The sequence below is a fragment of the Xanthomonas sp. NCPPB 2933 genome, from assembly GCF_056725225.1.
Genome location: NZ_CM161518.1, coordinates 2,820,390 through 2,878,060 on the forward strand (window position 1 = coordinate 2,820,390; position 57,671 = coordinate 2,878,060).

The 57,671-nt window shown below is 64.1% G+C and carries 50 protein-coding genes and 1 other RNA gene (2 of these 51 cut by a window edge); 21 read left to right on the forward strand and 30 right to left on the reverse strand.

The genetic code is table 11. The annotated features are described in order from the left end of the window. Positions 1–216: the 5' portion of an NAD(P)/FAD-dependent oxidoreductase gene (locus tag AC1PLU_RS11465; protein WP_481106290.1), read on the reverse strand. 960 nt of this gene lie to the left of the window's left edge; the window shows 216 of its 1,176 coding nt (coding positions 1–216); its start codon is at positions 214–216; its stop codon lies off the left edge, out of view. Positions 217–456: 240 nt separating this feature from the next. Between AC1PLU_RS11465 and AC1PLU_RS11470 the strand changes: the two genes are divergently transcribed. Genes AC1PLU_RS11470 through AC1PLU_RS11495 form a run of 6 tightly spaced genes read left to right on the forward strand, consistent with a single transcriptional unit; the run spans position 457 to position 6,489 of the window. After that, positions 457–1,641 (forward strand): glycosyltransferase family protein, encoded by a 1,185-nt coding sequence (locus AC1PLU_RS11470; protein WP_481106291.1) that lies wholly within the window; start codon positions 457–459, stop codon positions 1,639–1,641. A gap of 56 nt (positions 1,642–1,697) precedes the next feature. Then, the gene (gene rfbF, locus AC1PLU_RS11475) at positions 1,698–2,471 is read left to right on the forward strand and encodes a glucose-1-phosphate cytidylyltransferase (protein ID WP_006451332.1); all 774 of its coding nucleotides are present in this window, start codon (positions 1,698–1,700) and stop codon (positions 2,469–2,471) included. A 4-nt stretch (positions 2,472–2,475) separates the two neighbouring features. After that, positions 2,476–3,525 carry an NAD-dependent epimerase/dehydratase family protein gene (locus AC1PLU_RS11480; RefSeq protein ID WP_481093201.1) on the forward strand — a complete coding sequence of 350 codons (1,050 nt, stop codon included), beginning with the start codon at positions 2,476–2,478 and terminating at the stop codon, positions 3,523–3,525. Next, on the forward strand, positions 3,522–4,103 hold the full coding sequence (gene rfbC / locus AC1PLU_RS11485; protein ID WP_104551943.1) for a dTDP-4-dehydrorhamnose 3,5-epimerase: 582 nt from the start codon (positions 3,522–3,524) through the stop codon (positions 4,101–4,103). The genes AC1PLU_RS11480 and rfbC overlap by 4 nt, the downstream gene beginning before the upstream one ends. Continuing rightward, on the forward strand, positions 4,100–5,401 hold the full coding sequence (locus AC1PLU_RS11490) for an NAD(P)H-dependent oxidoreductase (protein WP_481106292.1): 1,302 nt from the start codon (positions 4,100–4,102) through the stop codon (positions 5,399–5,401). The genes rfbC and AC1PLU_RS11490 overlap by 4 nt, the downstream gene beginning before the upstream one ends. Before the next feature lie 44 nt (positions 5,402–5,445). Further along, entirely contained in the window at positions 5,446–6,489 is a 1,044-nt protein-coding gene (locus AC1PLU_RS11495; RefSeq protein ID WP_481093199.1) for an acyltransferase family protein, read from the forward strand. A gap of 61 nt (positions 6,490–6,550) precedes the next feature. On the opposite strand, the gene cobA is transcribed toward AC1PLU_RS11495, so the two are convergent. The 7 genes from cobA to AC1PLU_RS11530 form a co-directional block, all read right to left on the reverse strand. Continuing rightward, the gene (gene cobA / locus AC1PLU_RS11500) at positions 6,551–7,297 is read right to left on the reverse strand and encodes a uroporphyrinogen-III C-methyltransferase (protein ID WP_481093445.1); all 747 of its coding nucleotides are present in this window, start codon (positions 7,295–7,297) and stop codon (positions 6,551–6,553) included. Positions 7,298–7,364: 67 nt separating this feature from the next. Next, positions 7,365–10,163: a nitrate reductase gene (locus AC1PLU_RS11505; protein WP_481106293.1), complete on the reverse strand. Its 2,799-nt coding sequence runs from the start codon at positions 10,161–10,163 to the stop codon at positions 7,365–7,367. After that, positions 10,160–10,525, reverse strand: a complete 366-nt coding sequence (gene nirD, locus AC1PLU_RS11510; RefSeq protein ID WP_074057492.1) for a nitrite reductase small subunit NirD — start codon at positions 10,523–10,525, stop codon at positions 10,160–10,162. Before nirD ends, AC1PLU_RS11505 begins: the two co-directional genes overlap by 4 nt. Further along, entirely contained in the window at positions 10,522–12,939 is a 2,418-nt protein-coding gene (nirB, locus tag AC1PLU_RS11515) for a nitrite reductase large subunit NirB (RefSeq protein WP_481108515.1), read from the reverse strand. Before nirB ends, nirD begins: the two co-directional genes overlap by 4 nt. Positions 12,940–12,998: 59 nt before the next feature. After that, positions 12,999–14,168, reverse strand: a complete 1,170-nt coding sequence (locus AC1PLU_RS11520; protein WP_481108516.1) for a nitrate/nitrite transporter — start codon at positions 14,166–14,168, stop codon at positions 12,999–13,001. A 916-nt stretch (positions 14,169–15,084) separates the two neighbouring features. Next, positions 15,085–16,149, reverse strand: coding sequence for a CmpA/NrtA family ABC transporter substrate-binding protein (locus tag AC1PLU_RS11525; RefSeq protein ID WP_481106294.1), 1,065 nt, complete (start codon positions 16,147–16,149; stop codon positions 15,085–15,087). Positions 16,150–16,153: 4 nt separating this feature from the next. After that, complete coding sequence (locus AC1PLU_RS11530; protein ID WP_481108517.1) at positions 16,154–16,726, reverse strand: ANTAR domain-containing response regulator; 573 nt, start codon at positions 16,724–16,726, stop codon at positions 16,154–16,156. Positions 16,727–16,808: 82 nt separating this feature from the next. Here AC1PLU_RS11530 and AC1PLU_RS11535 point away from each other — a divergent pair, with 82 nt between their 5' ends. Continuing rightward, a complete protein-coding gene (locus tag AC1PLU_RS11535; protein WP_481106295.1) occupies positions 16,809–17,807 on the forward strand; it encodes a precorrin-2 dehydrogenase/sirohydrochlorin ferrochelatase family protein in 999 nt (332 codons plus the stop codon). Positions 17,808–17,835: 28 nt separating this feature from the next. Here AC1PLU_RS11535 and AC1PLU_RS11540 read toward each other — a convergent pair whose 3' ends face one another. The 3 genes from AC1PLU_RS11540 to AC1PLU_RS11550 are packed head-to-tail and all read right to left on the reverse strand — an operon-like array spanning position 17,836 to position 20,051. After that, positions 17,836–18,198: a hypothetical protein gene (locus AC1PLU_RS11540; protein ID WP_006448716.1), complete on the reverse strand. Its 363-nt coding sequence runs from the start codon at positions 18,196–18,198 to the stop codon at positions 17,836–17,838. Then, positions 18,182–18,751, reverse strand: a complete 570-nt coding sequence (locus AC1PLU_RS11545) for a molybdenum cofactor guanylyltransferase (RefSeq protein ID WP_481106296.1) — start codon at positions 18,749–18,751, stop codon at positions 18,182–18,184. The genes AC1PLU_RS11540 and AC1PLU_RS11545 overlap by 17 nt, the downstream gene beginning before the upstream one ends. 46 nt (positions 18,752–18,797) lie before the next feature. Continuing rightward, positions 18,798–20,051, reverse strand: coding sequence for a molybdopterin molybdotransferase MoeA (locus AC1PLU_RS11550; RefSeq protein ID WP_481106297.1), 1,254 nt, complete (start codon positions 20,049–20,051; stop codon positions 18,798–18,800). A 204-nt stretch (positions 20,052–20,255) separates the two neighbouring features. Between AC1PLU_RS11550 and AC1PLU_RS11555 the strand changes: the two genes are divergently transcribed. Beyond that, positions 20,256–20,531 carry a hypothetical protein gene (locus AC1PLU_RS11555; RefSeq protein WP_481106298.1) on the forward strand — a complete coding sequence of 92 codons (276 nt, stop codon included), beginning with the start codon at positions 20,256–20,258 and terminating at the stop codon, positions 20,529–20,531. Here AC1PLU_RS11555 and xth read toward each other — a convergent pair. Continuing rightward, entirely contained in the window at positions 20,524–21,504 is a 981-nt protein-coding gene (gene xth, locus AC1PLU_RS11560; protein WP_481106299.1) for an exodeoxyribonuclease III, read from the reverse strand. The two genes, AC1PLU_RS11555 and xth, sit on opposite strands and share 8 nt — an antisense overlap. A gap of 194 nt (positions 21,505–21,698) precedes the next feature. Continuing rightward, positions 21,699–21,914, reverse strand: a complete 216-nt coding sequence (locus AC1PLU_RS11565; protein ID WP_043889779.1) for a hypothetical protein — start codon at positions 21,912–21,914, stop codon at positions 21,699–21,701. Between the two features lie 46 nt (positions 21,915–21,960). Here AC1PLU_RS11565 and moeB point away from each other — a divergent pair, with 46 nt between their 5' ends. Beyond that, positions 21,961–23,160 (forward strand): molybdopterin-synthase adenylyltransferase MoeB, encoded by a 1,200-nt coding sequence (gene moeB, locus AC1PLU_RS11570; RefSeq protein ID WP_481106300.1) that lies wholly within the window; start codon positions 21,961–21,963, stop codon positions 23,158–23,160. A 158-nt stretch (positions 23,161–23,318) separates the two neighbouring features. Here moeB and AC1PLU_RS11575 read toward each other — a convergent pair whose 3' ends face one another. From AC1PLU_RS11575 to ndk, 8 genes are all read right to left on the reverse strand, one after another. After that, positions 23,319–24,539 (reverse strand): molybdopterin molybdotransferase MoeA, encoded by a 1,221-nt coding sequence (locus AC1PLU_RS11575; RefSeq protein ID WP_481106301.1) that lies wholly within the window; start codon positions 24,537–24,539, stop codon positions 23,319–23,321. Between the two features lie 210 nt (positions 24,540–24,749). Continuing rightward, positions 24,750–26,147 carry a ribosome biogenesis GTPase Der gene (gene der / locus AC1PLU_RS11580; protein WP_481106302.1) on the reverse strand — a complete coding sequence of 466 codons (1,398 nt, stop codon included), beginning with the start codon at positions 26,145–26,147 and terminating at the stop codon, positions 24,750–24,752. Between the two features lie 10 nt (positions 26,148–26,157). After that, complete coding sequence (gene bamB / locus AC1PLU_RS11585; RefSeq protein ID WP_074057500.1) at positions 26,158–27,375, reverse strand: outer membrane protein assembly factor BamB; 1,218 nt, start codon at positions 27,373–27,375, stop codon at positions 26,158–26,160. After that, positions 27,375–28,013, reverse strand: a complete 639-nt coding sequence (locus tag AC1PLU_RS11590; protein WP_481106303.1) for a YfgM family protein — start codon at positions 28,011–28,013, stop codon at positions 27,375–27,377. Before AC1PLU_RS11590 ends, bamB begins: the two co-directional genes overlap by 1 nt. 70 nt (positions 28,014–28,083) lie before the next feature. After that, entirely contained in the window at positions 28,084–28,944 is an 861-nt protein-coding gene (locus AC1PLU_RS11595; RefSeq protein WP_481106304.1) for a RodZ domain-containing protein, read from the reverse strand. Next, complete coding sequence (locus AC1PLU_RS11600) at positions 28,941–29,714, reverse strand: tetratricopeptide repeat protein (protein ID WP_481108518.1); 774 nt, start codon at positions 29,712–29,714, stop codon at positions 28,941–28,943. Before AC1PLU_RS11600 ends, AC1PLU_RS11595 begins: the two co-directional genes overlap by 4 nt. Positions 29,715–29,724: 10 nt before the next feature. Then, positions 29,725–30,930, reverse strand: coding sequence for a dual-specificity RNA methyltransferase RlmN (rlmN, locus tag AC1PLU_RS11605; protein ID WP_023903986.1), 1,206 nt, complete (start codon positions 30,928–30,930; stop codon positions 29,725–29,727). Between the two features lie 18 nt (positions 30,931–30,948). Then, on the reverse strand, positions 30,949–31,374 hold the full coding sequence (ndk, locus tag AC1PLU_RS11610; RefSeq protein ID WP_006448732.1) for a nucleoside-diphosphate kinase: 426 nt from the start codon (positions 31,372–31,374) through the stop codon (positions 30,949–30,951). Between the two features lie 219 nt (positions 31,375–31,593). On the opposite strand from ndk, the gene AC1PLU_RS11615 reads away from it, so the two are divergent. From AC1PLU_RS11615 to AC1PLU_RS11625, 3 genes are all read left to right on the forward strand, one after another. After that, entirely contained in the window at positions 31,594–32,226 is a 633-nt protein-coding gene (locus AC1PLU_RS11615; protein WP_006448733.1) for a TetR/AcrR family transcriptional regulator, read from the forward strand. Between the two features lie 25 nt (positions 32,227–32,251). After that, complete coding sequence (locus AC1PLU_RS11620) at positions 32,252–34,624, forward strand: 3-hydroxyacyl-CoA dehydrogenase/enoyl-CoA hydratase family protein (protein WP_481106305.1); 2,373 nt, start codon at positions 32,252–32,254, stop codon at positions 34,622–34,624. Between the two features lie 162 nt (positions 34,625–34,786). After that, positions 34,787–35,992, forward strand: coding sequence for an acetyl-CoA C-acyltransferase (locus AC1PLU_RS11625; RefSeq protein ID WP_481106306.1), 1,206 nt, complete (start codon positions 34,787–34,789; stop codon positions 35,990–35,992). A gap of 96 nt (positions 35,993–36,088) precedes the next feature. Here AC1PLU_RS11625 and crcB read toward each other — a convergent pair whose 3' ends face one another. The 5 genes from crcB to AC1PLU_RS11650 form a co-directional block, all read right to left on the reverse strand. Beyond that, entirely contained in the window at positions 36,089–36,490 is a 402-nt protein-coding gene (gene crcB, locus AC1PLU_RS11630) for a fluoride efflux transporter CrcB (protein WP_176340907.1), read from the reverse strand. A 321-nt stretch (positions 36,491–36,811) separates the two neighbouring features. Then, positions 36,812–38,101: a replication-associated recombination protein A gene (locus AC1PLU_RS11635; protein ID WP_255086984.1), complete on the reverse strand. Its 1,290-nt coding sequence runs from the start codon at positions 38,099–38,101 to the stop codon at positions 36,812–36,814. Positions 38,102–38,260: 159 nt separating this feature from the next. Further along, positions 38,261–38,932, reverse strand: coding sequence for an outer membrane lipoprotein periplasmic chaperone LolA (gene lolA / locus AC1PLU_RS11640; RefSeq protein ID WP_481106307.1), 672 nt, complete (start codon positions 38,930–38,932; stop codon positions 38,261–38,263). 64 nt (positions 38,933–38,996) lie between these two features. Continuing rightward, on the reverse strand, positions 38,997–40,922 hold the full coding sequence (locus AC1PLU_RS11645) for a DUF3857 domain-containing transglutaminase family protein (RefSeq protein WP_481106308.1): 1,926 nt from the start codon (positions 40,920–40,922) through the stop codon (positions 38,997–38,999). Between the two features lie 282 nt (positions 40,923–41,204). Beyond that, entirely contained in the window at positions 41,205–43,562 is a 2,358-nt protein-coding gene (locus AC1PLU_RS11650; RefSeq protein ID WP_006448849.1) for a DNA translocase FtsK, read from the reverse strand. Positions 43,563–43,844: 282 nt separating this feature from the next. On the opposite strand from AC1PLU_RS11650, the gene trxB reads away from it, so the two are divergent. The 4 genes from trxB (at position 43,845) to infA (ending at position 47,231) form a co-directional block, all read left to right on the forward strand. Further along, positions 43,845–44,813 carry a thioredoxin-disulfide reductase gene (gene trxB / locus AC1PLU_RS11655; RefSeq protein ID WP_233380508.1) on the forward strand — a complete coding sequence of 323 codons (969 nt, stop codon included), beginning with the start codon at positions 43,845–43,847 and terminating at the stop codon, positions 44,811–44,813. Positions 44,814–44,870: 57 nt separating this feature from the next. Beyond that, a complete protein-coding gene (locus AC1PLU_RS11660; RefSeq protein ID WP_481106309.1) occupies positions 44,871–45,989 on the forward strand; it encodes a GNAT family N-acetyltransferase in 1,119 nt (372 codons plus the stop codon). Between the two features lie 193 nt (positions 45,990–46,182). After that, a complete protein-coding gene (aat, locus tag AC1PLU_RS11665) occupies positions 46,183–46,932 on the forward strand; it encodes a leucyl/phenylalanyl-tRNA--protein transferase (RefSeq protein ID WP_176340903.1) in 750 nt (249 codons plus the stop codon). Between the two features lie 80 nt (positions 46,933–47,012). Next, a complete protein-coding gene (gene infA, locus AC1PLU_RS11670; RefSeq protein WP_002813418.1) occupies positions 47,013–47,231 on the forward strand; it encodes a translation initiation factor IF-1 in 219 nt (72 codons plus the stop codon). A gap of 142 nt (positions 47,232–47,373) precedes the next feature. On the opposite strand, the gene clpA is transcribed toward infA, so the two are convergent. Together clpA and clpS are read right to left on the reverse strand one after the other, a co-directional pair. After that, positions 47,374–49,656 carry an ATP-dependent Clp protease ATP-binding subunit ClpA gene (clpA, locus tag AC1PLU_RS11675; protein ID WP_115038957.1) on the reverse strand — a complete coding sequence of 761 codons (2,283 nt, stop codon included), beginning with the start codon at positions 49,654–49,656 and terminating at the stop codon, positions 47,374–47,376. Between the two features lie 142 nt (positions 49,657–49,798). Continuing rightward, positions 49,799–50,119 carry an ATP-dependent Clp protease adapter ClpS gene (clpS, locus tag AC1PLU_RS11680; protein ID WP_043889778.1) on the reverse strand — a complete coding sequence of 107 codons (321 nt, stop codon included), beginning with the start codon at positions 50,117–50,119 and terminating at the stop codon, positions 49,799–49,801. Positions 50,120–50,381: 262 nt separating this feature from the next. On the opposite strand from clpS, the gene AC1PLU_RS11685 reads away from it, so the two are divergent. The 5 genes from AC1PLU_RS11685 (at position 50,382) to AC1PLU_RS11705 (ending at position 54,295) form a co-directional block, all read left to right on the forward strand. Continuing rightward, positions 50,382–50,840 (forward strand): NUDIX hydrolase, encoded by a 459-nt coding sequence (locus tag AC1PLU_RS11685; RefSeq protein ID WP_481106310.1) that lies wholly within the window; start codon positions 50,382–50,384, stop codon positions 50,838–50,840. Continuing rightward, positions 50,837–51,973 carry a tRNA 2-thiouridine(34) synthase MnmA gene (gene mnmA / locus AC1PLU_RS11690; protein WP_115038952.1) on the forward strand — a complete coding sequence of 379 codons (1,137 nt, stop codon included), beginning with the start codon at positions 50,837–50,839 and terminating at the stop codon, positions 51,971–51,973. Before AC1PLU_RS11685 ends, mnmA begins: the two co-directional genes overlap by 4 nt. Further along, entirely contained in the window at positions 51,973–52,587 is a 615-nt protein-coding gene (gene hflD, locus AC1PLU_RS11695; RefSeq protein WP_023903971.1) for a high frequency lysogenization protein HflD, read from the forward strand. Before mnmA ends, hflD begins: the two co-directional genes overlap by 1 nt. Positions 52,588–52,648: 61 nt before the next feature. Beyond that, positions 52,649–53,926, forward strand: a complete 1,278-nt coding sequence (locus tag AC1PLU_RS11700) for a methyl-accepting chemotaxis protein (protein ID WP_176340961.1) — start codon at positions 52,649–52,651, stop codon at positions 53,924–53,926. 84 nt (positions 53,927–54,010) lie between these two features. Continuing rightward, positions 54,011–54,295 (forward strand): hypothetical protein, encoded by a 285-nt coding sequence (locus tag AC1PLU_RS11705; protein ID WP_481106311.1) that lies wholly within the window; start codon positions 54,011–54,013, stop codon positions 54,293–54,295. A 997-nt stretch (positions 54,296–55,292) separates the two neighbouring features. Here AC1PLU_RS11705 and AC1PLU_RS11710 read toward each other — a convergent pair. Both AC1PLU_RS11710 and AC1PLU_RS11715 read right to left on the reverse strand, forming a co-directional pair. After that, a non-coding RNA gene (locus tag AC1PLU_RS11710) (sX9 sRNA) lies at positions 55,293–55,369 on the reverse strand. 75 nt (positions 55,370–55,444) lie between these two features. Beyond that, positions 55,445–57,671, reverse strand: partial view of a bifunctional diguanylate cyclase/phosphodiesterase gene (locus AC1PLU_RS11715; protein WP_481093179.1) — the 3' portion only. The gene runs 560 nt beyond the window's last position; only the last 2,227 of its 2,787 coding nucleotides appear in the window; its start codon lies beyond the right edge, outside the window; the stop codon is at positions 55,445–55,447.

Genomic DNA, 57,671 nt, shown 5'->3' on the forward strand with positions numbered 1-57,671 from the left:
CACGGTGTTGCCGCTGACGCACAACTGTGCCTTCAACGACCCGGCCGGGTAGTAGAGACCTGCGTGGATCACCTCACTATTGCGCGCACTGCTGCCAGTGCCGATCGCGGCCTGCGATTCCAGTACCAACACCGCATGCCCCTGCAGTGCGAGGTGACGCGCAATCGCCAGCCCCACCACGCCTGCGCCCACCACCACACATTCAACGTCGTGCATGTTCGGCCTCAAACCATCAGCAACTCAGCGGACCTATACCATAGCGCACAGGATTGTCGCGACCGGTATCACTCTTTTCTCACTATCTGCTCTTATATTTAGGTCGGGTTATGTTGAGCCGCACAGTGATGCGAGGCGACGAACGTTTTCCTGGCCCTGGTTTGGGGCGTGCGTTGTTTTACCCACCCGAGTAAAAGCAGTCGCGGCCGGTTGGCAGGTGCGATCACCGAAGGAGTATCGATGGACGCAACGCGCTCGGTCCTGCTGGCCTCCAATTACCAGGCCTGGCCAGAGGCCTTCAACGGGCAGGCCTATGCCTTGCTCAATGTCATCGGCAGCCTGGAACATGCAGACCTGCTGTGCCCGCCCGCAGCGGAGTACACCAGCGGGCGCGGGGTCAATCCGGGTGTGTCGTATCTGCTCAACGAACTGAAGCATCGCGGCGCCTCTGCGCTGCATCGGTTGAGCGGGCGGCCTGCCCTCTCCAATGCACAGCCACGCAACGTCGAGCAGGACTACGACCTGTTTTTTTACGTGTGCCAGTTCCCCAGAGAGCTGAGCGCGCTCGGACGCATGGACGGCTGGCGCAAGCGCTGCCGCACGCGTGTGGTGTACCTGCTGGAAACCTGGCCTGAGCTGCTGGAATCGCAAAAGACCGAATTGAAACTGCTCGATCAGTTCGATCATGTCTTCGTGCTCAATGCCAGCTGCGTGGATGCGCTGCGTGCTTACACCAGCACACCGGTGTCGTTTCTGGCCAGCGCGTGCGACACCTTGTTGGCAACCCCACTGCCGCGTGCCCCACAGCGCTGCATCGATGTGGTCAGCATTGGCCGGCGCGTGCCGCAGGTGCATGCGCAATTGCTGGCGCATGCACAGGCCAACCCAGGATTTTTCTATCTGCACGACGTGCTACGCGGCGGTGCGGTGCAGGACTGGGCTGCACACCGCCTGCAATCGAGCGCCATGATCAAGCGCGCCAAGTTCTTCATGGCCCACGACTTCACTGTCGACACGGCAGGCTTCTTCAAGGGCGTGAAAAAACAGGCCTTGGCCACGCGCTATTTCGAAGGTGCCGCAGGCGGCGCGATCGTGCTGGGTTCTGCGCAGGGCTGCCCGGAATTCCGGCAGTTCTTCGATTGGGACGATGCGGTCATCGATCTGCCGTCAGACGTCCGCGACATCGGCCAGTTTCTGCACGATCTGGAACAGCAGAGCGAGCGGCTGGATCGCGCACGCCTGCACAACACCGTGCAATCGCTACGCCGGCACGATTGGGCGCACCGGTGGGCGCAGATTCTGCAGACGCTGCAGCTGCCTCGCCCGGCGTTGATGGCCGAGCGTTTTTCCATGCTCGACAACCTGGCGGCCATGGCCGAACACGCTGCCTGCTCCCCGGCACCCGTGCTGAGCATGACCGCATAACGTTGCATCGCAGTGCTCCGGCATCACGCAAGGCTCCAGCCCCAAAGGACGTATCAATGAAAGCAGTCATTCTGGCTGGCGGACTGGGAACGCGCATTTCCGAAGAAACCGCCATCCGCCCCAAGCCCATGGTGGAAATCGGCGGCAAACCGATCCTGTGGCACATCATGAAAATCTACGCGCACCACGGCATCCAGGATTTCGTCGTGTGTCTGGGGTACCGCGGCGAAGTGATCAAGGATTTTTTCATGAACTATCACATGCGCGAATCGGATGTGACCTGCGACCTCGGCAGCAATACGACCACCTTGCATAACACCCGCGCCGAACCCTGGCGGGTGACGCTGGTGGACACCGGTGCGCAGACCATGACCGGCGGCCGGCTGCGCCGCGTGCGCGAGCATCTGCGCGGCGAATCGGCGTTCTGCATGACCTACGGCGATGGCGTGGCCGATGTGGATATCGGCGCAGCCATCGCGCTGCATCAACGCGAAGGCCGGCTTGCCACGGTCACTGCCGTGCAACCGCCCGGCCGCTTCGGCGCGTTGCGGGTGGAAGGCGAACACGTCACCGGCTTCCGCGAAAAACCGCTGGATGGCGACGGTTTGATCAACGGCGGTTTTTTCGTGCTGGACCCACGCGTGATCGATGTGATCGAAGACGATGCCACCGTGTGGGAAAACAGCCCGCTGGAAACGCTGGTCGACCGCGACGAGTTGAGCGTCTATCGCCACGACGGGTTCTGGCAGCCGATGGACACACTGCGCGACCGCAATCATCTCGAAACCCTCTGGTCGTCCAATCGCGCGCCGTGGCGCGTGTGGGAGTAACAGCATGCGCATTCTGATCACCGGCAACATGGGCTATATCGGGCCGGTAGTGGCCGCCCATTTGCGACAACGCTATCCGCAGGCCTGGTTGGTGGGGCTGGATCGCGGCTGGTTCGCGCATTGCCTGTCCGACCCGCGCCGCCTGCCGGAAGTGGTGCTGGACCAACAGTGGTTCGGCGATGTGCGCGACCTCACCGCGCAGCAACTGCAGGGTTTCGACGCGGTGGTGCACCTGGCGGCGATCTCCAACGATGCGATGGGCAAGCGCTTCGAGCTGGTCACCGACGCGATCAACTGCAAGGCGAGCGTTGCCGTGGCACATGCCGCCGCACAGGCCGGCGTGCGCCACTTCGTGTTCGCCTCCAGCTGCAGCGTGTATGGGGCAGCCGCCGATGGCACGCCGCGCTCGGAAACCAGCGCCATCGCCCCGCTGACCGCGTATGCGCATTCCAAGATCGATACCGAACGTGCGCTTGCGCAGCTGGACACCGACATGGTGATCACCTGCCTGCGTTTTGCCACTGCCTGCGGCGCCTCGCCACGCCTGCGGCTGGACCTGGTGCTCAACGATTTCGTCGCCAGCGCCGTGGCCAACGGCACCGTAGAGGTACTGTCGGATGGCTCGCCGTGGCGACCGTTGATCCATGTGCGCGATATGGCGCGCGCCATCGACTGGGCATTGAGCCGCACACCGCTGGCCGGTGGGCAGTTTCTGTTCGTCAATGCCGGCTCGGCACGCTGGAATGTACAGGTACGCGATTTGGCGCATGCGGTCGGTGTGGCGATTCCCAGCGCGAAGGTGTCGATCTCCAGCAACGCGCCGGCCGACAGCCGCTCGTATCGTGTGGATTTTTCCCTGTTCGAACGGCTAGCCCCCGAGCATCAACCGCAGGAAACCCTGCGCTCCACCATCACCGAACTCCGCGACGATCTGCAGCGCGCCGGCTTCACCGATGGCGACTTCCGCCAGAGCTCGGACTTCATCCGGCTGCGCATCCTGCAGCAGTTGGTCGATGCCGGCATCCTCGCAGCGGATCTGAGGGTGGCTGCATGATCTTTCACCCTACTCCGCTGGCAGGCGCGTTTGTGATCGAGCCGCAGCAACGCGGCGATGCGCGCGGTTGGTTTGCAAGGGTGTTTTGCACACAGGAAATGGCGCAGGCCGGCCTGGTCGATCAGTTCGTGCAGGTCAACAACTCGTTCAACGCGCAGGCCGGCACCTTGCGCGGCATGCACTACCAATTGCCGCCTGCCGCCGAGGTCAAGATCGTGCGCTGCATTCGCGGTGGGCTATGGGATGCGATCGTGGATCTGCGCCCGGATTCGCGCACCTACCTGCAGTGGTACGGCACCGAATTGACTGCGGACAATCGTCTGGCGCTGTATGTGCCGCGCGGCTTTGCACATGGCTTCATCACCTTGCAGCCGCAGACCGAAGCCTTCTACTTCGCCAGTGCGATGTACACGCCGCAGGCCGAGCGCGGCTTGCGCTGGAACGATCCACGTCTGGGCCTGCAGTGGCCGCTCGAGCCGCAGCTGGTGTCCGACAAGGATGCCGCCTGGCCAGACTTCAACGAACACCAGCACGGCATTGCGCAGCTTGCCGGGCTTACCCAGAAGGAGCGCGCATGAATATCGATCGTCTCTTGCAGGCACGCGCCGACGCAGGTCGCCCATTGCGGGTTGGCCTGTACGGGGCAGGCTTCATGGCACGCGGCATCGTCAACCAGATCGCGCACTCGGTGCCGGGCATGCGGGTGTCGGTGATCTGCAACCGCAGCGTGGACAAGGCGCTGGAGGCGTATCGCCAGGCCGGCCAGCATGCTCGTGTGGTCGATAGCGCCACCGAATTGAAGCGCCAGATCGCTGCCGGCATTCCTGCAGTGACCGATGACCCTGCATTGGTCTACGAATGCGACGCACTGGATTGCCTGATCGATGCCACCGGCGCCATCGAGTACGGCGCGCACATCAGCCTGGGCGCCATCGCCCATGGCCGCCACATGGTCACGATGAACGCCGAGCTCGACGGTACCGTCGGCCCGCTGCTCAAGCGCAAGGCCGATGCGGCCGGAGTGATCTTCAGCGCCTGCGATGGCGACCAGCCCGGCGTGCAGATGAACCTGTATCGGTTCGTGCGCTCGATCGGTTTGACGCCGCTGCTGTGCGGCAATATCAAAGGCTTGCAGGACCCGTATCGCACACCGGCGACACAAGCCGGTTTCGCCGCGAAGTGGGGCCAGGACCCGCATATGGTCACCAGTTTTGCCGATGGCACCAAGATCAGCTTTGAACAGGCGATCGTGGCCAACGGCACCGGCATGTCGATCCTGCAGCGCGGCATGACCGGCTATGAGCATCGCGGGCATGTGGACGCATTGACCACGCGCTACGACATCGAGGCGTTACGTGCAGTGGGCGGCGCGGTGGATTACGTGGTGGGCGCCCTGCCCTCGCCCGGCGTGTTCGTGCTGGCCAGTCACGACGATGCCAAACAGCAGCACTACCTCAATCTCTACAAGCTCGGCGAAGGCCCGCTGTACAGCTTCTACACGCCGTATCACCTTTGCCATTTCGAGGTGCCGTTGTCGGTGGCGCGCGTGGTGCTGCTCGGCGATGCGGTGCTGCAACCATTGGGTGCGCCGCTGGTGGAAGTGATCGCCACCGCCAAACGCGACCTGGCCACCGGCGAAACCATCGACGGGCTCGGCGGCTACATGAGCTACGGCCAATGCGAGCGCGCCGATAGCACCGCAAACGCACGGCTGCTGCCGATGGGCGTGGCCGAAGGCTGCGTGCTGCGGCATGCGGTGGCCAAGGACCAGGTGCTGACCTACGACGACGTGCAGTTGCCGGCCAACCGCCTGATCGACCGGCTACGTGCGGAACAGGCCAGCGTCTTTGCCGACGCTGCGGAAATGGCTGCCTGAGCGCAGAGACATCGGCCTGCGTCCGCGTGCCGATATCGCAGCCGATGGCAGCGCTGCCTGCCCGTCCCACCATCCGCATCCTGCAGGCCGGGCGTGCGCTGGCCGCGATGATGGTGGTACTCAGCCACAGCGTCCTGCCCACCACGCACCTGGTGCAGCCGTTACCCGCATGGCTGGCTGCGGCATTGGCGCATGGCTATCTGGGCGTGGATTTTTTCTTCGTGCTGTCGGGCTTCATCATCTACTACGTCAACCACGCCAGCGCGGGCACGCTAGGCTGGAGCCGCGACTATGCCGGCAGCCGCATCAGCCGCATCTATCTGCCGTATTGGCCGGTGGGGGTTGTGTTGGCGCTGGCGTACACGCTGCGGCCCAGCCTGGATGATGGCGACATGGGTTGGTCGTGGTTTGCCACGCTGACCCTGCTGCCGGTCGATGGAGCCTCCGCCCTGGGCGTGGCGTGGACGCTGAGTTACGAGCTGATGTTCTACGCGCTGGCGTGGTTGTTCTTTCGCAGCGGGCATCCGTTGCGCTGCGCGGCACTCTGGGCGAGCGTGACGTTGCTTTACGCGGCAGTTGGCGCACCGTTTGCACAGCCGGTCGATCTGTCCTGGCGTGCACTGCTGCTGCATCCCATCACCCTGGAATTCGTCTTCGGCATGCTGGCCGCGCGCGCGGTGCTGAGCACTGCACCATGGACTGTCTGGGTCAGCAGTGCTGTCGCGGTCGTCGCGTTGATGTGCTTCGTGCTCGATGGCATGCAACGCGTGCATTCGCCGCTGCTCGGCCTGGCGATCGCCGGCGTATTGGTCGGCCTGGTGCGGGCCGAATGGCGCGGCTGGCTGCGCATCGGCCCGACCCTGCTGTTGCTCGGCAATGCGTCGTACGCCATCTACCTGGTGCATATGCCGCTGATGTCGCTGGTGGCGCGCACCACACGCCGACTCGGGCCGCTGGCCACCTGGCCGGTGAACCTGCTGCTCAGCGTGAGCGCTGCGCTACTGCTCGGCGTGGTCTATCACCTGTGTTGCGAGCGCATCGCATTGCGGCATGCGCGTCGCCTGTTGGCACGTCGCGTTGTGCAGTGAGCATCTTTTTCGCGATGAAGCGGCGCACACAACGTTGCAGACCCCCGTTTTGAAATCGCGCTCAGCCCACCGCCTGCTCCAACATCACGCCGAAACGATCGTCGCACTGCGCTGCCGCCTCGGATAACGCAGTGCCCACCAGCAGCAATGTCGGCAAACCCGGCAGCAGTGCCGCAGCGGTGCTTCCAAGCTCGCCCAATGTGGTGAGCCGGCGTTGCTGCTCGGGACGTGTGGCGGCCTGCACGATCGCGGCCGGCGTGCTTGCGGGCAGATGCGCGAGCAAGGCACTGGCCAATGCATCGGCGCGCCGCAGCCCCATGTAGATCCCCAGCGTCGTGCCGCTGGCAGCAAGTGCGCCCCAATTCGGCTCGCCGTGATCGTGCGTATGCGCGGTGACGAAGGTGATGCCGTGGCAATGGCTGCGGTGGGTCAACGACACTTCCAGCGCGGAGGCGGCGGCGAATGCGGCACTGACGCCGTTGATGATCTGCACACCCACCCCGGCGCGGCGCAGGAAGCTGATTTCCTCCCCTGCTCGACCGAACAGGAGTGCATCGCCACCTTTGACGCGCACCACGCGCAAGCCCTGCAAGGCGTAGCGCCGCATCAGCCGGCAGATGAAGTCTTGCGGCGTCGATCTACAACCACCGCGCTTGCCGACCCGGATCACCCGCGCCTGCGGTGCGAGTTCGACGATGTCCGGGTTGGCCAGATCGTCCAGCAACACCACTTGCGCGGCAGCAAGCGCCTTGACCGCCTTGATCGTGAGCAGTTCCAGATCGCCGGGGCCGGCAGACAACAACACCACATCGCGCGCGCAGGAAACAATGACGGACATGAGAGATCTCGCAGTGTGTGAAGGTAAGGACGTGCGCTCAGGCGAGCCGTGGTTGCCGGCATAGCCGGGTGAGTTGCGGAACGCAGGAACCGCAGACGCTGCCGCAGCCCAGGCGTTGTTTGAGCTGATCCAGATCGGCGCCGTCGTCGATGGCGGCATGAATCGCAGACGTCGACACCTGCATGCAGGTGCACACGATCGGGTCGCTAGGCGCGCGTTGCGTCTGCGCAAACACTGCCAGTCGCGGACCACGCCACGCGTTGCCTGCCAATGCGGTGGCAAGCAAGGCGTGATTGGCCTCGCTGGGCTGCGCGGCAGTGAGCAGCAAGCCATCGATATGGCTGTGACCGTCCTGCATGCGCCAGCCAACGCGGCGCATCAGGCCGCGGCGCAGGTCGCGGTATTCCAGTACGTCCGCGCCGGACGGCAGCTGCAAGGCGGCGACCAGGCGATCGATCCATTGCGCCTCCGGTGCGCGTTCGCAGGCGGCATGCAACACCGCCCAGTTCCCGCCCGCCTCCGCCAGCGGCTCGGCATGCAGCCGCAGCGATGCATAGCCGCAGTCGCGCAACAGCGGCTGCAGCGTCTGTTGCAAGGCCAACGCATTACCGCGCCGGGCCGCGAGCAGATGCCAGCCGAACACGGCCTTCTCCACGCGCACCGCTGCGTGCTTGAGCTCGGGCTGCTGCGAGCGCGCATCCACCGCCGGGCTGCTCACTTCATTGATGCCGCCACTGGACAGGCTCTGCCCACTCCAATGCATCGCGGCGAACACGGTGCCCGAGCGCAGTTCGTCTGAGAGTTCCAGCGGCAGCACCAGCGCGCCGCGCTTGCTCGCAATCTGCACCAGTTCGCCCGCGACCAGACCGCGTCGCGTCGCGTCGTCCGGATGCATGCGCAACGCCGGTTCCGGGCTATGCGCAAACGCCGCAGGCACACGCCCACTGCGCGACATGCCGTGCCACTGATCGCGCAGGCGGCCGGTCAGCAGCCGCATCGGAAACCGCGCCGAGGTCGGCTCGGCAACCTTGCGATACGGCGTGGCGTGGAAGCGCGCGCGTCCGTTGCTGGTGGCGAACACGCCATCGGTATAGCGCCGCACCTGCCCGTGCGAGGCACCGGCAGGAAACGGCCATTGCTGCGGCCCGCAATCCAGCATCGCGTAATCCAGCCCGCCGATATCCAGATCGCGGCCCACCGTCAGCGCACGATGCTCGTCGAAGATCTGCGCGGTGCTGTCGGACGCAAACAAGCCTGCGCCGCTGGCAGGTGCAAGACGCGCTTCGAGCCGGCGTGCCACTTCGCGCGCGATCCACCAGTCCGCACGTGCCTGGCCCGGCGCCTCCACCGCCTTGCGCACGCGGGTGATGCGGCGCTCGGAGTTGGTCACGGTGCCGTCCTTCTCGCCCCAGCTGGCCGCCGGCAGCAGCACATCGGCATAGGGCACGGTGTCGGTGCCGGAAAACGCGTCCTGCACGATCACCAGCTCGGCCTGTTCCAGTGCGGCGCGGATGCCCTCCACCTCCGGCATCGAATGCACGGGGTTGGTGCACACGATCCACACTGCCTTCAACGTGCCGGCACGCAGGCGCTCGAACAACTGCACCGCGGGCGTGCCTGCAGTGGCGCTCAGACGGCCGGCAGGCAAGTTCCACAGGCGTTCCAGTTCCGCACGGTCGTCGGCATTGCCGATCTCGCGATGCGCCGCCAGCATCGTCGCCATGCCGCCGACCTCGCGCCCACCCATTGCATTGGGTTGGCCGGTCAGCGAAAACGGTCCGGCGCCAGGCTTGCCGATCTGCCCCGTCGCCAGATGCAGGTTGATCAAGGCCAGATTCTTGTCGGTGCCATGCGCGGATTGATTCAAGCCCATGCAATACAGCGACAACGCCGCCGGACTGCGCCCGAACCACTCAGCCGCCTGCACCAGGTCCTCATGCGAGATACCGCAGATCTCGGCGCTCATGCGCGGTGTGTATTCGCGCAGCATGTGCTTGAGGGCGTCGAAATCCTCGGTATGCACCGCGACGAAACGCGCATCCACCAGACCCTCCCAGATCAGGTGATGCAGCATGCCGTTGAACAGTGCGACGTCGGTCCCGGGCTCGATCGCTAGGTGCAGGTCGGCCATGGCCGCGGTGTCGGTGCGACGCGGATCGATCACGATCCAGCGAATTTCGGGATTGCGTGCGCGCGCAGCTTCCAACCGGCGAAACAGCACCGGATGCGCATACGCCATGTTGCTGCCGGCAAACAGCACCGTCTGGGCCAGCTCCAGATCCTCGTAACAGGTCGGCGGGCCATCGGCGCCCAGGGCGAGCTTGTAACCGGTGACCGCGCTGGACATGCACAGGCGCGAATTGGTATCGATATTGTTGGTGCCAAGCAGGCCCTTGGCGAGCTTGTTGAAGACGTAATAGTCCTCGGTCAGCAATTGCCCGGAGAGATAAAACGACACCGCATCCGGGCCGTGCTCTTCGACGATCGCCTCCAGCTTGTTGGTAACGTGGCTCAACGCTTGATCCCAGCTCACCGCCGCACGTGACGCCTGCCGATGACGACGCAGCTCGGGTTCAAGCACGCGCCCCTGCGTACTGGCGACGGTCTGCGGCAAGGCCAGGCCCTTGCTGCACAAGCGCCCATGATTGGCCGGATGCAGCGGGTCGCCCTCGATCCCGACGATGCGCTCGCCATTGGTATCGTGTTCGCTGTGGATCAGTACCCCGCAGCCAACGCCGCAGTAGCAGCAGGTCGAACGTGTGATGCGATGCATTGGCGAGGACATGTGCGGCTGCACCGCCTCGCCGCTTGATGCGGGCTGCAGACCTTCGCTCATGCGGCTGGCTCGGCGATTGCGTCGGGTTGCGACACCGGCTGCAACACGATCCATACCGCGTCGGCTTCCACCTTGACCGGGTAACGCGGCGCGCAGCCCACATCCGGTGCGCAGGCCTGGCCGCTTTGCAATGCAATCGCCCAGCCATGCAATGGGCAAGTCACGGTTTCGCCGGCCACGATGCCCTGCGACAACGGCCCGCCCTTATGCGGGCAACGGTCGCGCAGCGCGAACACCTGATCGCTGGCGGTGCGGAACAAGGCAATCGGCGGAATGCCGTCAATATCGAGCACGCGCGCACCCAATGCAGGCAGCTCCTGCAACGCACAGACGCGAATCCAGGTGGTCTCCTGCATGCTCATTCCTCCACCGTTGCGGCCGGCGCGGCAATGCGCAGCGGTTGGTATTCCTGTCGCCGCTCGCCGGCGATACGCGCTTTCCACGGGTCGATCAGGCCTTCCAGCGAATACAGCAGCCGCTCGTACAGCGCACGCCGGTTGGCCGCGTCATCGACCACTTGCGCGCGGATATAGTCCAGCCCCACGCGTGCGATGTAGTGCACGGTGCGATCCAGGTAGTACGCCTGCTCGCGATACAGCTGCAAGAACGCGCCGGTGTACTCGCGCACTTCATCGGCGGTGGTCACCTTGACCAGAAAGCGCGCCACTTCGGTCTTGATGCCGCCATTGCCACCGATATGCAGCTCCCAGCCCGAGTCCACCGCGATGATGCCCACGTCCTTGATGCCGGATTCGGCGCAGTTGCGCGGGCAACCGGACACCGCCAGCTTCACCTTGTGCGGGCTCCACATATTGGCCAGCATGGTTTCCAGATCGATGCCCATCTGCGTGCTGTTCTGGGTGCCGAAGCGGCAGAACTCGCTGCCCACGCAGGTCTTCACCGTGCGGATCGACTTGCCATACGCATGCCCGGACTGCATGCCCAGATCGCGCCACACATCCACCAGATCTTCCTTCTTGACCCCGAGCAGATCGATGCGCTGGCCGCCGGTCACCTTGACCATCGGCACCGCATATTTGTCGGCAACATCGGCAATGCGGCGCAGCTCGCTGGCATTGGTCACTCCGCCCTTCATCTGCGGAATCACCGAGAAGGTGCCGTCTTTTTGAATGTTGGCGTGCGCCCGCTCGTTGATGAACCGCGATTGCGGGTCGTCGATCGCCTCATGCGGCCAGGTCGACAACATGTAGTAGTTGATCGCCGGCCGGCAGGTGGCGCAACCGTTGGGCGTGCGCCATTCCATGAACGCGTAGGCCTGCGCATGGGTCAGTAGTTTGTGTTCGCGAATGGCATGCCGCACCTCGCCATGGCTCAGGTCCGTACATGCGCAAACCGCCTTGGTTTTCGGGGTTTCCTGGAAGTTGGAGCCCAGGCAGTTCATCAGGATCTGCTCGACCAGCCCGGTACACGACCCGCACGAACTCGCCGCCTTGGTGTTCTTCTTGACGTCATCGACAGTGAACAGGCCTTGCTCGCTGATAGCCTTGACAATCGTGCCCTTGCACACGCCATTGCAGCCGCAGACCTCGTCGCTGTCGGCCATCGCACTGGCACGATCCTGCCCGCCCGTACCGGCATCGCCCAACGCGCTTTCGCCGAAGATCAATTGATCGCGCTGCGCCTGGATCGGCGTGCCGTCCTTGAGCAACTTGAAATACCAGCCTCCATCGCTGGTGTCGCCGTACAGGCATGCGCCGACCAGCACGTCGTCGCGGATCACCAGTTTCTTGTAGACCCCGCCAGCCGGGTCGGACAGCACGATCTCCTCGCAGCCATCGCCACCCATGAAATCGCCTGCCGAAAACAGATCGATCCCGGTGACCTTGAGCTTGGTCGACGCCACCGAACCGCGATAGATACCGATACCGAACTGCGCCAGATGATTCGCGCACACCTTGGCCTGCTCGAACAACGGCGCCACCAGGCCGTACGCGATGCCGCGATGGTTCGCGCACTCGCCCACCGCGTACACGCGTGGGTCGAAGCTCTGCAGACTGTCGTTGACCACGATGCCGCGTGAGCAATGGATGCCGGCCTCTTCGGCCAGCCGCGTGTTTGGGCGGATACCCGCTGCCATCACCACCAGATCGGCGGGGATCTCGCTGCCATCGGCGAACCTCACGCCGATCACGTCGCCCTGCGCATTGCCCAGCAGCGCACTGGTCGCAGTACTGAGCTTGAACTCCAGCGCGCGTGCACGCAGCGCCTGCTGCAACAAACCACCAGCCACCGGGTCGAGCTGACGCTCCAGCAACCAACCGGCCAGGTGCACCACGGTCACGTCCATCCCGCGCACTTTCAACCCATTGGCCGCTTCCAGACCGAGCAAGCCGCCACCGATCACCACCGCGTGCTGCTTGGTGCGCGCGGTAGCGATCATCGTGCGCGTGTCCTGGATATCGCGGTATCCGATCACACCCTTCAAGTCGTTACCGGGAATCGGCAACACGAACGGCACCGAACCGGTGGCGATCAACAAGCGGTCGTATTCGGCCTCGGTGCCATCGGCGGCAATCACGCGGCGACGTACCCGATCGATGCGCGTGACTTCCTTGTTCAAGTGCAGGTGGATGCCGTTGTCCTGATACCACTGCAACGGATTGAGCACGATATCGTCGAACTCCTGCTCGCCGGCTAACACCGGCGACAACAGAATGCGGTTGTAGTTGGGATGCGGCTCGGCGCCGAACACGGTGATCTGGTACATGCCCGGCATCAGCTTGAGCAGTTCCTCCACGGTGCGGATGCCGGCCATGCCATTGCCGATGACGACAAGTCTGGGTTGCTTCATTGCCTGGATTCCTGTCGACATGTTCAGACGCGCGCCGCGCCGGCGCTGGACCATTCGCTACGCCATTGCGTCTTGACCCCGGCCAGCAGCGCCCAGCCACCGAGTGCGAAGGCCGCGAACAACCACATGCCGATCGCATAGCTGCCGGTGTGCTGCTTAAGCACGCCCAAGCCTGCAGCAAGCGCAAATCCACCGATGCCACCGGCCATCCCGATCAAGCCGGTCATCACCCCGATATCCTGCGCAAACCGCTGCGGCACCAGCTGAAATACCGCGCCATTGCCGGCGCCCAAGCACAGCAAGGTCAACACGAACAACGCCAGCGTCACCATCGCGCCGCCGGCACCGAAACCTGCGATGCCCACCAACGCGGCAACCAACAGATACACCGTGAGCAAGGCACGTGTGCCGCCAACGCGGTCGGCAATCACACCGCCCAATGGACGCATCACCGAACCCGCCAACACGCAGGCAGCCGTCGCCCACCCAGCAGTGCGCGCATCGAAGCCGAACTGATCGTGGAAATACCCGGGCAATGCACTGGCAAACCCGGAAAAGCCGCCGAAGGTCACCGAGTAAAAAAACATGAAGCGCCACGCATCGCGATTGCCCACCAGCACGCGGCCATAGTCGGCCCAGCGCTTGCGCGCGACCGGCGCGGGTGCTTCTTTCGCGATCAAGACGAACACGATCAGCGTCAACAGCAACGGAATGCACGCCAGTCCGAACACGTTCTGATAACCGAACGCCAACGCCAGCATCGGTGCGAACAATGCAGCCAGCACCGTGCCGGAATTCCCTGCACCGGCAATCCCCATCGCAGTGCCCTGATGCTCGGGCGGATACCAACGCGAGGCCAACGGCAGCGCGACCGCGAACGAGGCGCCGGCAATGCCGAGCAGCACGCCCAGCAACAACACCTGCCCCATGCTGTGCACGCCCAACTGCCATGCACCGAACAACGAGGCAATCACCGCAAGTTGTGCGACAACGCCAGCACGCTTGGCACCGATGCGGTCGGCCAACATGCCCAGCACCAGCCGCAACACCGCGCCGCACAGAATCGGCACCGCCACCATCAAGGCACGCTGCTGCGTATCCAGTCCCAGCGCTTGCGCGATCGGCACCTGCAGCGGACCAAGCAGATACCACACCATGAAGCTTAGGTCGAAATACAGAAAGGATGCGAACAAGGTGGGCGTGTGCCCGGATCGCCAGAACGAGCGCTGCATAGAGACCTCTTCGAATGCGATGGCCAAAAAAAAACGGCGCCCCTCCGGTAAAACCGGAAGGACGCCGTTGTCCCGGATGCGTGCGGATCGCCGTTGATCCACTGCATCGTGTTCGTGTTGTTGCAGGCACGCCGTTGCACCTGCACGTAATCACTACGCAATCAACGTGCCAACTTGCTCACCCGAGCATCACGACGATACAAGTCATTGAAAAATAGTGTTTTGGATGCAGCGCGTCCGATTTCACGACGGCCTGTCGACACGCCAGTGCAGCTCACCATTCCCATCTTTCGTGCAGCAATGCACCAACAGCGTGCGTCGTGTACCACTTGCTCTGCCGCTTGGCACGCCTGATAGCGCCGAACAAAACTACTGCACGGCTGGTGCTCGGAAGCCTCATCTAGCACGCGTGCACACCGATCGAATGTCTAGGTCAAAAGCATAGTTAGTCGAGCGCGCGGCGCCCTCGCCGCTCGCGGGACACGCCGTGAATCCGTCCGTGGAGGCTCGGTGGCGGCATCCATGCCGCCACACGGTCCCGCAATCGGCGAGGACACCGCACCAGAGAGTTTCCTGGCTGCTTTGTTAAAAGCCATGCAAACCGACCAACTCGACTGGTCCTTGCCCGCCCACCGTCGCGGGACCTTACGCCGCGTAAGAGCCTACACGGACGTACTTGCGGCGTGTCCCGCGATGGTGGGCGGGCAAGGGCCCTCCAGCAAACCCACAGATCGATAGCTCCACAACCAACTCAAGCTTCAAGCGTCAGACGAGTGCAAGCATGCGCAAGAGTTCGGAGTGCATGCGGGTCCATGCCGGTTGCCTTGCCGGTAACGCGCTCCAGCACAGCGCTAACAAGGTCATGTAGTCATTCGCCCTAGAGCGTATCGAACAACCGATTGCTGCGGTGATCGTCGTCCGGCACAGCTACACCCACGCGGGCTGCCGCGCGCCGATAGTTGTCCAGCCGATGGATGTCGCGCAGCCGCGCGATGTCGTCGTCGTGGATGTCATGCCAGCCCCAACGCTGAAACTGGGTCAGGAACCACTCGCCATCCGACAGCCACGGCATGTTCACCGCACCATTGCGATGAAAGGCCAGCGCCGTCGCATCGTTCGCATGAATCTCGACATCGGCGTCCAGACACGCCGCCAGATGCGCAGCCGACACACCGATATGCTGCGGCTCGGCCAACCACTGCGCACACTGCGCGCGATTGCCCGGCGCCGCATCCAGCCAGCGACAGGCTTCAAGCACGCAGGCGGTCAGGCGCTCGGTCAACTCCGGTTGCAGCGCGGCGAACTCGCGCCGGCAGGCCAGCACTTTTTCCGGATGGCCGGCCCACAACTCGCCACTGCGGATCACGCGGCGACCGCTGCCGTGCGCCTCGGCCACCGCGGCCCACGGCTCGCCGGAGCAATAGCCATCGACCAGCCCGCTAGCCAAGGCCTCGGGCATCTGCGGCGGCGGAATGCTGAGCACATCCACATCGCGCATCGGGTCTACCCCGCGTGCGGCCAGCCAGTAATACAGCCACAACGCATGCGTACCGGTGGGAAAGGTCTGCGCAAACACCGCACGGCGGCCCAGACCGGCCAGCACCTGCGGCAACGCGTGACCATCGGCCAAGGCCTGCGCGAGCGCAGGTGCCAGCGTGATCGCCTGGCCGTTGTGATTGAGCGTCATCAACAACGCCATCGGGCATTGCGGCCCGGCAATGCCGAGATCGATCGCATACACCAGGCTGGCCAAGACATGCGCCGCATCGACCTCGCCGGCCAGCAGACGGTCGCGCACGCCGGCCCATGACGCCTGACGCTGCAGCTCCAACTGCAAGCCATGCGCACGGTCCAGGCCCAGCCGTTGCGCCGCGATCAGCGGTGCGCAATCGATCAGCGGCATGTAGGCCACGCGCAATACGGGGAGGTTGGCTTGGCTCATGTGTTCATCCCAACAGCTCGGCCATGGCCACGATGCGTCGCGCCACTTCGGCCAGTTTGACGCCCTGCTTCATCGCTTGCTGGCGCAGCGCCGCGTAGGCGTCAGCCTCGCTGAGGCCACGTTTTTCCATCAGCAGGCCCTTGGCGCGATCGATCTGCTTGCGGTCCTGCAGCGCCTGCTGCACATCGTCCAGACGTTGGCGCATGCTGCTTTCCTGCGCGAATCGGGCAAGCGCCACCTGCACGATCGGCGCCAGCCGCGCCGGTGCCAGGCCATCGACCACATACGCGGTGACGCCTGCGCCCACTGCCGCATGGATCAACGCATCGTCGCCATCGCCGGAAAACATCACCACCGGGCGCGGCGCATGGGCGTGCAGCATCGACAGTTGCTCCAAGGTATCGCGCGAAGGCGAGTCCACGTCGATCACCACCACATCCGGCTGCTGGCTCTGCACCGCATGCAGCAACGCACCGACCGAGGCCACATCGTCGAGCACCGTATAACCGGCGCGCGTCAATGCCTGGCGCAGTTCGCCAATCGGCTTTTCGGTATCGTTGACCAGCAAAACACGCATTGGCGGCGGCGAGGCGTGGACGTGGCTGGATGGTGCCATGCAACATGCTGTCGGTGCGAGTCATCTTTTCGGAGTCCGTCTGATGCCGTTGTTCCCGTTGTTCGCAAACCTGCAAGCGCGCCCCGTGTTGGTGATCGGCGGTGGCGAGGTCGCCACGCGCAAGGTGCTCGCCCTGCTCAAGGCCGGCGCGCAGATCCGTCTGTATGCGCATGCGCTCTCGCCCGAACTCGATGTATTGATGCAAGCCGGTCGCTTCGAGCAGTTGGGCGGCGAATTCGATCCAGCCTGGATCGACGATGTGTGGCTGGTGGTCGCCGCCACCGACGATGCCGACTTGAATCAACGTGTCGCCACTGCCGCCGGCGCGCGTCAGCGCCTGGTCAATGTGGTGGACGATGCAGAGCTGTCGACCTACCAGGTGCCGGCGATCGTGGACCGCGACCCGCTGGTCATCGCCATCTCCTCGGCAGGCGCCGCACCCATGCTGGCACGGCGTCTGCGCGAACGGCTGGAGCGCGAGCTGGATGCCTCGGTCGGCCGCTTCGCTGGACTATTTGCGCGTCACCGCGAGCGCATCCGCAGCCAGTTCCCGGATATGAATCGGCGCAGACGTTGGTTCGATCGCGTCATCGATGGCGACGTGCCGCTGCTGCTGCAGGCCGGCAACGATGACGCCGCCGAAACCGCATTCACCGCGGCACTGGACGATGCCGGCGCGGTGCCGGCGCGTGGCAGCGTGCAACTGGTCGGCACCGGCCCGGGCGATCCCGGCCTGATCACCTTGAAAGCGCTACGCGCGATGAATCTGGCCGACGTGCTGCTGATCGGCGACGACATCCCCGATGCGGTGCTGGAACTGGCGCGTCGCGATGCCTCACGCCGCGCCTTGCCGCGCGATGCCGCTGCACAACAGCATCTGTTGCTGGAACTGGCGACAGAAGGCCTGCACGTGGTCGCATTGCGCAGCGGCGCCGGCTACAGCGATGCCGATGCTGCTGCGATTGAAGCAGCGCTGCATGCGCGGGGCCTGGCGTGTGATCGTGTGCCCGGCATTGCCATGCACATGCACGCCAACGCATAAGCGGCACGCAGCTGCGGCCGCAGCTGGATCACGCTTTCGGAAACCGCTTGCGTGCACTGTCGCGCACATCGATATCGAAGGTCACACGCAGCGCCGTGTGTTCGGCATGGCCAGCCCCGGCATCGAAGCTGAAACTCAGCCCGTCGCGGCTGGGCAACTGCCGTGCGTGCTCCTCCAGCGCATCGCGCGGCACCGACAACTGCCAATGATCGGTGGCGCAGTTGCAGGCCGCGTGACCGCCGGTCAGGCTCACGCTGTGGCGCACCAATCGCGCGCCCTGCCCGCTCGGCAAGCGGCTTTCGTTATCGACGGTGCGCCCGGCAAGCAACTCGGCCAATTCGGCTTCGTCGATGCGAAAGCGCAGCTGCTGACCTTCAATCTGGATTTTCATGACTGAGCTGACTCCACTGCTCGGGCGTATTGCAATTGACGAACGCGCCGCGTTCGCTGGCGGTGACAGCCACGCGATGGCACTGCAGTGAACGCTGCAAGGCGCGCAGCGAGCGTGACGATGCAGCGCCGGCCATCAACACCGAGAGCGCCTCACGCACGACGCCATCCACGTACAGACGCATCGGCAACATCTCGTCTTCGAAAGCGGCGCAGCGTTGGTCTGGTGGCGCCAGCAGTCGCTCCAGCAATGGTTTGGACAGCAGCGGCATGTCGACCGGTACCACCACAAGTGTGGTTGCATCGGCCACATGATCGATCACGCTGGCCAGACCGCCCAGCGGCCCCAGATCCGGCTGCGCATCGGCAATCCCCGCATAGCCCGGACGATCACCGCTGATCACTACATCCAGCGCGCCGGCATCGCGCAGCAACGCCTGCATATGCGCAACCAATGGGCGCCCGTGCCACGGCAGCAGCGCCTTGTCCTGGCCCATGCGCGAGGAACGGCCGCCGGCCAGCACCACACCGATCCACGGGTGTGTGGCGGTCATGCCGCCTGCTCGCAGGCACTGCGTCGCGCTGTAGGCCAACGCACGCTCATGGCGCAATCGCCGGCGCAGCCGCCTGCAGATGCCCCAGGCCGAACACCTGCGCCGTCGTGCTGGGCGCGGCGCCATCGTCCTGCGGCTCCAGCACCGCCCACACATTGGCCTGCAACAACGGCGCCACGCGAAACGACTCTTGCTGCGGCAAGATCTGCACGCAGAGCACACCGGCATCGCTGCAGCTCAAACGCGCGCGCAGGTGCTGCCGCCAGATCGGTCGTGCATGCATCGGTGTGTGCAGCGCAACACACAAACCGCGCTCCACAGGCATGCCCAGCAAACCACGCAAGGCCGGCTCGACAAAAAAGCGTAGCCCGGCAGCGCTGGCCATCGGATTGCCTGGCAAACCGAAATACAGCGCGCCGTCCGCAAAGCGCGCCAACAACACCGGCTTGCCTGGCCGCACCGCCACCTTATGAAATAGCAACGCCGCCCCATGTCGCGCCAACGCATCCGGCACGAAATCGTAGCGACCACGCGACACCGCACCGGTGCTCAGAATCACGTCGGCTCCCGCATGTCGCGCTTGCGCGAGCGCCGCATCGAAGGCAGCAACGTCATCGCCCACCTGCCCTCGCCACACCAGTTCGGCACCGGCTGCATGCAACTGACTGAGCAGATAGCTGCTGGTGCCATCGCGGATCTGGCCGGGCTGCAGCGGCTGCGCAGGATCGCCCACCAATTCGCGGCCGGTCGCGATCAAGGCCACACGCGGGCGCCGCACTACCTGCACCCGCGCGCAGCCCAGCCCGGCCAGCAGCATCAGATGCGCAGCGCGCAGCACCGTACCGGCCTCGATCACGCGATCGTGCAAGGCCAGATCTTCACCGCGTCGGCGAATGTGCTGGCCCACGCGCACATCGGCGCGCAGCCGGATGCGGCTGGGGCCTGCGCCGTCATGCGCCAGCAGCTCCACCTGTTCGATCGGCACCACGGCATCCGTACCTACCGGCAAGCCGGCACCGGTCATGATTTCCCAGGCAGCGCCTGCCGTAATGCCACCCGCATCTTCGCCTGCGGCAACGCTGCCACCGACCGCGTACTCACTTGCGGTCATTGCGCCACGGCCATCGGTGACCAGCGCAAATCCATCCATCGCACTGTTATCAAAAGCCGGCAGCTCGGCCGGGCTCGACAATGCCTGCGCAAGCACGCGGCCTTGCGCGTCCGCACTGTCCACCCACTCGCTGGCAAGCGTGGCGACCTGCTGATGGATCAGTGCAAGGGCTTCGGCGTAGCTGATCATGAGCAAGGCGACTGCCGACCGATGGATGACCTGGCTAGGATACCGGCCTCCAGCGCGGCTGGTACAGGCATGCCGCGACGGCGTTGCGACGGCGAATGCACCAGTGACCGATCACGCGATCACCCCAGCGCTCGACGCTGCTCGAACGCATCGTCAACACGCTGCGCCGCACACTTGCAGTTAGTTTTTTCATCTTTGCTCACCATGCAATTCGTCGACCTTGTTGGCTGGCTCGCCAGCGCCGTTCTGATCGCCACCTTGATCCGCCAGATTTACAAGCAATGGCAGTCGCCTGCGGCACAGGGTGTCTCGCGCTGGTTGTTTGTCGGTCAGATCAGCGCCTCGGTGTTGTTTATCGTTTACAGCTATCTGGTCGGCAATGCGGTATTTATCGTCAGCAATGCACTGATCCTGCTGACCGCCATCACCGGCTATGTGCTGCAACGGATCAAGCATCGCCAGCTGAGTGGCATCAGCTGACGCGCTTGGCTGCCTTGCGCGGCTTGGTAGTGCGGGGTGGCGGTTTTTTTGCTGCAGCCTTCTTGGCGGCGGCCTTCGATGCGCTTTTCTTTTCCGTCGCGCGCGCAGGCGTCTTTTTCACAGCCGCACGCTTGCGCGGCTTCGACGCAGCCTCGGTCTCCACCACTGTCTCTGCAACTGCATCCGGCACACGCACGCTGATCCAGGTCGGCGCATGGTCGCTGGCCTTCTCCAGGGCGCGCACCCACTTGTCCACGCCGGCATCCTGCAAGCCGGGCGCCAGCGTGCGATTGAGCAGTAGATGATCGATACGCAAGCCGCGGTCACGCGCAAAGTGCTGGCGAAAATAATCCCAGAACGTGTAGATGGGTGTATCGCCATGCACGGCCAGCAAGCTGTCGGTCCAGCCTTGCTGCAACAGCCCTGCATATGCCTGGCGACTTTCGGGCTGCAGCAACGCATCCTTGCGCCAGCCCTTGGGGTCGTAGATATCCGCATCGGTCGGCACCACGTTGAAATCGCCGATCAAGGCCACCGGATGCGGCAACTCGACCAAGGTCTTGGCATGGCGGATCAAGCGCTGAAACCAGGCGAGCTTGTAATCGAACTTCGGCCCCGGCTGCGGATTGCCGTTGGGCAGATACAGACACGCCACCACCACGCCGTGAATCGCAGCTTCCAGATAGCGGCTTTGCCTATCGCCTGGGTCCCACGGCAGGCCGCGACGAATCTCCACCGGGTCTGCGCCCCGTGCAAGCAGGGCCACACCATTCCACGACTTCTCGCCCTGCCAGATCACCCCATAGCCGGCGTCACGGATCGCCTGTTCCGGAAACGCCTCCTGCGTGGCTTTCAGCTCCTGCAAGCCGACGATGTCCGGTTGCTCGCGCTGCAGCCATTCCAGCAGATGCGGCAGCCGACTATGGATGCCATTGACGTTGAAGGTGGCGATCTTGCGTGTGGTGGCTGACATGGGAATGCGAGCGGCCCTTTGCGTAAGGTAGCGACAATGGCTGCAGCCGCATGAAGCCGGTGCTCAAGCGAGGTGAAGCCTTTGCTTACCCCGCCCATGTGAAGGCCATGCCGCACAGTTAGCTCAGCAGTCAATGCCGAAGCAGCAAGCACTGCCGAACCGGTTTTGTCGGCCTTGCAACGCGAAACGCTTACTCAAGCTCCAGGGTCCGCAGGCCCGAGCTGATGGGCCGCCAGCATCTCGTCGATCCGCTTGACGATCTGTGCGGCTTGTTCTGTCGAATCGGCCTTCGCTGTGATCGTCTCCGCACGTGCATGGAAGACATCCCAGAAATCATCCGGGTGCTGGCGTCGGATATCGGGCAATTCGTCGGCGAGGTGTTTCAGTTGCGCATCGATCTCAGGTGTCATGACTGTCTCCTTTTGCCTCCACGCTACCGCGACCTCGGTGAGCCTGATGCCAACGCCGCCAGCCAGCACATCGCCGTATCGGTGTTTGCGCGACAATGGCGGGATGAGCAGCCACGACATCACTCCCGCCGACGCCCGCGCTCGTGCCATGCAGGGCGCCTTGTTGATCGATATCCGGCAACTGCACGAACGCGCCAGCGGCCAGGCCGAAGGCGCACTGGCCATCGTGCAGAGCGATCTGGAAACTGCACCCGCACGGCATCTGCCCGAGCACACACGCGAGATCGTATTGATCTGCCAAAGCGGCAAGCGCTCTACGCAGACGGCCGAGGTGCTGCGTGCGCACGGCTATACAGCGGTGTCTTCAGTACTCGGCGGCACCACCGCGTGGACAAACGACGGCCTGCCGCTGGTGCGGCCCACGCTGCCGGCGGACGAACAGGATTTTCTAGAGCGCTATTCGCGCCATCTACGCCTGCCGCAGGTCGGTCTCGAAGGCCAGCAGCGGCTGGCGCGCGCGCGCGTGTTGCTGGTCGGCGCGGGCGGGCTTGGCTCGCCGGCCGCGTTTTATCTTGCGGCTGCCGGTATCGGCCATCTGCGCATCGCCGACGACGATGTGGTGGATCGCAGCAATCTGCAGCGCCAGATTCTGCACACCGAAGACAGCGTGGGTATCGCGAAAGTCGCCTCGGCTGCGCAGCGCATCGCCGCACTCAACCCACGCGTGCAGGTCGACGCGCTGCAGACACGCGTCACCGCCAGCAATGTCGAAGCATTGCTGCAGGACGTGGATGTGGTGATCGACGGTGCGGACAATTTTCCTGCGCGTTATCTGCTCAACGATGCCTGCGTCAAACTCGGCAAACCGTTGGTCTACGGCGCAGTGCAGCAGTTTGAAGGGCAATTGAGTGTGTTCGATGCCGGCCGCAACCGCGGTCATGCGCCCTGCTATCGCTGCCTGTTTCCCGAACCGCCACCGCCGGAGTTTGCCCCCAGCTGCGCCGACGCCGGCGTTCTCGGCGTGCTGCCTGGCGTCATCGGATTGCTGCAAGCCAGCGAGGCGATCAAGTTGCTGCTGGGCATCGGCGACAGCCTGGCCGGGCGCCTGCTCAGCTTCGATGCCTTGGCCATGCGCTTTCGCGAAATCCGTCTGCCACCCGATCCGCATTGCCCGGTCTGCGCGCCTGGCACCGCGTTCCACGGCTATGCCGACTACGCCGCGTTCTGCGGCAGCGCAGTCGGCTGAAAGCGGCACTTAAATCGACTGCGCAGCGTCAGCCAGGCCTGAGCGGGCGTCATGGCACACCGCCCGGCCGCAGCGCTTCGACCTGCCACCTACACGCTTGCCGCACACGCGCGTGAGAGCTACCGCCACGTGTTGTTCGCCACTGCTCCAGTGAGCGATCAAAGCGCGTAAGGAATCACCCGCACGATCTCGCCTGCCTCGAAGCGTCGTGCCGGCTCCGGCAACACGATCAGTGCATTGCTATCGGCCGCACCACGCAACAGATGCGACGCATCGCCGCGATGCGGCAGCGCGGTCAACCGCCCGTCCTCGCCGCACTCCAGCCGTCCGCGCAAAAACTCCAGGCGTTCGTGGCGCTTTTCCCACGGGCCTGCCAGCGCTGCATGCCACACCGGACGCGGTTCGCTGCGTCCCTGCAAGCCATCCAGCAGCGGCACACCGTAGGCGATCAGCGTCGCCAGCACCGACACCGGATTGCCCGGCAAACCCAGCACCAGACAGCGGCCGATCTGCCCCAGCACCGCCGGCATGCCCGGGCGCATGCGCACGCGCCAGAAGTGGATGCGGCCCAGTTCGCCAATCAGCTGTGGCAGATAGTCTTTTTCCCCGGCCGAGACGCCGCCGCAGGTGATCACCACATCGAATGCAGCGGCTGCATCTTCCAGCATGGTGCGGATCCGCTGCGGATCATCCGGCAAGGTCGGCCATGCTGTCGGCGCGTAGCCCAGCGCCCGCAACTGCGCCATCAACATGTCGCGGTTGCTGTTGTAGATCTGCCCCGGCCCCAGCGGCATGCCCGGCTCCACCAGCTCGTCACCGGTGGCCAGTACCGCAATGGTGGGCCGCGGCGCCACCGCAAGCCGCGACAGACCGAGCGCAGCTGCCAACCCGATGCGGGCAGGCGTCAACACCTGCCCGCTCTGGATTACCAGATCGCCCGCGCGCACGTCGCTGCCGGCCAGACGCACCGCCGCGCCCAACACAGGCATCGTGCGGAAACGCACTACACCATCGCGCTCGTCTGCATCTTCCTTCGGGATCACCGTGTCGGCGCCATCGGGCAGCGGCGCGCCGGTGGTGATGCGCAGACATTGGCCTGCGCTGAGCGTGCCGGTCCAACGCTCGCCAGCGAATTGTTCGCCGACCAGTTGCAACGACGCATCGCCGCCAGCGACATCGGCATGCCGCAACGCAAAGCCGTCCATCGCACTGTTGGCAAATGGCGGTAGTGCCAGCGGTGCAATCAGATCGGCAGCGGAAATCCGCCCATCGGCACGCGAGGTGGCGATGTTTTCATCGGGCGGACGGTTGTTGGCCGCAACGGCCTGCAGAATCTGCAGCGCCTGCGCATACGGAATGCGGGAGGGATAGTCGGTCATGGCGCGCAGGATACCAGTGCGCCATGCCGACTCAGAGCGGCGACCAGAACGATCACCTGTCCGTCAGAGAGCACGGCCCGCACTCCGGCCAGCACGAACCGCGCGAACACGGCAGCTTCCAGGCGCGTTACTCAACCCAAGCTGGAGCTAGCACGCCACGCATGCCAGCTCATCGAAGATGGCACGCCACGCCAGGCGCGGCAGCCCTGCCTACTTGCCCTTGACGTGCTTCATCAAGCGCCGCTTGCGCGCCACCTGCCGCTCGGTGAGCGTGTTCTTCTTGCCTTCGTACGGATTGGCGCCTTCGCGGAAGATGAAACGCACCGGCGTGCCGACCAGCTTGAAGCGCTTGCGGAAAAAGTTTTCCAGATAGCGCTTGTACGACTCCGGCAACACTTTCAGACGCGTGCCATGCACGATGAAGGTCGGCGGATTTGCGCCACCCGGATGCACGTAACGCAGTTTGGAGACGTGACCACGGATGCTCGGCGGCGGATTGGTCTCGTAGGCGATTTCCAGCGCCTGGTTGACTTCCCTGGTGCTGAATTCATGCGTCGCCGAGGCATGCGCCCGGTGGATCGCCTGAAACAGTTCGCGCATGCCCGAGCCGTGCAGCGCGGAAATCCGCACCGCCTCGGCCCAGCTGACAAAGCCCAACTTGCGCGACAGCAGGTCTTCGGCCTGCGCACGCTGATAGTCGCTCTGCCCGTCCCACTTGTTGATCGCCACGACCAACGCGCGGCCAGCGTCCAGGATCGCGCCAAGAATGGTCGCATCCTGATCGGTGACGCCTTCGCCGGCATCGAGCATCAGCACCGCGACCTGGCATTGTTCGATCGCCTGCAGCGTCTTGAACGCGCTGAATTTCTCCACCGCCTCCTCGACCTTGCCACGGCGACGCAGGCCGGCCGTATCGATCAAGCGGTATTGACGCCCGTCGCGGTCCATGTCCACGGCGATCGAATCGCGCGTGGTACCCGGCACTTCCGAGGCGATCATGCGCTCTTCGCCGAGCAGGCGATTGACCAGCGTCGACTTGCCCACATTCGGTCGGCCGACAAAGGCGATGCGCACACGCGCCGGGTCGGTATCCAGCAACTCGCCGGCACCTTCGGAAGGCAAGCGCGCACCGAGTTCTTCGAGCAACTCGTCGATGCCCTGCCGATGCGCTGCAGACAACGCCACCACATCGGAGAACCCGTAGCGCGCGAACTCCGAGCGCACGGTTTCCTCGTCGGTGCCGTCGATCTTGTTGATGACCAGCACGGTCGGGCGCGCCAGCTTGCGCAGCCAGGCCAGGATCTCGTCGTCGAGCGATGACGCGCCTTCGCGGCCATCGACCACGAACAGCACCAGATCAGCTTCGCCGGCAGCGGCACGTGCCTGACGCGCGGTGGCGCCGGCAAGACCTTCCTCGTCGCCGGCGATACCGCCGGTATCAACGACGATGAAGGGGCGCTCTTCGTCGAGACGGCAGACCCCGTAGTTACGGTCGCGGGTGACGCCGGGCTGGTCGTGGACCAGCGCGTCACGGGTGCGCGTCAGCGCATTGAAAATGGTGGACTTGCCGACATTGGGCCGTCCAACCAGGGCGACCAGGGGCAGCATCGCAAAGTCCTTATTGTGCCAACCGGAAGGCGGTGATATCGCCATCGGTGTTTTGTACCAACAGAATGCCATCCACGACGATCGGCTGCGCCAGCAGCGTGTCGCGTCCAGCGCGAGCGCGCGCGGCCAGTGCACCATCGCTGAGTTTCAGCCAGTGCAGATAACCCTTGTAATCGCCAACCACGGCGTAATCGCCCTGGATGGCCACACCGGTCAGGGAGCGACGTGCAAGCGCAGCCTGCGACCACATCGCCGCACCGCTGCTCTTGTCCAGGCCCCACACCGAACCGGCGTTATCCGACACCACCACCACGCTGGACGACACGCCAACGCCACCGGCGCCGCCGTGATCGCGCGTCCACAGCGGACGGCCACTCGGGCCTTCCAGTGCGAGGGTTTCGTTCTTGAAGCTGGTTGCGTACAGCGTGGTGCCGTCGAGTACCGGTGCGCCATCCACGTCGGACATGCGCTCCAGCTCGGTACGGCCTTCCGGCACGCCGATGGCCTGTTCCCACAACGGGCGTCCGTCCTGCAGCGCCAGCGCACTCAAGGTGCCGCTGTCATTGCCGACGAACACCACGCCCGGGCCGGTGACGATCGGCGCATTGCCGCGCACCGACAGGGTCGGGCCTTCCTCGGCATGGAACCAGCGGCGCTCACCGGTGGTCGCATCGAAGGCGCTGACGCGACCGTCGTTGCTACGCACCAGCACCAAACCCTGCGCAATGGCCGGTGCAGCGATGACCTCGTTCGGTACCTTGGCGCGCCACTTTTCGGTGCCATCGGCCTGGTTCAACGCAATCACGTCGCCAGACAGCGTACCGATCACCACCAGACCTTCGCCAACCCCGGGGCCACCGGACAGGCGCTGCTTGAACTTGCGATCGTTGCGCTCTTCTTTCTTGGGCTTGTATTCCCACACGCGCTTGCCGGTCTGCAGGTCCAATGCCTCCACGCCACCGGTGATCGCCGAGGCGTACACCTTGCCATCGGCCACGGCCGGACGCTGACGCACGCCGATATGGCCCTCGCCCTTGCCGACGCCGGTGGACCACAGCTTGTCCACTTTGACCGAGGGCTCGAACTTGACCAGTTCGGCAGGTTCCTGCGCCTTCTTGGCAGCAGCATCCTTCCCGGCAAACCAGCCCTTGACCGTGCTGCAACCCGCCAACGACACGCCCATCAGGGCGATCAATGCAATGCGCTTGTACATATCAACCTGCTTCATCAAATCGGCTCCGCCGGATTGGGCACTTTGCCGCCCACATCCATCAGCTTGATTTCCAGCAAACGGCGCTGCGGCGAGGCCACATCCACCGTGGTCAGGGCCTTGGCGTAGAGCGCACGCGCTTCATCCGGCTTGCCCTGCACAACCAGCGCATCGGCGCGGATCTCCAGACTGGTGTGGTCCTGCGCATCGGCCAGCAGCTTGATCGCTTCGTCCGGCTTGCCGCTTTCGGTCAGCACGCGCGCAAGGCGCTGCTGCACGATCTGCTTGAGCTCGCCTTCGGCGGGCACGTCGCGCAATGTCTTGATCGCTTCGGCGTGCTTGCCGGCATCCACCTGGGCCTTTGCCAGACGCAGCGCAGCCAGCTCGGCGTAAACACCGCCCTTGCCGTCGTCGAGCGCCACGATCTCTTTGGCGGCCTTGTCCAGGTCCTTGCCCTGGATCGACTTCACCACCGCCTCGTAACGGGTGTTGGCTTCCACCGATTGGGTGTTGGTGTGCTTCTGCCACCACTGCCAGCCCAGGATCAGGGCCAGGCCAACCACGACGCCGCCCACCAGACCCGCGCCATTCTTTCTCAACCAGGAACGAACGCGTTCGCCTTGTTCGTGTTCGTCCAGCAGATCGTCGATCGCCATGCGTACTCTCGCTCCGTCGTCCCGGAGGCGCGGAACATCAATAGGGAAAAATGAAAAACCGCAGTCCGCTTCACTCGGAAGCAGGTACCACGGAGCCGTCGGAGGATACCGCAAAACGGGCCACGTTAGCGCGCTGGAACGGTTTCAGATCGACGATACTGCCGCCTTGCTGAACCTCTACCGCCGACGCATTGCCCAGCACGATGCGACCCACCTGCCCCGGCGAATAGCTGCGACGTTCGCCGGCACGCACCAGCGCTTTTTCGACCGCGCTGCCATCCGGTGACAGAATCTGCACCCAGCTGTCGCCGCTGAAACTCAACGACAAACTGCCGCCACTGGCGGCCGCAGCTGCAGACGTCTCCACGTCGGGTGTGGCCCGCGGCACTGGCGTCATCGACGCGATGTACGGCGCGGGTTGCTCGCGTGGCGCATTGGCCGGCTGCGTTGCACCCGCGGCGGATGTGCCGGTGTTTGCCGCTTCCGGCATGCTGTCCAGCGACACCGTACTCGGCGCGTTGCCATCCAGATGCGAGCGGGTCGCATACCAGACCGGTACGGCAAACACACCGGTGATGACGACATACATCGCCTTGCGCGCGGTGCTTTCGAGAATGCGGCGCGCACGCGGGGTATGCGTATGGCTGACCAGGGTGACCGGTTCGACCGGCGCAATGGTCGCCTGCAGCAACAGCGGCTCCAGGTCCACATGCAGCAGACGCGCATAACTGCGCAGCTGACCGCGCACGAAGACCGGTGCGCCCAGACGCTGCCACTCTTCCTGCTCCAACGAACGCACCACGTGTGCCGGCATGCGCAGCTTGCCGGCGACATCTTCCACGCTCAGACCTGCTGCTTCGCGCGCTTCGCGCAAATGCTGTCCGCAGCCCTTTTCCTGCTCGAAAGGGTTCGGATGGGAATCATTGATCACAATGCATTGGCCCCGGGGTTGGCGGTCGCTGCGTCAGGGAATTCCTTGACCAACCGCTGGTGGTAACGGCCGGCGGCTACCTTGTCGCCGAGCCCTTGCTCAATCTGAATGGCGAGTTGTAACACGGAAGCAGTGACCGGTGCAGCCGCAAGACGTCTTTCGATAAACGCGCGGGCTTCGAAATAGGTCTTTCGCCCGGCCTCGTAGCGCGCCATTGATTCGAGCGCATATGCGTTGACCGGATCCAGTTCTAACGCTTTACGGAGATCGCGTACAGCGCGCTCCGATTGCCCAGACTGCAGCGCGCATCCACCCGCATTAGCCAAAGCCGGTGCCGGTGGGTAGTTAGAATCCTGCAGCGCACGATCAAACCAGGCCAGAGACTCCAGTGCCTGGCCGTTCGCACACAGCCAAGCACCATAATTGTTCAACACATCGCCACGTTGGGGCGCGAGTTCAGCGGTACGGCGATACGTCTCACCTGCTGCCGGATTACCCTGCCCCTGCTGAATCACACCCAGAAACATCAACGCATCAACCGAATTGGGCGTTTTTTTTAGAACCTCACGCACCAACTGTTCGGCGGCGGCATAGTTACCACTTTGCAGGCGATTGTTCGCAAGACCAAGTCTTTGCTCCAATGCAATCCGATCACGCGTTGCTGCGCTGTCACGGAAATCGTAACTCGGCGCTACCTGTTCCACACTCCCGGCCTTGGCATTACGACCACCGCAGCCGACTGCGCCAAGCGCGATCGCCACAGCCGCCATTAACGCGAGATCACGCTGCCGCATCGCGATCGGCCTGGCCTTCCAGTGTGCGCAGGAAATCTGCCTGGCGACGGGTACGGTCCATGACCTGCCCCTTGAGCTGTCCGCACGCGGCGTCGATATCGTCGCCACGCGTGCGGCGAACCATCGTCAGCACCTGCGCGTCGAGCAGGATCTTCTGGAAAGCCCGGATCTCCGTCTCGCCAGAACGCTCGTAGCGCGTGCCCGGGAACGGATTGAACGGAATCAGGTTGACCTTGCCCGCATCCTTTGACTGCACCGCATTGTCGAACTGACGCATCAAGCGGGCCAGCTGACGCGCATGCTCCGGCTGATCGTTGATGCCCTTCATCAAGGTGTATTCGAAGGTGACCGAATCGCGCTTCTTGTTGCCGCGCAGATAGCGCGCGCACGACTCCATCAGCTCGGCGATCGGGTACTTCTTGTTCAGTGGCACCAGGCTCTCGCGCAGCGCGTCGTTGGCGGCATGCAGCGAAACGGCCAGCGACACATCGCTTTCGGTCGAGAGCCGGTCGATCATTGGCACCAGGCCGGAGGTCGACAGCGTCACCCGCTTGCTGGCAAGGCCGTAGCCCAGATCGTCGCGCATCACGCTCATCGCGCGCACGACGTTGTCGAAATTCATCAGCGGCTCGCCCATGCCCATCATCACCACATTGGTGAGACGACGCTGCTGGTGCGGCACGTTGCCCAGATGGCGCGCCGCTACCCACACCTGCCCAACGATCTCGGCGGTGGTGAGGTTGCGGTTGAAGCCCTGGGTCGCGGTCGAACAGAAGGTGCAGTTCAAGCCGCAGCCGACCTGGGAGGACACGCACAGCGTGCCACGGCCCTTGTCGGGGATATACACCGTCTCGATCGCATTCTTGCCATCGGTGCCCATGGCCAGCAGCCACTTGTGGGTGCCGTCGGTGGAAGGCTTGTCGAACACGACGGTCGGGACGAGGACCTCGGCGTGCTGGTGCAATTTCGCACGCAGCGCCTTGCCGAGGTCCGTCATCTGGTCGAAGTCGGTGACGTAGCGATGGTGAATCCACTTCATCACCTGATGGGCACGGTAACGCGCTTCGCCGAGCGTGTCGGCGAAGAAGCGCTCCAGTCCCTCGCGGTCGAGGTCGAGCAGGTTCTGCTTGCGCAGTTCCGGGGTACGGACAGGGACGTCCTGCAGCACGGAGGGGATCACGACCTCATTCACGATTCGACTCTCTCGGCCTCAGCGCGAGACCACTTCAGTAGCGGCAAAGAAATACGCGACTTCGTTGGCAGCGTTCTCGACCGAATCCGAGCCGTGGGCGGCGTTGGCATCGATCGAATCGGCGAAGTCGGCGCGGATGGTGCCCGGCGCAGCGTCCTTGGGATTGGTCGCGCCCAGCAGGTCACGGTGTGCAGCAACGGCGTTCTCGCCTTCCAGCGCCTGGATCACCACCGGGCCGGAGATCATGAACTCGACCAGCGCATTGAAGAACGGACGCTCGCGGTGCACGGCGTAGAAGCCTTCGGCTTCGCGACGCGACAGCTGCTTGTACTTGGCGGCCACGATCTTCAGGCCGGCCTTTTCGAAACGGCTGTAGATTTCGCCGATGACGTTCTTGGCGACGGCATCGGGCTTGATGATGGACAGGGTGCGCTCCAGCGCCATGGGAAGATCTCCGTTGGGCGGGCCACTTGAAGACCCGAGGTTATCATGAAAAAAACCCGCGTCAAAACGCGGGCTTAGGCTTCTTTGCGATGGTCAATTCTATCTCTTAGTGAAGACCTTTGCACACCGCCTCCTGAATCGTGCTGCATTGCCGCATGACCGGCGCAGTCTCCAGCCCGTAGACTCAAACAATCGTTTGATTGAGTTCCACCCCTGCGCATGCCCAAGCCCGCCCACTTCTCCACCAAGGACCGCATTCTCGGCGCGGCCGAGGAGCTGTTCGCACAGCATGGCTTCGCCGGCACCTCGCTGCGCCAGCTGACCACCCAAGCCGACGTCAATATCGCCGCGGTCAACTACCACTTCGGCTCCAAGGAAAACCTGGTCAACGAGGTATTCCGCCGCCGCATGGACGAGATGACCACCGCGCGTCTGCAGCAGCTGGAAGCTGCCAAGCGTGCGCATCCGGGCGAACTCACCGCGGTGCTGGCTGCCTTCGTCGAGCCTGCCCTGGCGATGGCGCAGGACCGCCAGAGTGGCGGCGCGTTCGTGCGCGTGATCGCACGTGCCTACGCCGAAAAGAACGACAACCTGCGCAAGTTCCTGTCCGATCACTACGGCCATGTGCTGCGCGAATTCGGCAAGGCCATCGCCGCCTGCGTGCCGGGCCTGAGCAAGGAAGAGCTGTACTGGCGGCTGGATTTTCTGGCCGGTGCGCTGACCTATGCGATGGCCGACTTCGGGCTGATCAAGCGCCCGGCCGGCGTCAGCGAGGCCGACCACCGTGCGCGGGCCGCGCGCGAACTGATTCGTTTCGCGGAACCCGGTTTCCGCGCTCATTCCACACCGTAAACGTTCCACCAAGAGGCTAATTGCTATGTCCAATCCGTTGCTAGTCCGTCGCGCCGCCGTGCTCGGTGCCGGCGTCATGGGCGCGCAGATCGCCGCGCACCTCACCAACGCCGGTGTCGACACCGTGCTGTTCGACCTGCCTGCCAAGGAGGGTCCGGCCGACGGCATCGTGCTCAAGGCCATCGCCAACCTCGGCAAGCTCAGCCCCGCCCCGCTGGCCAGCAAGGCGCTGGCCGAGGCGATCACGCCGGCCAACTACGAGAGTGGTCTCGAACAGCTGCGCGATTGCGATCTGATCATCGAAGCGATCGCCGAACGCATGGACTGGAAGCAGGACCTGTACAAGAAGATCGCCCCGTTCGTTGCCGATCACGCCGTGTTGGCCTCCAACACCTCCGGCTTAGGGATCAACAAGCTGTCCGACGTACTGCCCGAGCAATTGCGCCACCGCTTCTGCGGCGTGCACTTCTTCAACCCGCCGCGCTACATGCACCTGGCCGAGCTGATTCCAGCCAAGGGCACCGACAAGGCCGTGCTGGAAGGGCTGGAAAGCTTCCTGGTCACCACGCTCGGCAAGGGCGTGGTGTACGCCAAGGACACGCCGAACTTCATCGGCAACCGCATCGGCGTGTTCTCGATCCTGGCCACCATCCATCACACGCAGGAATTCGGCCTGGGTTTCGATGAAGTGGACGGCCTGACTGGCCCGCTGGTCGGGCGCCCGAAGTCGGCGACCTACCGCACCTCGGACGTGGTCGGCCTGGACACCATGGCGCACGTGATCAAGACCATGGGCGACACCCTGCCGGATGACCCGTGGCACCAATATTTCAAGTCGCCGAAGTGGCTCGACGCGCTGATCGCCAAGGGCGCGCTTGGCCAGAAGGTCGGCGCCGGCATCTTCCGCAAGGTCGGCAAGGACATCGTGGTGCTGGACCTGCAGAAGCAGGATTACCGCGCCGCTGATCGCACTGCCGCACCGGAAGTGATCGAGATCCTCAAGATCAAGAACCCGGCCGAAAAGTTTGCCAAGTTGCGCGAAAGCCAGCACCCACAGGCGCAGTTCCTGTGGGCCAGCTTCCGCGACCTGTTCCACTACAGCGCCTTCCATCTGGCCGATATCGCCGAAACCGCGCGTGACGTGGATCTGGCGATCCGCTGGGGCTACGGCTGGTCGCTCGGCCCGTTCGAGACCTGGCAGGCTGCCGGCTGGAAGCAGGTGGCGCAGTGGATTGCCGAAGACATCTCCAACGGCAAGAGCATGAGCAGCGCACCGTTGCCGAACTGGGTGTTCGACGGCCGCGACGGCGTGCATGCGGCCGAAGGCTCGTACAGCCCGGCGCGCGATGCCAAGCTGCCGCGCTCGGCACTGCCGGTGTACAAGCGTCAGCGCTTCCCGGATCCGCTGCTGGGCGAGCAGTTCTCCCCGGGCGAGACGGTGTTCGAAAACGACGGCGTGCGTATGTGGCACGACGGCGACGATATCGCCGTGGTCAGTTTCAAGACCAAGATGAATACCGTCTCCGATCACGTGCTCAACGGCCTGCAGGAAGTCGTGGGCCGCGCGGAGAAAGACTTCGCCGGGCTGGTGATCTGGCAGCAGAAGGAACCCTTCTCCGCCGGTGCCGATCTGGCTGGCGCGCTGGGCCTGTTGCAGGCCGGCAAGGTGGATGCGTTCGAAGCATTGGTCGCCAACTTCCAGGCCACCAGCCAGCGCATCAAGTACGCGCAGGTACCGGTGATTTCGGCAGTGCGCGGCCTGGCGCTGGGCGGCGGTTGCGAGTTCCAGATGCACAGCGCCAAGACGGTGGCCTCGCTGGAAAGTTACATCGGCCTGGTCGAAGCCGGCGTCGGCCTGCTGCCGGCCGGTGGCGGCCTGAAGGAAATCGCCGTGCGCGCATCGATTGCCGCTGGCCCGGGTGGCGATGTGTTCGCCGAGCTGAAGAAGACCTTCGAAACCATCGCGATGGCAAAGGTCTCCAACTCGGCGGTCAATGCCCAGGAACTGGGCCTGCTGCGCGCCACCGACAAGATCGTGTTCAACAGCTTCGAAGCGCTGCACATCGCCAAGGCCGAAGCGCGCGCACTGGCCGAAGGCGGCTACCGCGCGCCGCTGCCGGCACGCCGCATCCAGGTCGCCGGCGACGTCGGCATCGCCACCTTCAAGATGCTGCTGGTCAACATGCTGGAAGGCCGCTTCATCAGCGAATACGACTACGAAATCGCCACCCGCATCGCCACGGTCATGTGCGGCGGCGAAGTGGATCGCGGCGCGCTGGTCGACGAAGAATGGCTGCTCAAGCTGGAGCGCAAGCACTTCGTCGAACTGGCCCAGCAGGAAAAGACCCAGGCGCGGATTGGGCACATGCTCAAGACGGGCAAGCCGCTGAGGAACTGAGATTCGGGATTCGGGATTGGGGATTCGTAACTTCGGCTCCCCTGCCCTCTGACATTCTCGCTTCCACCAAATTCATCCGCCGGGCAGGACCATTCGGACACCGGAATTCGCTTTGACGAATCCCAAATGACGAATCCCCAATCCCGGCTATCGGAGATAGCCATGAGCAAGCAGATTCAAGAAGCCTACATCGTCGCCGCGACCCGTACCCCGGTCGGCAAGGCGCCCAAGGGCGTGTTCCGCAATACCCGTCCCGACGACATGCTGGCGCACGTGTTGCGCGCGGTGGTGGCACAGGCGCCGGGCATCGATCTGTCGCGGATCGACGACGCCATCATCGGCTGTGCCATGCCCGAGGGCGAGCAAGGCATGAACGTGGCGCGCATCGGCGTCCTGTTGGCCGGCCTGCCCAACACCGTGGCCGGCCAGACCATCAACCGCTTCTGTTCGTCCGGCATCCAGGCCGTGGCGATGGCGGCCGACCAGATCCGTCTGGGCAACGCCGACCTGATGCTGGCCGGCGGCACCGAGTCGATGTCGATGGTGCCGATGATGGGCAACAAGGTCGCCATGTCGCCGAACGTGTTCGCCGACGACCATGTCGCCATCGCCTACGGCATGGGCATCACCGCCGAGAAAGTGGCTGAGGAATGGAAAGTCTCGCGCGAGGATCAGGACGCGTTTGCACTGGCCTCGCATCAGAAGGCGATTGCCGCGATTGCCGCCGGCGAGTTCCGCGACGAGATCACCCCGTACGAAATCCTCTCGCACCAGCCCGACCTGCAAGGCAATGTCATCGCGCTGCGCAAGCGGCTAGTCGACACCGACGAAGGCCCGCGCCCGGACAGCTCGCTCGAAGGCCTGGCCAAGCTGCGCCCGGTGTTCCGTAACGGCCAGTTCGGCGGCAGCGTCACCGCCGGCAACTCCTCGCAGATGAGCGACGGCGCCGGTGCGGTGCTGATGGCGTCGGAGCAGGCGATCAAGGATTACGGCCTGACCCCGCTAGCCCGTTTCGTCAGCTTCTCGGTGGCCGGCGTGCGTCCGGAAGTGATGGGCATCGGCCCGATCGCGGCGATTCCCAAGGCGCTCAAGCAGGCCGGCCTGACCAAGGACCAGATCGACTGGATCGAGCTCAACGAAGCCTTTGCCGCGCAGGCATTGGCGGTGATCCGCGACAGCGAACTGGATCCGTCCAAGGTCAACCCGCTGGGCGGCGCGATCGCTCTGGGCCACCCGCTGGGCGCGACTGGCGCGATCCGTGCCGCAACGCTGGTGCACGGCCTGCGTCGCCGGCAGCAGAAGTACGGCATGGTCACCATGTGCATCGGCACCGGCATGGGCGCGGCGGGTATTATCGAAGCGCTGTAAGCCGCTGCCTGGCGCGCGATCGGGATTTTGTCACGATCTCGCTTTACATCGATATGCAGTGATCGAGAGGGTGTGCGAAAGCGCGCCCTCTCACTTTCAGCGCGCCACCAGCCATTGACCGGTGCGTGCACCCAAAAACACCAAGGCCAAGCCGGCCACCAGCGTGATTGCCAGATACACGCCGATCATCGTGGAGCGATCGGTACGCGCAAACACCAGGCATTCCATCATCAACGACGAGAACGTGGTCAGCCCGCCGATCACACCGACGATCAACAAGGCCCGCAGCGGCCAGCTCGATGGCCCGCGCGCATCAAGCCACACCAGCAGCACACCGGCGACGAACGAACCGACCAGGTTCACGGTCAGGGTGCCCCATGGAAATCCTGTGCCGAAGCGCTGCAGCAAGGACGCGCCAATGGCAAAGCGCAGGCCCGATCCGAGCGCGCCGCCGGTCATCGCCAGCAGCAATTGCTGCCACCACACCGGTGCATTCATGCGCGCGTTCCGCAATGGATTGGCTGCGTGTGCAAGTGCGTGTCGTGCATTGTCATTCCTGAAAGCTAGCTGCGAACAAAAACGTGGCGAGCTCGCATCAGGTCATCGACGGCGCGCTCAAACCGGATTGTACGAGTGGTGACGCCGTACCGAGCATCGGCCGCGTCCGCTCAGTTGCCACGCGTTCGTTTTCTCGCTGGCTTCAAGTCGAGAAACACTCGCTGGACACAGAACGCCGTGCTGGCAGGGTTGGCGAACACATCCCTTTAGTCCAGGCGGCGTGCAGCTCCAGGGCGCGATGCTATCCAGCGTTGTCACCACTTATCCCGCCGGCTTGCGGGCCTTCTCAGCCCTGGCCTGTTCGCGCGCCGCGCGCAAACGATCGAGCTTTTCCTTGAGCTTGATCTCCAGCCCGCGCGGCACCGGGTTGTAAAAGACCCGCTCGCCCATCGCGTCGGGGAAGCCGGTCTGATCCAGCGCAATGCCGCCTTCGGCATCGTGGTCGTATTGATAGTCCTGCCCGTAACCGAGCGTCTTCATCAGCTTGGTCGGCGCATTGCGCAGATGCAGCGGCACCTCTTGGGTGCCGGTGGCGCGCACTTCGGCCTTGGCCTGATTGAAGGCCGCGTAGCCGGCATTGGACTTGGCGGTGCTGGCCAGATACAGCACCAATTGCGCGAACGCCAGCTCGCCTTCCGGGCTGCCCAGGCGCTCGTAGATGTCCCAGGCTTCCAGCGCCATGCTCTGCGCGCGCGGATCGGCCAGGCCGATATCTTCGATCGCCATGCGGGTCAGTCGCCGCGCCAGATACGCCGGGTCGCAGCCGCCATCGAGCATGCGGGTCAGCCAGTACAGCGCGGCATCGGGATTGGAACTACGCACCGATTTGTGCAGCGCCGAGATCTGGTCGTAGAACTGCTCGCCGTTCTTGTCGAAGCGACGGGTGCGGTCGGCCAGCACCTGCAGCAGCGTCTGCGGGGTGATCTCGCCGCCCTCGCCCGTCGCCAGTTCCGCAGCGATCTCCAGCAGCGTCAGTGCGCGGCGTACATCGCCATCGGCGGCGCTGGCGATTTCCAGCAGCGAGGCATCGCTGACCTGGATGGTCTCCTGCCCCAGCCCACGCTCCGAATCGTGCAGCGCACGCTGCAAGGCCTCGACGATGTCCTGCGGCGAGACGCCTTCCAGCACATGTACGCGGCAACGCGACAGCAACGCCGAATTCAATTCGAAAGATGGATTTTCGGTGGTCGCACCGACGAACAGAATCGTGCCGCGCTCGATATGCGGCAAAAACGCGTCCTGTTGCGCCTTGTTGAAGCGATGCACCTCATCGACGAACAACACCGTGCGGCGGCCGCTGGCAAAGCGCTGCGCGGCCTCGGCCAATACCTGGCGCACTTCCGGCAATCCCGACAAGACCGCCGAGATCGCCTTGAATTCGGCATCCGAGTAATGCGCCAGCAGCAGCGCCAGGGTGGTTTTGCCGCAACCGGGCGGCCCCCACAGGATCATCGAATGCACGCGGCCGGACTCCACCGCGCGTCGTAATGCGCTGTCGGGTGCCAGCAGGCGTTTCTGCCCGACCATCTCATCGAGGGTGCGCGGACGCATGCGCTCGGCCAGCGGGCGCAGATGCTCGCCGTCTACGCTGAGCAGATCGGCTTCGGGAGCGATGGGGAGCTTGGTTCGTGCCACGCATCATTGTATCGCGTAAGCAAACGGCCTTCTGCGAAGAAGGCCGTTGTCAGTGCGGATGCGTCGAACGAGGGCTTACTGCGCGTCGCCGACCACGTCCACACCCTTGCCAGGCGTATAGCGAAAGGTGTCTGCAGCGAAAGCCGGATTGCGCTTCCAGCCACTGAAGCTGATCGCGGTGCGCTGGCCGACTGCGTCCACAACCTCCATCTTGGCCAGACCCTCCTTGCCGAATCCCAGCGAGGCCATCTGGAAGCTGGCTTCGGTATCCACCTTGGGCGTCAGCGACAACCACTGCAGCCCATCACGCGGCGCGGCCTCTTCGCTGACGTCGTATTGCTTGTCCAGGCGTGCCGGATCGATCAAGGCGACCAAGGGGCTGTTCTGTTCTTCGCTGCCCTGCGCGCGCACGGTGACCTGCTCCAGGTCCGGGTCGAACACCCACACCTTCTTGCCGTCGGCAACGATCAGCTGCTTGTAGGGCTTGGCGTATTCCCAACGGAACTGGCGCGGCGCCGACAATGCCACCCGCCCACTCGAGCTTTCCTTGACCCGGCCATTGGCATCGGAGACCTGCTGGCTGAACTGCCCGTCCAGCCCTTTGAGGCCGCGCGTGAACGTATCCAGCTCCTGACGTGCACCGGCAAATGCGGTGCTGACGAACAGGGCGGTGGCGAGGACGGCATAACGGAGCTGGCGATGCATCGCGGTCTTCCAAAAGGGAATGCGTGGATTCTGATACTTCATAGATGAATGGGCGAGCGCTATCGCCCGCCGTGCTCGGATCGCGGTTGCGACAAACCAATCCATCTCACTGCGCCGTCTGCACCCTGGACAGGTCGCCATACACGATCTGCCCGCGAAAGCCGCGCCGCACCTGCTGGTAGAGCTCGCGGAATGCGCGGTAATCCTGCGGCTGACACAGCGCCTGCGGCCCACGCACTGCGGCACGCTGCAGCCGATGCACCGCGGTCACCGTCTGCCCTTGGCGCGTCCAGTCGACCGCGTACTCGCCGGCGGCATTGCGAAAGGTGCTGCTGCGCGGGATCGCGATGATCGGCACCGTCGCCGGGAAGCTCACCACATAGGTTTCTTCGCGCACGCTGTCATTGCAGTAGAACGGAGTCAGATTGTCTTCGGCCGAGGTGGTCGTATAGATCCCGCGTGTCGATTCGGCACCGGGCATATCGGGCAAGGTCATGCCGCCGACCACCGAAAAATCCACCGCATCGTTGGCCTGGAACGTGTAGCGGTAATTGAATGGCGCATCCAGATCCAGCGGGTCGCCCTGGATCAGCAGATCGCCGGTACCGTCGAAGCCGGACTGGGCAATGATCGATTCCTCGATGCGATTGCGGTTCTGCGCGTTGAGTTGCACGAACATCGCGCGCAAGCCCACCTCGCCGGTCTGCCCGCTATTCAGCGTGGTCATGCCTTGCAGGCCGCCTTGCGGGGTGAAGCGATACTCGGTGCGCGCGACGTAGCGGTTGACCTTGCGGTCGTTGGGCGGGGTGTGCGTGACTTTGCCGTCCAGCGTATGCACCACCGGCGCGCCGAGATCGCCGGCCGGCAGCTGGCCGAAGCGCGCGTAGGGGTTGGTCGAGTCCACGTAGAGATCGAACGCCGGGATGTAGGTTATCGCATGGTTGAAACGACCAAGCACCGGAATCGGCGGCAACGTCGGCCCACCCTCAGCGCCGATCAGCACCGGCGTACTGGCGATGCCCTTGGCGGCCAGCAAGGCTTCCAGGATCACGGTGTGATCCTTGCAGTCGCCATAGTGGTTGGCCAGGATGCTGTCGGCGCTATTGGGCTCCAGCCCGCCGTTGCCCAGGTACACCGCCACGTAGCGAATATTGCGCGCCACCCAGGCGTACAACGCCGCCGCCTGCGCACGCGGGTCGTCGATGCCACGCGTCACCTCGTCGGCCAGCGACTGGATCGCCGGCGTCACCGCAGCAGCGCGGCCGCCTTTGACGTGGTAGGCCAGGCCCATCTGCGACCAGCTGTCGAAGGTGCTGGCCATCAAGGTCGGGCTGAACTCCCAGGTCGCCGCGCTCCAGTTCTGGTTCTTCATCGGCGTGGCACGCTGGTAGCGCCATTCCCAGCGCGCCTGATCGCCGCGCACCACCGGCTTGGTGCCGCCCTGCAGCCCGCGCACCGATAAATGCATCGGCAAGGCCTTCGGCGCCACCAGCGTGACCACCGCATCGTCGTATTGCGCAAACACGCTGAAGGTTTCCCACAGGCTGAAATAACCGGGGAAGTACGGGGTGTTCTGCGCACGCCGCACGCGATAGACGATGCGCGCGCCCGGCGCCAGATTCGGAAACACCACCACCTTGACCTTGCGGTCGGCGTACATCGCTGCCGCCGCACTGGAATAGCTTTCCTGGGTATAGATCTTGTCGGCGGCTACGTCCTGGCGCAGTCCTTCGGCGGTGACGGTATAGGCCTGCAGCACCTCCAGGGTTTCCATCTTCTCGCTATAGCTCAGCCGCACCTGGCTGAACTGCTCCACTGCCGATTTGGTCTTGAGCAGGATCTCGTATTCGTCGGTTTCCACGCTGCTGGCGTCGGCACGTACTTCGTAGTCGGCGCGATAGCGCACGAAACTGTAGTTGGTGTCGGCCTGCATGCGTGCCGCAGCGGCGGCAGGCGCGGCCTGCTGCTGGGCCTGAGCCAGCAGCGGCAATGAGATCAGCAGCAGAAGCAGCAACACAGGACGACGCAGCATGGGTCTCGATCACGACGGGCCGGAGCGGCCCTTGCTCAACAGGGTAGCCGGTGTGCGCCGCAGCGTCAGGCACCGGCCTCCAACATCGCCGCATCCATGTGTCTGCGGATACGCGCACGCAATCCGGATAAGAGCGGCCGACAAAACCAGGCAGCAAGCTGTCTGGTGCGGTGTCCTCGCCGATTGCGGGACGCGGCCTCTCGCCACGGCTTGTTAGCCGCCCCTAAGCCCGGAACGCGGCGCCACGGGTAAGCCGACACGCGCCGCGTTGCCGGCCGCCGATTACTTGGGCGGCGGCGGTGCCAGCACGGTACGGTCGCCATTGTGCTCGGGCTGGCTGACTACGCCGGCCGCTTCCATCGCTTCGATCAAACGCGCGGCGCGGTTATAGCCGATCTTCAGGCGTCGCTGCACGCCGGAGATCGAGGCACGCCGGGTTTCGGTGACAATGCGCAAGGCCTCGTCGTACAACGGATCGGATTCGTCGCCGCCACCGCCGCTGCTCTCCGGCAGGCCGGTCGCGCCAACCACGGTGCCGTCACCCATGGTCTGCACTTCGTCCAGCACGCCTTCGACGTAGGACACCGGCCCGCTCGCCTTGAGGTGCTCGACCACACGATGCACTTCTTCATCGCTGACGAAGGCGCCATGCACACGGTCCGGCAGCGCCGTGCCCGGCGGCAGATACAGCATGTCGCCGTTGCCCAGCAACGCCTCGGCCCCGGACTGATCCAGGATGGTGCGCGAGTCAATCTTGGAACTGACCTGGAACGCCACACGGGTTGGAATATTGGCCTTGATCAGGCCGGTGATCACATCCACCGACGGCCGCTGCGTGGCCAGAATCAGATGGATACCAGCCGCACGCGCCTTCTGCGCCAGACGCGCGATCAGCTCTTCGACTTTCTTGCCGACGATCATCATCATGTCGGCAAATTCGTCGATGAAGATCACGATGAACGGCAGCGACTCCAGCGGCCGCGGCGCCTCACCCAATTCGGGATTGGGCTTGAACAGCGGGTCCATCATCGGCTGACCGGCGTCGATGGCGTCCTTGATCTTCTTGTTGAAGCCGGCCAGGTTGCGCACGCCCACCGCGCTCATCAGCTTGTAGCGGCGTTCCATCTCGGCCACGCACCAACGCAGGCCGTTGGCGGCCTCCTTCATGTCGGTGACCACCGGTGCCAGCAGATGCGGGATGCCCTGATAGACGCTCAGTTCGAGCATCTTCGGGTCGATCATCAGCATCCGCAGCTCCTTGTGCGAGGCCTTGAACAGCAGGCTCAGCACCATTGCATTCACCGCCACCGACTTGCCCGAACCGGTGGTACCGGCGACCAGCAAATGCGGCATGCGCGCCAGATCGGCCACCGTCGGGCGCCCGGCGATGTCCTTGCCCAACGCAAGCGTCAACGGGCTCGGCGACTTGTCGTATTCCTTGGAGCGCAACAGTTCGGACAGGAAGATCATCTCGCGGGTGACGTTGGGGATCTCCAGACCCACCACCGACTTACCCGGGATCACGTCCACCACGCGCACCGACTTGACCGACAGCCCGCGCGCGATGTCCTTGTCCAGCGAACTGATCTGGCTGACCTTGATACCCGGCGCCGGCTCGATCTCGAAGCGGGTAATCACCGGACCCGGATAGGCCCCGACCACCTGCGCCTCGATGCGGAAGTCCTTGAGCTTGAACTCGATCTGCCGCGACAACGTTTCCAGCGTCTCTTCCGAATAGCCCTTGGCCTGCGGCTTGGGGTCGTCCAGCAAGGCAAGCGGCGGCAGATCGGAGCCATCGGTGCTCACGCCCTGGAACATCGGAATCTGGGTGTCGCGCTTGGCGCGCTCGCTCTTTTCCACCACCGGTGCCGGCGGCGGCTCGATCTTGACCGGCTCACGCTTGGCCTGCTTGACCGCATCGACCTTGCGCACTTCCTCGCGCTCTTCGCGCATCACGCGGGTCTGCTGCCACTCGGTGGCCTGATGGGTCTTGCGCTGCATCAGCGGCCCCAGTGCCAACACGCCCTTACCGATACGTTCCATCAGCGCAAACCACGACAACCCCGTGGCCAGCGTGATCGACACCAGCAACAACACCATCACGAACAGGTTCGCGCCCAGCGCACCGAACCCGGCGCTCAGCGAATTGCTGACCAACCGACCCAGGATGCCGCCGGCCCCGGCCACATCGCCGGTGAACAGGCGCAGGTGCAGGAAGCCGGTCGAAGAAATCAGGAACCCCACCATGCCGACCAGGCGCAGGGCCGGCCCCAGATCGGCCTCGGCCTGCCCTTCCTTGTCCATGCCGAACAAGGCGATCCAGGCCACCGCGCCCAGCACCACGGGCAGCAGGAACGCCACATAACCGAACAGCTGCAGCAGCACGTCGGCCGTCCATGCACCGACCCGGCCGCCCATGTTGTGCACCGGCGCGACCACGCTGCCGGTCTGCGACCAGCCCGGATCGGCTGCCGAATAGGTGAACAGGCTGGCCAGCAGATACAGCAGCAACGGCGCCACCGCGATCAATGCCAGATCGCGCCAGAGCTTTTGCCGACGCGGATTGTCCGCCACCGCCGTCTTGCGCGAGGACGGTTTGCCCTCTGCGGGCTTGCTGCGTTCGGGAACCTGCTTTGCCACCTGTAGCCAGACCTTAGAAATATGCTGTTAGTGATTGATAATAAACGACTGACGCCACAGTTTCAGCTGTTGAACTTCACCGCTTGCCTTGGCACCAGCCAGTCAACGAAAAACGCCGCACAAGGCGGCGTCGACTACGCGTACTGGGTGGACCATGCCATCTGCGGTTCATGCAGTTCCATCGCGCCGCCTTGATTCACCGGGTGGGGACCGCCACTCTATGCCGCCACAGGGGCGCGAATTCATGCGCCAGCCCTGCCTTTTCCTAGATCGCGAGTATACATGAGCGCCTCATCTGCCAGTCCCGCCAAGCATTCCCGCCTGCTGATCCTGGGCTCCGGCCCGGCCGGCTGGACCGCCGCGGTCTATGCCGCGCGCGCCAACCTCAAGCCAGTGGTGATCACCGGCCTGCAGCAGGGCGGCCAGCTGATGACCACCACCGAGGTCGACAACTGGCCGGGCGACCCCCATGGCCTGATGGGCCCGGACCTGATGAGCCGCATGCAGGCGCATGCCGAGCGCTTCGAGACCGAAGTGATCTTCGATCACATCCACACCGCCGATCTCTCGCAGCGCCCGTTCCGGCTGAGCGGCGACGGCGCCGAGTACACCTGCGACGCGCTGGTGATCGCCACCGGTGCCACCGCCAAGTACCTGGGCATCCCCAGCGAAGAAGCCTTCAAGGGCCGCGGCGTCTCCGCCTGCGCCACCTGCGACGGGTTCTTCTACAAGGACCAGGACGTGGTGGTGGTCGGCGGCGGCAATACCGCAGTCGAAGAAGCGCTGTACCTGTCCAACATCGCCCGCAAGGTCTACCTGGTGCACCGCCGCGACACCTTGCGCGCCGAAAAGATCATGCAGGACAAGCTGTTCGCCAAGGTTGCCGCGGGCAAGATCGAAACCGTCTGGCACCACGCCATCGACGAAGTGCTGGGCAACGATGCCGGCGTCACGGGCGTGCGGGTCAAGTCCACCCTCGACGGCAGCACCCGCGAGATCGTGGCACACGGCTTTTTCGTCGCCATCGGCCATCACCCCAACACGCAGCTGTTCGACGGCCAGCTGGCGATGAACAACGGCTACCTGGAAATCCGCTCCGGCCTGAACGGCGCGGCGACCGAGACCTCGGTCAGCGGCGTGTTCGCTGCCGGCGACGTGGCCGACCAGCACTACCGCCAGGCCATCACCTCGGCCGGTTTCGGCTGCATGGCCGCGCTGGATGCCGAGCGTTATCTCGACAAGAGCGCCTGAGGTGGCTGACCGCCGGCCGCGCCGTGCGGGCAGCCTCGCTCCCCGCGGGCCGTACGCATGAGCGTTACCGCTCGCTGGTGCCGCCGGCTGGACGAGCTTCCGGCCGGCGCCTGGGATGCGCTGCACGACGGCACGCATCCCTTCGTGTCCTATGCCTTCCTGCAAGGTCTCGAACGCGAGGGCTGCCTACGCCCGGATTGGGGCTGGAACCCGTTGCACCTGACGTTGTGGGACGGCGACACGCTGGTTGCCGCTGCACCGGGATATTTGAAGAACAACTCGCACGGCGAATTCGTGTTCGATCATGCCTGGGCGCACGCCTATGCGCGCTACGGGCAAGAGTACTTCCCCAAGTGGCTGTGCGGCGTGCCCTACTCGCCTGTGACCGGCCCGCGCCTGCTTGGCGCTGCGCAATGGCGGCCGCAGCTGCTCGCGGCGATGCGTGAACTGGTGGAGCGCAGCGGCTTGTCGTCGGCCCACGTGAATTTCTACCCAGTCGACGAAGACGCCGCGTTCGATGTCGACTGGCTGGAGCGCAACGATCTGCAATACCACTGGCATAACGCCAGCGGCTGGAGCGATTTCGAAAGCTTCCTGGCAGCGATGGATCACAAGCGGCGCAAGAACATCCGTCAGGAGCGCGCCAAGGTGCAGCGCGCCGGCGTGCAGTTGCGTGTGGTGCACGGCGACGAGGCCAGCGCTGCCGATCTGGACGCGATGTACGGCTTCTACCTCAAGACCTTCAACGAATACGGCAACTCGCCGGCCTTGACGCCGGAATTCCTGCGACACCTGGCCCAGCACCTGCCACGTCAACTGGTGATGTTTCTGGCCGAACTGGACGGACACCCAATTGCCGGCGCGCTCTGCCTGCGCGGCCACGACACGCTCTACGGACGCTACTGGGGCGGCGAAGCGCTACCGGGGCTGCACTTCGAAACCTGCTATTACCAAGGCATCGAATACTGCCTGCGCGAAGGCCTGAGCCGGTTCGAACCGGGCGCTCAGGGCCAACACAAGATCGCGCGTGGCTTTTTGCCGACGCTGGTGCGCAGCCGCCACTGGATCGCCGACCCTGCCTTTCGCGAACCGCTGGCGCAATGGTGCGCGGATGAGCGCGAGGCTGTCGCCCAGCATGCGCGTGAGCTGTTCGAGCACAGCCCATTCCGTGATTAATGCCGCGCGGTTGACCCGCATGCCTGACGCGTCGCGACGGACGCAGTCGTCATGCGTGCCTGGTGGCTGCGAAAGCGCGCTGCGCTCTTCGGGCTGAGAGTCGCTGACAATACACGACGATGTCGTCAGGTGAGTGCAGCCGATTGGCAGGCGTCCTCAGTGCGAACCGCATAACACGCTCTAAACTCCCCGCATGTCGCGCCCCCTCCCCTACCTGCTTGACGCCGATCCTGCCGCGCCGTTTCCGCCCGTCGAACACGCCTTGCGCGAGCCGGACGGCTTGCTCGCACTCGGCGGCGATCTGTCGCCGCAGCGGTTGCTCAATGCGTATGCACACGGCGTATTCCCGTGGTTCTCCGACGACCAGCCGATCCTGTGGTGGAGCCCGGATCCGCGCACGGTCTTTCGCACCGATGCCGTGCATCTGTCCTCACGCTTTCGGCGCGAACTGCGCAGCAGCACATGGACCGTGCGTGCCGACACTGCGTTTGCGCAGGTGATCGACGCTTGCGCATCGGTACCGCGCGCAGGCCAGCACGGCACCTGGATCACCACGCCGATGCAGCAGGCCTACATCGAGCTGCACCGCCTGGGCCACGCGCACTCGCTGGAAGTGTTCGATGGTGCGCGCTTGATTGGCGGCATCTACGGCGTGGCGATCGGCCAGATGTTTTTCGGCGAAAGCATGTTCAGCGCCGAAAGCGGCGGCTCGAAGGTAGCGCTGGCAGCGCTCGCTGAGTATCTGCATGGCTGCGGGTGGCCGCTGATCGATGCGCAGGTGGAAAACCCCCATCTGATGCGGCTGGGCGCACAACGCCTGCCACGCGCGCAGTTCCTGCAGCAGATGCGGCGACAGGTCGCCCAACCCGCCCTGCCCGGCAACTGGTCCGAGCGCTACGGCGAGCGGCCTGCCAGGGCACTCGCTGAAGTCCGCTTAACATAAAATTTGCACCGGGGGGAGATGGGGCGTAAAATGCTGTCCCTTACGGCCCTCCCGGGCCAGCCGTGATTGCACAGGATTACATGTCGAAAGACGACTCCATTGAATTCGAAGGCAGCGTCAGCGAGACGCTCCCCAACACCACGTTCCGGGTCAAGCTGGAAAACGGGCATGAAATCATCGCCCACATCTCCGGCCGTATGCGCAAGAACTACATCCGCATCCTGACCGGCGACCGGGTCAAAGTTGAGATGACTCCCTACGACCTGACCAAGGGTCGTATTACCTACCGCATGAAGTAAGCGGTTCTGGTGTGAGACGCAAGGCGGCCATTGGCCGCTTTTTGTCGTGCCTGCGATTTGTGTGGCGGAAACGAGCGCGATGCCGCAGACACAAAAAAAGCCGCTCGAATGAGCGGCTTTTTGTTTCAAGATCGCAAAGCGGTCAGTCGACAGTGGCCGGCAGCAAACGCTCCGGTTCCGGATGCGCTTCCACCACCAGCTCGCCATCCTTGACGTCGATGTTGACCCGGCCGCCAGCGATCAGCTTGCCGAACAACAACTCGTCGGCCAACGGTCGCTTGATCTTCTCCTGGATCACGCGCGACATCGGGCGTGCACCCATCAGCGGATCGAAACCATGCTGGGCCAGCCAGTCGCGCGCGGTCGGCGTGGCCGACAGCGAGACGTGCTTTTCCTGCAACAGCATTTCCAGTTCGATGATGAACTTGTCCACCACCCGCAGGATATGGTCGAAGCCCAGCGGCTGGAACTGCACAATCGCGTCCAGGCGGTTGCGGAATTCCGGTGTGAACCCGCGACGGATCGACTCCATCGCATCGGTGGAATGATCCTGCTTGGTAAAACCGATCGAGCGCCGCGATGCCTGCGTGGCACCTGCATTGGTCGTCATCACCAGGATCACGTTCTTGAAGTTCGCCTCGCGCCCGTTTGTGTCGGTGAGGATGCCGCGATCCATGACCTGCAACAGGATGTTGAAGATGTCCGGATGCGCCTTCTCCACTTCGTCCAGCAGCAGCACGCAGTGCGGCGTCTTGACCACCTTCTCGGTCAGCAGGCCGCCCTGGTCGAAACCGACATAGCCCGGAGGCGCGCCGATCAGACGGCTGATCGAATGCGCTTCCATGTACTCGGACATGTCGAAGCGCACCAGCTCGATGCCCAGCTGCAGCGCGAGCTGCTTGGTCACCTCGGTCTTGCCGACGCCGGTGGGGCCGGCAAACAGGAAGTTGCCGATCGGCTTTTCCGGATTGGCCAGACCCGAACGCGCGAGCTTGATCGAGCCGGCCAGCGTCTCGATCGCCGGGTTCTGGCCGAAGATCACCATCTTCAGATTGCGCTCCAGATGCTGCAGCACGTCCTTATCGGTCGCGCTGACCTGCTTGGCCGGAATCCGCGCCATCTTGGCGACGATGGTCTCGATCTCTTCGATGTCGATCAGCTCCTTGCGCTTGCCTTCCGGCAGCAGGCGCTGACGGGCACCGGCTTCATCGATCACGTCGATCGCCTTGTCCGGCAGCAAGCGGTCGCCGATGTGCTTGACCGACAGATCCACGGCGGCCTGAAGCGCATCGTCGGCGTAGGTCACGCCGTGGTGCGCTTCATACTTGGGCTTGAGGCCCTGCAGGATTTCAAAGGTCTCGCCCACGGTCGGCTCGACGATGTCGATCTTCTGGAAGCGACGTGCCAGCGCACGGTCTTTTTCGAAGATGCCGCGGTATTCCTGGAACGTGGTCGAACCGATGCAGCGCAGCTCGCCAGACGACAGCGCCGGCTTGATCAGATTGGACGCATCCATGGTGCCGCCCGATGCCGAGCCGGCACCGATGATGGTATGGATCTCGTCGATGAACAGCACCGCATTCGGCACCTTCTTCAGCGCCGCCAGCACGCCCTTTAGACGCTTTTCGAAATCGCCGCGGTATTTGGTGCCGGCCACCAGCGCGCCCAGGTCGAGCGAGAAGATCACCGCTTCGGCCAGCACTTCCGGCACGTCGTTGTCGACGATGCGCTTGGCCAGGCCTTCGGCGATCGCGGTTTTGCCCACGCCGGCCTCGCCCACGTATAGCGGGTTGTTCTTGCGCCGGCGGCACAGCACCTGGATGGTGCGCTCGATTTCGTCGGCACGGCCGACCAACGGGTCGATCTTGCCGTTGCGGGCCTGCTCATTGAGGTTGGTGGCGAACTCGGCCAGCGCATCGCCCTTGGCCTCGCCTTCCCCACCTTCGCTCTTGGGCTCGCCGTCGGACGCGGACGGCTGCTCGCCGTCTTCACCGAGCTTGGCAATGCCGTGCGAGAGGTAATTGACGATGTCCAGGCGGGTGATGTCCTGCTGATTCAGGAAATACACCGCGTGAGAGTCCTTTTCGCCGAAGATGGCGACCAGCACATTGGCGCCGGTGACTTCCTTCTTGCCAGAGGACTGCACGTGATAGACCGCGCGCTGCAGCACTCGCTGGAAGCCAAGGGTCGGCTGCGTATCGCGGCCATCGTCTTCTGCCAGACGCGAGACCGAGGCCTCGATCGCCTGTTCAAGGTCGTTGTGCAAACGCACCTGGTCCGCACCGCAGGCCTTGAGGACGGCCTGGGCGGAAGGGTTGTCCAGCAGCGAGAGCAGCAGGTGCTCGACGGTCATGAATTCATGACGCGCCTCGCGTGCTCGCTTGTAGCACTGGCCGATGGTTTGCTCTAGGTCTTTGCTGAACATTGGTAACTCCGAACGGCTGTTGCCAACAATATGCGGCTTTTGTTGGGATTTACCACAACCCTATCGGATAGGTATGTTCAGACGGCGTTAGCATGTGATTGCAGCCACAGTGTTGCACTGCTGGAATGATCCCTGACCGAACTCAGGTTTGCTCCATCGTGCACAGCAGCGGGTGCTGGTTCATCCGCGAAAACTCGTTGACCTGCGCCACTTTGGACTCGGCGACCTCGCGGCTGTAGACCCCGCAGACACCGCGCCCACGGGTATGGACATGCAGCATGACCTGGGTCGCCTGCTCCAGGCTCAGGTTGAAAAACTGCTCCAGAACGGTCACCACGAAGTCCATCGGGGTGTAGTCATCGTTCAGCAGAAGCACCTGATAACGCGGCGGTGGCGCCACTTCAGGCTTGCTGGCTTCGACCATCAGGCCGTGATCGTGTTCGTGCGTAGTATTACGAGGCATGTGGCCATTATACGGTTCATCGTTGCGCGCATTGGACGATTTGCGCCGCGGCCCGCACAATTTGTCTCCGATTCCCTGGCTGGCCCTTGATGACCGATTCCGTGACCGCGCTGCCGCTGGCACCGTCGTGCGCCTCCACCACGCAACGATCCGCGCCGAGGCTTGGTACGCGTGATCGTTCGAGCCGAGCTGTGAGACGGGTTGTGATCGTGGCGAGTGCGGATGCTGCGCGCCGGTTTTCCATCCGCCGGAGCCAATGTCGATGAACGCGCCCGTAGAACGCTGGCACCCGGATGTCACCGTCGCCACCGTGGTGGTGCGCGACGGGCGCTTTTTGCAGGTGGAGGAGACCATCGGCGGCCGCCTGCTATTGAATCAGCCGGCCGGACATCTGGAGCCGAACGAAAGTTTGCTGGACGCAGCGGTGCGCGAGACCCTGGAAGAGACCGGCTGGGATGTGCAGCTGACCCAGTTCATCGGCACCTACCAGTGGGTTGCGCCAAGCGGCCAGTGTTTTCTGCGCTTTGCCTTCGTCGCCGATGCGCTGACCCACCACCCCGAGCGCAGCCTCGATACCGGGGTGGTACGCGCACTGTGGATGACCCCGGAAGAACTGCGCAGCGCGGCCGGCCGGCTACGCAGTCCGCTGGTGTGGGAAGTGGTGAAAGATTATCTGGCCGGCCAACGCTATCCGTTGGCGTTGGTGCAGCACGTCGCATGAGTACGCCGCGCATCATCGTTGGCGTGTCAGGTGGCGTGGATTCGTCGGTGGCGGCGTGGCGGCTTGCCCAGCAAGGCGAGTCGATCGCCGGGCTGTTCATGCAGAACTGGGCCGACGACGGCAGCGGCGATTGCCGCGCCGAAGATGATCGTCGCGATGCGGTAGCGGTCTGCGGGGTGCTGGGGATCCCGTTTCACTTCCGCGATTTTTCCAGCGAATACTGGGGCGGCGTGTTCGAGCATTTTCTGGCCGAATACGCGGCCGGGCGCACGCCCAACCCGGACGTGCTGTGCAACCGCGAAGTGAAGTTCAAGCATTTCCTGGATGCGGCCCAGGCGCTGGGTGCCGAACGCATCGCCACTGGTCACTACGCGCGGGTTGCGCACAGCGGCGGGCGGTGGCGCCTGTTGCGTGGTGCCGACCGCGGCAAGGATCAGAGTTATTTTCTGCACCAACTGGGGCAGACCCAGCTGGCGGCAACGTTGTTCCCGATCGGCGATCTGGAAAAAAGTACGCTGCGCCGGATCGCCCAGGACGCCAGCTTGCCGACGCATGCCAAGAAGGATTCCACCGGCATCTGCTTCATCGGCGAGCGCGACTTTCGCGAGTTCCTGGGCCGTTATCTGCCTGCGCGCACCGGCGAGATCCGCGACCCGCAGGGGCAGCGCATCGCCGAACATCCGGGGGTGTTCTATTTCACCTTGGGTCAGCGCGAAGGCCTGAACATCGGCGGCGTGCGTGGGCGTGCTGCCGCGCCGTGGTATGTGGTTGGCAAGGATGTGGCGAGCAACGTGTTGTATGTCGACCAAGACCGCGACAGCCCGCTGCTGCAATCGCATTGGTTGCAGTCCGAGCAGGCCCATTGGGTCACCGGGGCGCCGCCGGCGCGCAGCTTCAGTTGCACCGCACAGACGCGTTACCGGCAGCCCGATGAACCGTGCACGGTGGAGGTGCAGGACGATGGCAGCGTGCAGGTGCGTTTCGAGCGGCCGCAGCGTGCGGTGACACCGGGGCAATCGCTGGTGCTGTACGACGGCGAAGAATGCCTGGGGGGCGCAGTCATTGCGGCCACCGATGCACCGATGGAACGCCAATTGGCGGGATCTTCTTTTTTACCTGAGGTAGTGGCTTGATGAGTTCTTCCATGGATCACCGTGTGCTGGCGCTGGCCGGCGTCGCCCAGGCCTTGCAGCAGGTGCGGCGGATCGCCGAGACCGGGCATTCGGAAGCGGCGACGGTGCGCACCGCCATGGACAGCGTGTTCCGGGTGGATGCCTCCTCGCCGGAGGCCGTGTACGGCTCGCCGACCGATCTGGCACCGGGCTTGCGGCTGCTGCACAACTATTTCCGTAATCAGGGCCAGGACGAGGTGTTGCCGCGCCTGGCGTTGGCGGTGCTGCAGCTGGAGCGCCGCTTCGTGCGCGACACCGCCACCGTCACCACCGTGTCCAACGGCATCGAGGCGGCCGCACGTCAGGCACAGACGCTGGGCGACAGTGGCCACCCCGACGTGCTGAGCGCGCTGGGCGCGCTGTATGCGCAGACCATCAGCCACTTGCGCCCCAAGGTGATGGTGCAAGGCAACCCGCATTATCTGGGCCAGGCCGGCGTGGTGGCGGAAATCCGTGCGTTGCTGCTGGCAGCGGTCCGCTCGGCGGTGTTGTGGCGCCAGATGGGTGGCAGCCTGTGGGATTTTCTGTTTGCCAAGCGCGCAATGCTCGAAGCGGTGGACCGCGCGCTGCGTTGAACTCCGCGACAAACATGCTTTGCCACATGCGCTAGCGGCCGCTGGCGCGCGTCAACAGCGGTTGAATGGGCGAGACGATGTGGCGATCGTCGCTAAAGACAAAGGGGGTACGGCCGATACAGCAACCGTGACTCTGCCGAGAACGCCCATGTATTCACGTCCACTGATCCGTCTAGCCGCCCCTTTGGCTCTGACCTTGCTGTTTCCCTTCGCTGTCGGATTCGACTGGCCCGCTTCGGTGCGCTGGGCGATCCTGGCGACCATGACCCTTAGTTGGTTGGTTTTCGCTGCCTGGGTGACGTATTCCCAGTTCCGGCGTAATCCGGACCAGACCCGCATCCTGCGCGAGCAGGACCAACTGCTCAACGAACTGCGTACGTTCGTCAGCAACGAAGTCGACGGTTCGCGCTCGGAAGTCGAGCGTGCCCGCGAACTGATCCGCCAGGCCGTGTCCGGTCTGGGTGGCAGCTTCGAAGCGATGAACCGCAAGTCGCGTCAGCAAAGCCAGGCACTGGCCCGCATCGTCGACCGTGCCGGTGACGATGGCAGCGCCGGCGTCGACGTCGCCCGCTTCGCCCAGCACGCCAGCTCCCGCATGGAGCAATTGGTGGAAGCGCTGGAACAGGTGAGCGGCCAGAGTACCAACACGGTGCATCACATCGATGAGATGGCGCAGCACCTGGATGGCATCTTCGCGCTGCTGGAAGACGTCAAGTCGATTGCTGACCAGACCAACCTGCTGGCCTTGAACGCCGCCATCGAAGCAGCACGTGCCGGTGAAGCCGGTCGTGGCTTCGCGGTGGTCGCCGACGAGGTGCGCAACCTGTCAGAGCGTTCCACCACCTTCAACGAACAGATCCGCAAGCTGGCACACAGCTCCAAGGAATCGATCTCCAAGGTGCGTGAAACGGTCTCGCAGCTGGCCTCGCGTCACATGGATCGTTCCCGCGAAGCCCGCCATGAATCGGCGGCGATGCTGGAGAATGTCGCTCAGATCAACGCCTCGTTGGGCGATGGCATGCGCGAAATTTCCGAGTGCGCTCGCTCCATCGACGGTAGCGTGGCCGAAGCGGTGCGTGCCCTGCAGTTCGAGGACATCGCCACGCAGACGCTGAGCGGCATCCACACGCACCTCGATCGCCTCACCGCGATCAACCGTGAAGCGGTGGCGCTGCAGGAACTGCTGCATCGCAATGGCGGCGTGTACGACAGCGATCTGGTCGCCGCGCTGCAGAAGGTGTCTACCCGCCTGCGCGATATGCGTGTGGAATGGGAGCGCCCGCCGCACAAGCCGGTAGCGCAGCAAGGCATGGGTGCCGGCACGGTCGAGTTGTTCTAAGACCGATGCCACGCACCATCTGACCCCGACATTCCCCGGCCTCCCCGGGGATTTGTCGTTCCGCAACGACCTGGTGTTCCGCTCATGACGCTTCTCGCCCCGACCCTCGATGTACCCACCGCTGTGCTGGAATCAGCCGTCGTTGCGGCTGCACAGGCCGAGCGCATCGCGCAGAGCGATGCTGCCCGGCCCACGCCGCGACGCGTGCGCATGCCGGCTGCGTTGGAACGGCTGGAATGCGCGGCACGTGCGGAGGTGCAGGCATTGATCCATCCGCGCCGTAGCAGCAGCGAAGAAGAATTGCTGTTCGCAACGGTAGCGTGGGATCTGGGCCTGGACGGTGCCGCGGTCAGCGTGTCCGGACGCTGATATCGAAACGGCGGGGCGTGCCTCGGCAGGCGCCCCGCTGGTTGTCGTGACTGCCTGAGTTATCGATGATGGGTTAGGCGGTGCCGACAAGCCTGGCTCTGAACCACGCAGCACCTTTCGATTGCAGCATTAGGGTGACGTCTCCCCTGCCCGCCTGCTCTGCGACTTCTGCGACACAACGTGACGCTTCGATCGATGCGATGTCATGGGGATGAGGTGGTGCGCGACATTTTGCGCGAGTGCGCTTGCGAGCTAGGTGCTTGCTCGCGATAAAAACCCGTGAGATCTCGGTTTTCTTGGGGGTATTAGACGCTCGCAATGTGTTGTTGCAGAGCGGGCTGATCTGCGGCTTGGTTGCAGGGCCCTCGATTGACCAAGCGTTTTTTGCATCTAAGCGCTGCTAGGATTCGACATCTCCGTTTTCTTCACGTCGTTGGAGACTTCGGATAGATCGGTCTTAGAGCGGATGATCTGCGGTTTGGCTGCAGGGCCCTTGCCCGCCCACCATCGCAGGACACGCCGCAAGTACATCCATGTAGGCTCTTACGCGGCATCCATGCCGCGTAAGGTCCCGCGACGGTAGGCGGGCAAGGACCAGTCGAAAATGTCGGTGTGCATGTTTGCAAGCAATGCACCGCGCGCAATGTTCGGATAACGGCTCGTCCGATCAGCATCCCAACGCAAGTCGAGCATCGGGAATGCTTTTACCTGGGCCACCGATCAACGCGCTGGTGCGGTGTCCTCACCGATTGCGGGACCGTGTGGCGGCATGGATGCCGCCACCGAGCCTACATGGACGTACTTGCGGCGTGTCCCGCGAGCGGTGAGGGCATCGCGCCCTCGACTGACTCAACTTTTGACCTTGGCCAAATAACGCTACGACTCGATAGCTCGCTTGTCGTGGAGAGTGGTTGGTTTGCGCGGATAGATCAGTTGTAGAGCGCTGATTTGCTGCTTGGCGCTGGTGAGGGCATCACGCCCTTGATTGACTAGCGGCGGCTAACGAAATGTAGCGAGCAGTCATCAGGATGGGCGTGGAAGGCGCGGACGAACCGGAATGCACGAGTGTTAGATGCCGGCCGCACCCGCCTGGCGACTTCGCAGCAGTTTTGTCAGCCGCTCTGAATGCGGGCGATGCCACACACTAGGTCAGTTGGCGATGACCAACCGCGCACCGAGCCGCATGCCGGCTTCGGCTTCGCGCAGCCACTGCGCCATGTCGCGTGGCGACAAAGGGCGCGAGTAGAAGTAACCCTGGATCTCGTCGCAGCCCTGCAGGCGCAGCAGTGCGTCTTCCTGCACCGTTTCCACACCTTCGGCGACCACCTGCATGCCCAGCGCATGGCCCAGATGCACGATGGCCTGGGTGACTTCAGCGGTGTTGGCGTCGTCGAGCATGCCTTGCACGAAGCTGCGGTCGATCTTCAGGCGCTGCACCGGGAAACGGTTCAGATAGTGCAGATTCGAGAAGCCGGTGCCGAAATCGTCCACCGCCAGCAGCACGCCGTTCTGTTCGAACAACTCGAAGCAGCGGCGCAGCGAATCCGAATCGCGGATCAATGCCGATTCGGTCAGTTCCAGCTCAAGCCGCGACGGCGACCAACCGTTGTCGCGGCAGATTTCCAGCACACGCTCGGCAAAGCCGCGCTCGCGCAGCTGCACCGCAGACACATTGACTGCAATGCGGCTGAAATTGAGCCCGGCGCGGTCCCAGACAACGGCCTGGCGGCAGGCTTCGCCGATGACCCATTCGCCCAGACGCACGATTTCGCCGCATTCCTCGGCGATCGGAATGAACTCGACCGGGCTGCAGGGACCATGACCAGGACGATTCCAGCGCATCAGCGCTTCGATCGCCGGCGAGGTATCGCCGACCGTGTTGACCAGCGGCTGGTAGACCAGCGTGAATTCTTCGCGCTCGAGCGCACCCTGCAGCGCGTGCTCCAGCTCCAGGCGGCGCTGCGCACGCAGCAGCACGTCCTGGCTGTAGTAATGGAAGGTGTTGCGGCCGGATTCCTTGGCCGCGTACATCGCCGCATCGGCGGCGCGCAGCAGGCTGTCGAAATCCGACAGGCCATCGCCCTGCAGCGCAATCCCGATGCTGGCACCGAGCTTGAGGGTGACGTGGTCCTTGCGCAGCGGCTCGCCCAGCGCGCTGATCAACTTGCGCGCCACGTGGCCGGCATCTTCCGGCTCACCCAGATCGCGCAGCAGCACGATGAATTCGTCGTCGCTGAAGCGACCGAACAGATCGCTGTTGCGCAAATGCTGATGCAGGCGCGAAGACGCCAGCTTGAGCAAATTGTCGCCGGTGGCATGGCCGAACGAATCATTGATGCTCTTGAAGCCATCCAGATCGATCAGCAGCATCGCCAGCACCTGACCGCGCTCATGCGCTTCGCGAATCGCGTTCTCTGCCTGCTCGCGCAGCAGAAAGCGGTTCGGCAAGCCGGTCAGACGGTCGTAGTGCGCCAGCAGCTCGATGCGCTCGTTGGCTTCGCGTTCGCGGGTGACATCGCGGAACAGGGCGACAAAACGCGGCGGCAGGCCTTCGCGGCGGTCCAGTTCGATCAGTACCTGCACCCACACACGCTGGCCGGAGTTGCGGTAGAAACACAGCTCCAGCTGCTCGGGCAGGCCGCCATCGGAAATCCGCAGCAGCGCCGCTTCGAAGGCGTCGCGCGAATCCTGGGTGTACAGCGACAGCGCCTGCTCCAGGGTGATGTTTTCCTTGCGCAGGCCATGAATGCGATAGCACTCCTCGGTCCACTGCATGCGCCGGGTGTCGACCTCGATCTCGCAGCCGCCGATCTTGCCCAGCGCGGAGACGCGGTTGAGCAACTCGGTGCGCCAGCGGATCAGCGCGTCGGTCTGGCGTTGCTCGGTGACGTTCTGCAGCTGGCCGAGCAGGCGCACCATGGTGCCGTCGCCATCGAAGACCGGCTGTGCCCACACCCGCAGATGATGCGGATTGATGCCGACAAGGCCATTGATTTCCAGCTCGAAATGCATCGGCATGCCTTCGTGCTTGATCTTGCGCCAGGCGCTGCGCAGCTGCGCAATCGAGGGCCGGCCGAGCAGACGCAGGATGTCGCGAATGCTCTGCAGCCGTACCTGGGTCATGCCGAGCTGCTGCAGGAAATCGGGCGAGACCCACAACGCGTCTTTGAGCGTGTCCAAGCTCCAGCTGCCCATGCTGGCAATACGCTGGGCATCTTCGAGCTGGGCCTGCTGCTCGCGTAGCTGCTGCTCGAGCAATTTGTGGTGATGCACGTCGGTATGCGTTCCGACCATGCGCAGTGGGCGGCCGTCGGCGGTACGCGAGACCACGCGGCCGCGATCGAGGATCCAGCGCCACTGGCCATCGCTCTGACGC

Bases quoted from the DNA above. Each gene is read 5' to 3' on its own strand.
- AC1PLU_RS11470 (WP_481106291.1), top strand. From the start codon at position 457: ATGGACGCAACGCGCTCGGTCCTGCTGGCCTCCAATTACCAGGCCTGG.
- rfbF (WP_006451332.1), top strand. From the start codon at position 1,698: ATGAAAGCAGTCATTCTGGCTGGCGGACTGGGAACGCGCATTTCCGAA.
- AC1PLU_RS11480 (WP_481093201.1), top strand. From the start codon at position 2,476: ATGCGCATTCTGATCACCGGCAACATGGGCTATATCGGGCCGGTAGTG.
- rfbC (WP_104551943.1), top strand. From the start codon at position 3,522: ATGATCTTTCACCCTACTCCGCTGGCAGGCGCGTTTGTGATCGAGCCG.
- AC1PLU_RS11490 (WP_481106292.1), top strand. From the start codon at position 4,100: ATGAATATCGATCGTCTCTTGCAGGCACGCGCCGACGCAGGTCGCCCA.
- AC1PLU_RS11495 (WP_481093199.1), top strand. From the start codon at position 5,446: ATGGCAGCGCTGCCTGCCCGTCCCACCATCCGCATCCTGCAGGCCGGG.
- AC1PLU_RS11505 (WP_481106293.1), bottom strand. From the start codon at position 10,163: ATGAGCGAAGGTCTGCAGCCCGCATCAAGCGGCGAGGCGGTGCAGCCG.
- nirD (WP_074057492.1), bottom strand. From the start codon at position 10,525: ATGAGCATGCAGGAGACCACCTGGATTCGCGTCTGTGCGTTGCAGGAG.
- nirB (WP_481108515.1), bottom strand. From the start codon at position 12,939: ATGGCCGGCATCCGCACCGTGGAGGAACTGCTCAAGCTGATGCCGGGC.
- AC1PLU_RS11525 (WP_481106294.1), bottom strand. From the start codon at position 16,149: ATGAGCCAAGCCAACCTCCCCGTATTGCGCGTGGCCTACATGCCGCTG.
- AC1PLU_RS11530 (WP_481108517.1), bottom strand. From the start codon at position 16,726: ATGCGTGTTTTGCTGGTCAACGATACCGAAAAGCCGATTGGCGAACTG.
- AC1PLU_RS11535 (WP_481106295.1), top strand. From the start codon at position 16,809: ATGCCGTTGTTCCCGTTGTTCGCAAACCTGCAAGCGCGCCCCGTGTTG.
- AC1PLU_RS11540 (WP_006448716.1), bottom strand. From the start codon at position 18,198: ATGAAAATCCAGATTGAAGGTCAGCAGCTGCGCTTTCGCATCGACGAA.
- AC1PLU_RS11545 (WP_481106296.1), bottom strand. From the start codon at position 18,751: ATGACCGCCACACACCCGTGGATCGGTGTGGTGCTGGCCGGCGGCCGT.
- AC1PLU_RS11550 (WP_481106297.1), bottom strand. From the start codon at position 20,051: ATGATCAGCTACGCCGAAGCCCTTGCACTGATCCATCAGCAGGTCGCC.
- AC1PLU_RS11555 (WP_481106298.1), top strand. From the start codon at position 20,256: ATGCAATTCGTCGACCTTGTTGGCTGGCTCGCCAGCGCCGTTCTGATC.
- xth (WP_481106299.1), bottom strand. From the start codon at position 21,504: ATGTCAGCCACCACACGCAAGATCGCCACCTTCAACGTCAATGGCATC.
- AC1PLU_RS11565 (WP_043889779.1), bottom strand. From the start codon at position 21,914: ATGACACCTGAGATCGATGCGCAACTGAAACACCTCGCCGACGAATTG.
- moeB (WP_481106300.1), top strand. From the start codon at position 21,961: ATGCCAACGCCGCCAGCCAGCACATCGCCGTATCGGTGTTTGCGCGAC.
- AC1PLU_RS11575 (WP_481106301.1), bottom strand. From the start codon at position 24,539: ATGACCGACTATCCCTCCCGCATTCCGTATGCGCAGGCGCTGCAGATT.
- der (WP_481106302.1), bottom strand. From the start codon at position 26,147: ATGCTGCCCCTGGTCGCCCTGGTTGGACGGCCCAATGTCGGCAAGTCC.
- bamB (WP_074057500.1), bottom strand. From the start codon at position 27,375: ATGAAGCAGGTTGATATGTACAAGCGCATTGCATTGATCGCCCTGATG.
- AC1PLU_RS11590 (WP_481106303.1), bottom strand. From the start codon at position 28,013: ATGGCGATCGACGATCTGCTGGACGAACACGAACAAGGCGAACGCGTT.
- AC1PLU_RS11600 (WP_481108518.1), bottom strand. From the start codon at position 29,714: ATGGCGGCTGTGGCGATCGCGCTTGGCGCAGTCGGCTGCGGTGGTCGT.
- ndk (WP_006448732.1), bottom strand. From the start codon at position 31,374: ATGGCGCTGGAGCGCACCCTGTCCATCATCAAGCCCGATGCCGTCGCC.
- AC1PLU_RS11615 (WP_006448733.1), top strand. From the start codon at position 31,594: ATGCCCAAGCCCGCCCACTTCTCCACCAAGGACCGCATTCTCGGCGCG.
- AC1PLU_RS11620 (WP_481106305.1), top strand. From the start codon at position 32,252: ATGTCCAATCCGTTGCTAGTCCGTCGCGCCGCCGTGCTCGGTGCCGGC.
- AC1PLU_RS11625 (WP_481106306.1), top strand. From the start codon at position 34,787: ATGAGCAAGCAGATTCAAGAAGCCTACATCGTCGCCGCGACCCGTACC.
- crcB (WP_176340907.1), bottom strand. From the start codon at position 36,490: ATGAATGCACCGGTGTGGTGGCAGCAATTGCTGCTGGCGATGACCGGC.
- AC1PLU_RS11635 (WP_255086984.1), bottom strand. From the start codon at position 38,101: ATGCGTCCGCGCACCCTCGATGAGATGGTCGGGCAGAAACGCCTGCTG.
- lolA (WP_481106307.1), bottom strand. From the start codon at position 38,932: ATGAAGTATCAGAATCCACGCATTCCCTTTTGGAAGACCGCGATGCAT.
- AC1PLU_RS11645 (WP_481106308.1), bottom strand. From the start codon at position 40,922: ATGCTGCGTCGTCCTGTGTTGCTGCTTCTGCTGCTGATCTCATTGCCG.
- trxB (WP_233380508.1), top strand. From the start codon at position 43,845: ATGAGCGCCTCATCTGCCAGTCCCGCCAAGCATTCCCGCCTGCTGATC.
- AC1PLU_RS11660 (WP_481106309.1), top strand. From the start codon at position 44,871: ATGAGCGTTACCGCTCGCTGGTGCCGCCGGCTGGACGAGCTTCCGGCC.
- aat (WP_176340903.1), top strand. From the start codon at position 46,183: ATGTCGCGCCCCCTCCCCTACCTGCTTGACGCCGATCCTGCCGCGCCG.
- infA (WP_002813418.1), top strand. From the start codon at position 47,013: ATGTCGAAAGACGACTCCATTGAATTCGAAGGCAGCGTCAGCGAGACG.
- clpA (WP_115038957.1), bottom strand. From the start codon at position 49,656: ATGTTCAGCAAAGACCTAGAGCAAACCATCGGCCAGTGCTACAAGCGA.
- clpS (WP_043889778.1), bottom strand. From the start codon at position 50,119: ATGCCTCGTAATACTACGCACGAACACGATCACGGCCTGATGGTCGAA.
- AC1PLU_RS11685 (WP_481106310.1), top strand. From the start codon at position 50,382: ATGAACGCGCCCGTAGAACGCTGGCACCCGGATGTCACCGTCGCCACC.
- mnmA (WP_115038952.1), top strand. From the start codon at position 50,837: ATGAGTACGCCGCGCATCATCGTTGGCGTGTCAGGTGGCGTGGATTCG.
- hflD (WP_023903971.1), top strand. From the start codon at position 51,973: ATGAGTTCTTCCATGGATCACCGTGTGCTGGCGCTGGCCGGCGTCGCC.
- AC1PLU_RS11705 (WP_481106311.1), top strand. From the start codon at position 54,011: ATGACGCTTCTCGCCCCGACCCTCGATGTACCCACCGCTGTGCTGGAA.